The organism is Pedobacter jeongneungensis, assembly GCF_000633455.1.
Classification (GTDB): domain Bacteria; phylum Bacteroidota; class Bacteroidia; order Sphingobacteriales; family Sphingobacteriaceae; genus Pedobacter; species Pedobacter jeongneungensis_A.
This window is the reverse complement of sequence record NZ_AYMG01000001.1, coordinates 57,672-115,342: the sequence shown is the minus strand read 5'-3', so window position 1 is coordinate 115,342 and position 57,671 is coordinate 57,672. Positions and strand designations below refer to the sequence as shown.

58 protein-coding genes (2 of these 58 cut by a window edge) are annotated in these 57,671 nt (G+C 38.4%); 22 read left to right on the top strand and 36 right to left on the bottom strand.

The window, feature by feature from the left end:
* Positions 1–116, bottom strand: the start of a protein-coding gene (locus U859_RS0100530) for a cyanophycinase (RefSeq protein WP_240182995.1). It extends 784 nt beyond the left edge of the window; 116 of the gene's 900 nt are visible here — the first part of the coding sequence; its start codon is at positions 114–116; its stop codon lies off the left edge, out of view.
* Positions 117–385: 269 nt separating this feature from the next.
* Here U859_RS0100530 and cphA point away from each other — a divergent pair, with 269 nt between their 5' ends.
* Positions 386–3,001 (top strand): cyanophycin synthetase, encoded by a 2,616-nt coding sequence (gene cphA / locus U859_RS0100525; protein WP_025141494.1) that lies wholly within the window; start codon positions 386–388, stop codon positions 2,999–3,001.
* A 229-nt stretch (positions 3,002–3,230) separates the two neighbouring features.
* Here cphA and U859_RS0100520 read toward each other — a convergent pair whose 3' ends face one another.
* From U859_RS0100520 to U859_RS0100455, 14 genes are all read right to left on the bottom strand, one after another.
* Positions 3,231–3,686 carry a ferritin-like domain-containing protein gene (locus U859_RS0100520; protein WP_025141493.1) on the bottom strand — a complete coding sequence of 152 codons (456 nt, stop codon included), beginning with the start codon at positions 3,684–3,686 and terminating at the stop codon, positions 3,231–3,233.
* Between the two features lie 110 nt (positions 3,687–3,796).
* Complete coding sequence (locus U859_RS0100515) at positions 3,797–4,714, bottom strand: glycosyltransferase (RefSeq protein ID WP_025141492.1); 918 nt, start codon at positions 4,712–4,714, stop codon at positions 3,797–3,799.
* A gap of 95 nt (positions 4,715–4,809) precedes the next feature.
* A complete protein-coding gene (locus tag U859_RS0100510) occupies positions 4,810–5,220 on the bottom strand; it encodes a GxxExxY protein (protein ID WP_025141491.1) in 411 nt (136 codons plus the stop codon).
* 340 nt (positions 5,221–5,560) lie between these two features.
* Entirely contained in the window at positions 5,561–6,322 is a 762-nt protein-coding gene (locus U859_RS0100505; protein ID WP_025141490.1) for a class I SAM-dependent methyltransferase, read from the bottom strand.
* Between the two features lie 13 nt (positions 6,323–6,335).
* On the bottom strand, positions 6,336–6,983 hold the full coding sequence (locus tag U859_RS0100500) for an FkbM family methyltransferase (protein ID WP_025141489.1): 648 nt from the start codon (positions 6,981–6,983) through the stop codon (positions 6,336–6,338).
* Positions 6,980–8,308 (bottom strand): flippase, encoded by a 1,329-nt coding sequence (locus U859_RS0100495; protein WP_025141488.1) that lies wholly within the window; start codon positions 8,306–8,308, stop codon positions 6,980–6,982. The genes U859_RS0100500 and U859_RS0100495 overlap by 4 nt, the downstream gene beginning before the upstream one ends.
* 75 nt (positions 8,309–8,383) lie before the next feature.
* Complete coding sequence (locus tag U859_RS30810; protein ID WP_025141487.1) at positions 8,384–8,995, bottom strand: hypothetical protein; 612 nt, start codon at positions 8,993–8,995, stop codon at positions 8,384–8,386.
* 41 nt (positions 8,996–9,036) lie between these two features.
* Entirely contained in the window at positions 9,037–9,555 is a 519-nt protein-coding gene (locus U859_RS30805) for a DinB family protein (protein WP_025141486.1), read from the bottom strand.
* A 19-nt stretch (positions 9,556–9,574) separates the two neighbouring features.
* On the bottom strand, positions 9,575–10,282 hold the full coding sequence (locus U859_RS0100480; protein ID WP_084152993.1) for a DUF4476 domain-containing protein: 708 nt from the start codon (positions 10,280–10,282) through the stop codon (positions 9,575–9,577).
* A 165-nt stretch (positions 10,283–10,447) separates the two neighbouring features.
* Positions 10,448–11,137 carry a YjjG family noncanonical pyrimidine nucleotidase gene (locus U859_RS0100475; protein WP_025141484.1) on the bottom strand — a complete coding sequence of 230 codons (690 nt, stop codon included), beginning with the start codon at positions 11,135–11,137 and terminating at the stop codon, positions 10,448–10,450.
* 40 nt (positions 11,138–11,177) lie between these two features.
* Complete coding sequence (locus U859_RS0100470) at positions 11,178–11,495, bottom strand: low molecular weight protein tyrosine phosphatase family protein (protein ID WP_025141483.1); 318 nt, start codon at positions 11,493–11,495, stop codon at positions 11,178–11,180.
* 42 nt (positions 11,496–11,537) lie between these two features.
* A complete protein-coding gene (gene upp / locus U859_RS0100465) occupies positions 11,538–12,182 on the bottom strand; it encodes a uracil phosphoribosyltransferase (protein ID WP_025141482.1) in 645 nt (214 codons plus the stop codon).
* An 88-nt stretch (positions 12,183–12,270) separates the two neighbouring features.
* Positions 12,271–13,539 carry a DUF7033 domain-containing protein gene (locus U859_RS0100460; protein ID WP_025141481.1) on the bottom strand — a complete coding sequence of 423 codons (1,269 nt, stop codon included), beginning with the start codon at positions 13,537–13,539 and terminating at the stop codon, positions 12,271–12,273.
* A 131-nt stretch (positions 13,540–13,670) separates the two neighbouring features.
* Positions 13,671–14,114, bottom strand: a complete 444-nt coding sequence (locus U859_RS0100455; protein WP_162799823.1) for a DUF6702 family protein — start codon at positions 14,112–14,114, stop codon at positions 13,671–13,673.
* A gap of 256 nt (positions 14,115–14,370) precedes the next feature.
* On the opposite strand from U859_RS0100455, the gene U859_RS0100450 reads away from it, so the two are divergent.
* The 6 genes from U859_RS0100450 to U859_RS0100425 all read left to right on the top strand — a co-directional run bounded on the left by U859_RS0100450 (position 14,371) and on the right by U859_RS0100425 (position 21,694).
* Positions 14,371–14,955 (top strand): HupE/UreJ family protein, encoded by a 585-nt coding sequence (locus U859_RS0100450; protein ID WP_205314361.1) that lies wholly within the window; start codon positions 14,371–14,373, stop codon positions 14,953–14,955.
* A gap of 10 nt (positions 14,956–14,965) precedes the next feature.
* The gene (locus tag U859_RS0100445; protein WP_025141478.1) at positions 14,966–17,338 is read left to right on the top strand and encodes a M1 family metallopeptidase; all 2,373 of its coding nucleotides are present in this window, start codon (positions 14,966–14,968) and stop codon (positions 17,336–17,338) included.
* A 310-nt stretch (positions 17,339–17,648) separates the two neighbouring features.
* Positions 17,649–19,691 (top strand): excinuclease ABC subunit UvrB, encoded by a 2,043-nt coding sequence (uvrB, locus tag U859_RS0100440; protein WP_025141477.1) that lies wholly within the window; start codon positions 17,649–17,651, stop codon positions 19,689–19,691.
* A 78-nt stretch (positions 19,692–19,769) separates the two neighbouring features.
* Positions 19,770–21,059: a DUF3472 domain-containing protein gene (locus tag U859_RS0100435; protein WP_025141476.1), complete on the top strand. Its 1,290-nt coding sequence runs from the start codon at positions 19,770–19,772 to the stop codon at positions 21,057–21,059.
* 56 nt (positions 21,060–21,115) lie between these two features.
* Positions 21,116–21,313, top strand: coding sequence for a YwbE family protein (locus U859_RS0100430; protein WP_025141475.1), 198 nt, complete (start codon positions 21,116–21,118; stop codon positions 21,311–21,313).
* A 129-nt stretch (positions 21,314–21,442) separates the two neighbouring features.
* Positions 21,443–21,694 (top strand): DUF4834 family protein, encoded by a 252-nt coding sequence (locus U859_RS0100425; RefSeq protein WP_025141474.1) that lies wholly within the window; start codon positions 21,443–21,445, stop codon positions 21,692–21,694.
* A 91-nt stretch (positions 21,695–21,785) separates the two neighbouring features.
* Here the strand turns inward: U859_RS0100425 and U859_RS0100420 are convergent, their stop codons facing one another.
* Positions 21,786–23,120 carry a paraquat-inducible protein A gene (locus tag U859_RS0100420; protein ID WP_025141473.1) on the bottom strand — a complete coding sequence of 445 codons (1,335 nt, stop codon included), beginning with the start codon at positions 23,118–23,120 and terminating at the stop codon, positions 21,786–21,788.
* A 33-nt stretch (positions 23,121–23,153) separates the two neighbouring features.
* Complete coding sequence (locus U859_RS0100415; RefSeq protein ID WP_025141472.1) at positions 23,154–24,479, bottom strand: paraquat-inducible protein A; 1,326 nt, start codon at positions 24,477–24,479, stop codon at positions 23,154–23,156.
* A gap of 349 nt (positions 24,480–24,828) precedes the next feature.
* On the opposite strand from U859_RS0100415, the gene U859_RS31880 reads away from it, so the two are divergent.
* From U859_RS31880 to U859_RS0100375, 8 genes are read left to right on the top strand one after another with little or no spacing between them, the layout of a single operon-like run.
* Positions 24,829–24,987, top strand: coding sequence for a hypothetical protein (locus U859_RS31880; protein WP_162799822.1), 159 nt, complete (start codon positions 24,829–24,831; stop codon positions 24,985–24,987).
* 16 nt (positions 24,988–25,003) lie between these two features.
* Entirely contained in the window at positions 25,004–25,696 is a 693-nt protein-coding gene (locus tag U859_RS0100405; RefSeq protein WP_025141471.1) for a helix-turn-helix transcriptional regulator, read from the top strand.
* On the top strand, positions 25,693–26,760 hold the full coding sequence (locus U859_RS0100400; protein WP_025141470.1) for a hypothetical protein: 1,068 nt from the start codon (positions 25,693–25,695) through the stop codon (positions 26,758–26,760). The genes U859_RS0100405 and U859_RS0100400 overlap by 4 nt, the downstream gene beginning before the upstream one ends.
* Entirely contained in the window at positions 26,735–27,949 is a 1,215-nt protein-coding gene (locus U859_RS0100395; RefSeq protein ID WP_025141469.1) for a lanthionine synthetase LanC family protein, read from the top strand. Before U859_RS0100400 ends, U859_RS0100395 begins: the two co-directional genes overlap by 26 nt.
* Before the next feature lie 10 nt (positions 27,950–27,959).
* Positions 27,960–30,341: an outer membrane beta-barrel family protein gene (locus U859_RS0100390; RefSeq protein ID WP_025141468.1), complete on the top strand. Its 2,382-nt coding sequence runs from the start codon at positions 27,960–27,962 to the stop codon at positions 30,339–30,341.
* A 41-nt stretch (positions 30,342–30,382) separates the two neighbouring features.
* On the top strand, positions 30,383–31,297 hold the full coding sequence (locus U859_RS0100385; protein ID WP_025141467.1) for an LLM class flavin-dependent oxidoreductase: 915 nt from the start codon (positions 30,383–30,385) through the stop codon (positions 31,295–31,297).
* A complete protein-coding gene (locus U859_RS0100380) occupies positions 31,290–33,518 on the top strand; it encodes a peptidase domain-containing ABC transporter (RefSeq protein WP_025141466.1) in 2,229 nt (742 codons plus the stop codon). Before U859_RS0100385 ends, U859_RS0100380 begins: the two co-directional genes overlap by 8 nt.
* 3 nt (positions 33,519–33,521) lie before the next feature.
* Positions 33,522–34,232, top strand: a complete 711-nt coding sequence (locus U859_RS0100375; RefSeq protein WP_025141465.1) for a hypothetical protein — start codon at positions 33,522–33,524, stop codon at positions 34,230–34,232.
* A gap of 163 nt (positions 34,233–34,395) precedes the next feature.
* Here the strand turns inward: U859_RS0100375 and U859_RS0100370 are convergent, their stop codons facing one another.
* The 3 genes from U859_RS0100370 to polA all read right to left on the bottom strand — a co-directional run bounded on the left by U859_RS0100370 (position 34,396) and on the right by polA (position 38,525).
* Entirely contained in the window at positions 34,396–34,737 is a 342-nt protein-coding gene (locus U859_RS0100370; RefSeq protein WP_025141464.1) for a hypothetical protein, read from the bottom strand.
* Positions 34,738–34,839: 102 nt separating this feature from the next.
* Positions 34,840–35,664, bottom strand: a complete 825-nt coding sequence (locus tag U859_RS30800; RefSeq protein WP_025141463.1) for an energy transducer TonB — start codon at positions 35,662–35,664, stop codon at positions 34,840–34,842.
* 53 nt (positions 35,665–35,717) lie between these two features.
* Positions 35,718–38,525, bottom strand: a complete 2,808-nt coding sequence (gene polA, locus U859_RS0100360; protein ID WP_025141462.1) for a DNA polymerase I — start codon at positions 38,523–38,525, stop codon at positions 35,718–35,720.
* 156 nt (positions 38,526–38,681) lie between these two features.
* On the opposite strand from polA, the gene U859_RS0100355 reads away from it, so the two are divergent.
* Positions 38,682–39,452 carry a hypothetical protein gene (locus U859_RS0100355; RefSeq protein ID WP_025141461.1) on the top strand — a complete coding sequence of 257 codons (771 nt, stop codon included), beginning with the start codon at positions 38,682–38,684 and terminating at the stop codon, positions 39,450–39,452.
* Between the two features lie 48 nt (positions 39,453–39,500).
* Entirely contained in the window at positions 39,501–40,181 is a 681-nt protein-coding gene (locus U859_RS0100350; protein ID WP_025141460.1) for a hypothetical protein, read from the top strand.
* Between the two features lie 50 nt (positions 40,182–40,231).
* Here U859_RS0100350 and U859_RS0100345 read toward each other — a convergent pair whose 3' ends face one another.
* Genes U859_RS0100345 through trmB form a run of 5 tightly spaced genes read right to left on the bottom strand, consistent with a single transcriptional unit; the run spans position 40,232 to position 42,640 of the window.
* The gene (locus tag U859_RS0100345) at positions 40,232–40,819 is read right to left on the bottom strand and encodes a DNA-3-methyladenine glycosylase I (RefSeq protein WP_025141459.1); all 588 of its coding nucleotides are present in this window, start codon (positions 40,817–40,819) and stop codon (positions 40,232–40,234) included.
* A gap of 1 nt (position 40,820) precedes the next feature.
* A complete protein-coding gene (locus U859_RS0100340) occupies positions 40,821–41,183 on the bottom strand; it encodes a four helix bundle protein (RefSeq protein ID WP_025141458.1) in 363 nt (120 codons plus the stop codon).
* A 57-nt stretch (positions 41,184–41,240) separates the two neighbouring features.
* A complete protein-coding gene (locus U859_RS0100335) occupies positions 41,241–41,594 on the bottom strand; it encodes a carboxymuconolactone decarboxylase family protein (RefSeq protein WP_025141457.1) in 354 nt (117 codons plus the stop codon).
* A 60-nt stretch (positions 41,595–41,654) separates the two neighbouring features.
* Positions 41,655–41,990: an MGMT family protein gene (locus tag U859_RS0100330; RefSeq protein WP_025141456.1), complete on the bottom strand. Its 336-nt coding sequence runs from the start codon at positions 41,988–41,990 to the stop codon at positions 41,655–41,657.
* Positions 41,990–42,640, bottom strand: a complete 651-nt coding sequence (trmB, locus tag U859_RS0100325; protein ID WP_025141455.1) for a tRNA (guanosine(46)-N7)-methyltransferase TrmB — start codon at positions 42,638–42,640, stop codon at positions 41,990–41,992. The genes U859_RS0100330 and trmB overlap by 1 nt, the downstream gene beginning before the upstream one ends.
* Positions 42,641–42,753: 113 nt before the next feature.
* On the opposite strand from trmB, the gene U859_RS0100320 reads away from it, so the two are divergent.
* Complete coding sequence (locus U859_RS0100320) at positions 42,754–43,680, top strand: GDP-L-fucose synthase family protein (RefSeq protein WP_025141454.1); 927 nt, start codon at positions 42,754–42,756, stop codon at positions 43,678–43,680.
* Positions 43,681–43,734: 54 nt separating this feature from the next.
* On the opposite strand, the gene U859_RS0100315 is transcribed toward U859_RS0100320, so the two are convergent.
* Entirely contained in the window at positions 43,735–44,862 is a 1,128-nt protein-coding gene (locus U859_RS0100315; RefSeq protein WP_025141453.1) for a glycoside hydrolase family 130 protein, read from the bottom strand.
* 230 nt (positions 44,863–45,092) lie between these two features.
* On the opposite strand from U859_RS0100315, the gene U859_RS0100310 reads away from it, so the two are divergent.
* Positions 45,093–46,025: a hydrogen peroxide-inducible genes activator gene (locus U859_RS0100310; RefSeq protein WP_025141452.1), complete on the top strand. Its 933-nt coding sequence runs from the start codon at positions 45,093–45,095 to the stop codon at positions 46,023–46,025.
* A 158-nt stretch (positions 46,026–46,183) separates the two neighbouring features.
* Here the strand turns inward: U859_RS0100310 and U859_RS0100305 are convergent, their stop codons facing one another.
* The 5 genes from U859_RS0100305 to U859_RS0100285 form a co-directional block, all read right to left on the bottom strand.
* On the bottom strand, positions 46,184–46,429 hold the full coding sequence (locus U859_RS0100305) for a hypothetical protein (RefSeq protein ID WP_025141451.1): 246 nt from the start codon (positions 46,427–46,429) through the stop codon (positions 46,184–46,186).
* Positions 46,430–46,461: 32 nt separating this feature from the next.
* Entirely contained in the window at positions 46,462–46,923 is a 462-nt protein-coding gene (locus U859_RS0100300; protein WP_025141450.1) for a hypothetical protein, read from the bottom strand.
* A 97-nt stretch (positions 46,924–47,020) separates the two neighbouring features.
* Positions 47,021–47,629, bottom strand: coding sequence for a superoxide dismutase (locus U859_RS0100295; protein ID WP_025141449.1), 609 nt, complete (start codon positions 47,627–47,629; stop codon positions 47,021–47,023).
* Positions 47,630–47,853: 224 nt separating this feature from the next.
* Complete coding sequence (locus U859_RS0100290) at positions 47,854–48,321, bottom strand: nucleoside deaminase (RefSeq protein WP_025141448.1); 468 nt, start codon at positions 48,319–48,321, stop codon at positions 47,854–47,856.
* A gap of 355 nt (positions 48,322–48,676) precedes the next feature.
* On the bottom strand, positions 48,677–49,012 hold the full coding sequence (locus U859_RS0100285; protein ID WP_025141447.1) for a tRNA-binding protein: 336 nt from the start codon (positions 49,010–49,012) through the stop codon (positions 48,677–48,679).
* 171 nt (positions 49,013–49,183) lie between these two features.
* Here U859_RS0100285 and U859_RS0100280 point away from each other — a divergent pair, with 171 nt between their 5' ends.
* The 3 genes from U859_RS0100280 to U859_RS0100270 all read left to right on the top strand — a co-directional run bounded on the left by U859_RS0100280 (position 49,184) and on the right by U859_RS0100270 (position 53,974).
* Positions 49,184–50,665, top strand: coding sequence for a xylulokinase (locus U859_RS0100280; RefSeq protein ID WP_025141446.1), 1,482 nt, complete (start codon positions 49,184–49,186; stop codon positions 50,663–50,665).
* A 98-nt stretch (positions 50,666–50,763) separates the two neighbouring features.
* Complete coding sequence (xylA, locus tag U859_RS0100275; RefSeq protein ID WP_025141445.1) at positions 50,764–52,095, top strand: xylose isomerase; 1,332 nt, start codon at positions 50,764–50,766, stop codon at positions 52,093–52,095.
* A gap of 202 nt (positions 52,096–52,297) precedes the next feature.
* Positions 52,298–53,974: a sodium/sugar symporter gene (locus U859_RS0100270; RefSeq protein ID WP_025141444.1), complete on the top strand. Its 1,677-nt coding sequence runs from the start codon at positions 52,298–52,300 to the stop codon at positions 53,972–53,974.
* Between the two features lie 434 nt (positions 53,975–54,408).
* Here U859_RS0100270 and U859_RS0100260 read toward each other — a convergent pair whose 3' ends face one another.
* The 5 genes from U859_RS0100260 to U859_RS0100240 all read right to left on the bottom strand — a co-directional run.
* Positions 54,409–54,792 carry a hypothetical protein gene (locus tag U859_RS0100260; RefSeq protein WP_025141442.1) on the bottom strand — a complete coding sequence of 128 codons (384 nt, stop codon included), beginning with the start codon at positions 54,790–54,792 and terminating at the stop codon, positions 54,409–54,411.
* A 1-nt stretch (position 54,793) separates the two neighbouring features.
* Entirely contained in the window at positions 54,794–56,026 is a 1,233-nt protein-coding gene (locus U859_RS0100255) for an ABC transporter permease (protein ID WP_025141441.1), read from the bottom strand.
* A 96-nt stretch (positions 56,027–56,122) separates the two neighbouring features.
* Positions 56,123–56,761: an MBL fold metallo-hydrolase gene (locus U859_RS0100250; RefSeq protein ID WP_025141440.1), complete on the bottom strand. Its 639-nt coding sequence runs from the start codon at positions 56,759–56,761 to the stop codon at positions 56,123–56,125.
* A 37-nt stretch (positions 56,762–56,798) separates the two neighbouring features.
* Positions 56,799–57,386 (bottom strand): gliding motility protein GldD, encoded by a 588-nt coding sequence (locus U859_RS0100245; RefSeq protein WP_025141439.1) that lies wholly within the window; start codon positions 57,384–57,386, stop codon positions 56,799–56,801.
* A gap of 55 nt (positions 57,387–57,441) precedes the next feature.
* Positions 57,442–57,671: the 3' portion of a shikimate dehydrogenase family protein gene (locus U859_RS0100240; protein WP_025141438.1), read on the bottom strand. It continues 514 nt past the right edge of the window; the window shows 230 of its 744 coding nt (coding positions 515–744); its start codon lies beyond the right edge, outside the window; its stop codon occupies positions 57,442–57,444.

Sequence of the window (57,671 nt, the reverse complement as noted above, 5' to 3'; positions counted from 1 at the left end):
TTCATGTTTTCAGGTAGTCCAAATTGCGTTTCTGCGAAGCTACCGGTGTTTATTGCGCCACCAATGATGATGAGTTTACCTTTCGGAACCATTCTTTGTGTATATAATTGTATCAAAAAACCCAAATATATAGGCTTAAGATAAAAAACACGACTTTTTTTGTCAATAATATTCAATTTATTAACAAACGTTAAAATAATCTAACCTAAAATTAACGTAATAGTGCTTGAAAATAAAACAAATACGTGTTAAAATTGATTTACGTAAATGGGACGTCTAATTTCAAAATAAATGCATATTTTACAGTCATCAATTTCATTCTCAAAATTGAATTAAAAAGGCTGTCCCAAACCCTTGTTAAATTAAAAAACGAACAAAACATTACATGAAGATATTAAACATACAAGTATTAAGAGGGCCAAATATATGGTCGATTAGCCGGAAGAAATTGATCCAGATGCGGTTGGATTTAGAAGATTTAGAACAAAGGCCAACAAATGTGATAGAGGGTTTTGGTGAAAGGATAGAGAAACTGTTGCCAAGCATGTTTACGCATCGCTGTTCTAAGGGCGTTGAAGGTGGTTTTTTTACCCGCGTAAAAGAAGGCACCTGGATGGGCCACGTAATTGAGCATATTGCGCTGGAAATACAGACTTTGGCGGGCATGGATACTGGTTTTGGCAGAACACGCATGACCAAAACGGAGGGCATTTACAATGTAGTTTTCAGTTACCTGGAAGAGAAAGTAGGCGTTTACTCGGCCGAAGCAGCAGTAAGAATTGCCGAGGCTTTGATCAATAATGAAGAGTATGATTTAGAGCACGATATCCGCAGGATGAAGGAAATGCGTGAACTGGAAGCCCTGGGGCCAAGTACAGCTTCAATTGTAGAAGAGGCTGTAAGCAGAAGTATTCCCTGGATCAGGCTAAACAAAAGCTCTCTGGTGCAATTGGGATATGGTAAAAACCAGGTTCGTTTTAGGGCCACCATGACCGAAAAAACCAGTAGCATTGCAGTAGATATTGCCAGTAATAAAGAAGAAACAAAACGCTTGCTTACTGAAGCTGCAATTCCTGTAGCATCGGGTGTAACCATTTCAAATGTTGATGACCTCGAAGCATCAGTTAAAAAAGTAGGGTTTCCTTTGGTTTTTAAACCACTGGATGGCAATCATGGTAAAGGTGCAACCATCAACGTAAAAACCATGGAGGATGCGTTGGCAGCTTTTGAATATGCCAAAACTTATTCGAGAAGGGTAATTATAGAAAAATTTATTACCGGCTACGATTTTCGTGTATTGGTAATCGATCATAAAGTGATTGCAGCGGCACAACGCGATCCCGCACATGTAAGAGGAAACGGAATTCACACCATTCAAGAGCTTATTGATAAAGAAAACGAGGATCCACGCCGTGGTTACGGACATGAAAATGTATTAACAGAAATAGCTGTAGACCGTGATACTTTGGATCTTTTGGCTAAAAAAGAATATACTTTAGAAACGATTCCTGAAAAAGGAGAAGTGGTTTATTTAAAATCAACCGCAAATTTAAGCACGGGAGGAACATCTATTGATGTAACCGATATTGTTCACCCACAGAATATTTTTATCTGTGAAAGGATTTCGAGGGTAATCGGACTGGATATTTGCGGTATCGATATTATGGCGCAAAACCTTACGCAGCCCTTAACCGAAAATGGCGGAGTGGTTTTAGAGGTTAACGCTGCGCCTGGATTCAGGATGCACCTGGCGCCAAGTGAAGGCTTGCCAAGAAACGTTGCAGCATCGGTTATCGATATGCTTTATCCGCAGGGAAAATTATCACAGATCCCGATTATTGCCGTAACCGGAACAAACGGAAAAACCACAACCACACGTTTAATTGCACACATTATCCGAAGTAACGGTAAACGTGTAGGTTTTACCACCAGCGATGGTGTGTATGTGCACAACACCATGTTGATGAAAGGCGATACCACCGGACCGGTAAGTGCAGAATTTATTTTAAAAGACCCTACGGTTGAGTTTGCTGTTTTAGAAACTGCCCGTGGTGGAATTTTAAGGGCTGGTTTGGGCTTTAATGCTTGCGATATAGGTGTAGTAACCAATATTCAGGAAGATCACCTTGGGATTTCAGACATCCACAACCTTGACGATTTAACCCGTGTTAAGGCAGTTGTAATCGGCGCGGTACGCCGTAAAGGCTGGGCAGTATTAAATGCTGATAATGGTTATTGCGTACGCATTGGTAAAGATGCCAGGTGTAATGTTGCATATTTTAGTATGGATGAAAATAATCCGGTGATTAAAGAGCATTGCAGAAAAGGTGGTATTGCGGCTATTTATGAAAACGGATTTATTACCATTAAAACAGGAGACTGGAAATTAAGGGTTGATAAAGCCACGCATATTCCTTTAACATTTGGTGGTTCGGTAAACTTTATGATCCAGAATGTGCTTGCAGCAACACTAGCTACATATTTATGGGGCTATAAACCAGAGGATATCCGTTTATCGTTAGAGACCTTTATCCCTTCGGCAGCACATACACCGGGAAGGATGAACATTTTCAGGTTTAAAGACTTTAAAGTTCTGGTAGACTTTGCGCACAATCCGGATGGATTTAATGGGGTAAAAGGTTTCTTACAGGGCGTAGAGGCTACTGAGCATGTTGGCATCATTTCGGCAACAGGCGATAGAAGAGATGAGGACATTATCGAAACAGCCCGTATTTCTGCACAGATGTTTGATAAAATCTATGTTTGTCAGGAAAAATATTTACGCGGAAGACAACAGCAAGAGCTTGTTGATTTATTGGTAAAAGGCATTAAAGAAGTTGATCCGAATAAAGAAATCATCATTAATAACAAAAGTACTGAATGCTTGAAAATTGCGATTGAAACAGCTCAAAAAGGGTCTTACCTAACTATTTTAAGCAACACGATTGATAATACCATACAACGTGTTACCGAACATTTGGACAGAGAATTGGAATCGTAGTTCTTGATTGAGTTTTTCCGTCGGTAATCGTCATTCCCAACCCGATAGCTATCGGGTCGATTGGGAACCACGGAGTGCTCATGAATGCCTTTGAAACAAGGGAAACTTATGAATAATCGTAATGCAATAAGCTTTAAGATTCCCGCCTGCGCGGGAATGACTACAGTAATAAAAAAAACCTCCTCCGATTATATCGAAGGAGGTTTTTTCGTTTTTATATAGTTCTCACTTATGCCTGGGCATCACGTAATCTTTTGATTTCGTCGTGTGATGTTCTTAGTGATGCTTTTTGATCGGAAATCAGTTCTCTAATATTTGCAGGGATTTCTTCTTCCTCTAAAGCCATTTTATAACCATTTTGGGCTGCATCCTCACCAAATTCGCAGTTATTTAATACTGTCTTGCGGTCGTGGCCGGTGAAGATAGCTTTTACATCCATCCAAGCTCTGTAAATTTTACCTGAGTTGGTGGTTCCTGTCTCAATATCTTCGCCTAGTGCGCTTACTTCTGTAGCTAAAGCCATTTTATATTTCTGGCTTTCAGCAATCATATTTAAAAATAGCGTTTTCAGATCTGCATCACCGTCTTTTAATTCCTGACGGGCTTTTTCATAACCTTCAATACGGTCGTTATTGATTTGGATCAGGTCATTCAATACCTCTGCTGTTGCTGTTGTCGTTTTCATGTTGTTATTTTTTATAGTTTCGATGTATAAAAGCAACACGCTCAATCAAAAAAAGGTTTGTCATTTTTTCAATTGATTAAGAAGGTAGGTGTAATAGCTTGTTTATCAGGTTATTTTTTCGAGAAATATTGTGCCAGTTTTTCTTTTACAAAACGCCTTACACGGGTTACCATATTCCCTTTACGTTTGGTTAAAAAGGATTTGATGGCTTTATAGGCTAAAGGGTCTTCCGCAATTAGGGTCGGGAATTCAACAATAGGTTTGGGGTTGATAATGACGTTATAGATGTCGTTTATTCCTGAGTGCACTCCTGTACCATCATGCCCGATATTATTAACCAGCGACTGTGATGGATTGAGTGTTAAACCACCTTTTAAAAAGATAGATGCATACCACCTGATGGCCCAGCTATTGTTTTTCCCTTTTTTAAATTCCAGCATCTGTTTCCAGAAATTCATTTTATTATCGATGGAAAAAGCTGCTTTTTTCTTTTTATCAAACTGTTTTAAAAGGATATCAATATTGGGTTCGAAGTTTTTCCAGGCCCTCCCCCATGTAGCCCATCCCCAGCTGGTGGCTGCCCGGTAAAAAAATGACGGAGCCAGTTCATCGGCTTTTAAAGGATACATATATGCGCCAATGTGCATCACTTTTTCTTCTTCGCTATAACGGTTTAAGGCCTCGTTAAAATAGTGCAAAGTATGTGGAGAGGTAACCAGGTCATCTTCAAAAACAATTACCTGATCATATTCTTCTATCAGCTGGCTTACACCTGCAATTACCGAATTGGCTAAGCCTGCGTTATCCTTTCTCTCAATTACTTTAACGGATTTAAATCCCTTAGTTTTATTAATAATTTTCCTTACCGCAGCTACATTTTCTTCATCCCGAATGGTTTTTGCTCCATCCGAAAAGATGTATAAATGACTTTCGGCAGCCAGTTCGTTCTGTTGCAGAAATTTTAACGTGCGCTCGGTATGCTGCGGACGGTTATATACGAAAAGTGCTATGGGCGCAAGGTTTTGCATTTTTGTTTTATTAATTAAGCTTATTAATAAGCGGGGCTAGGCATTTTTTACCATATAAGAAATTTAAGTTTCATATAAGCTATCGCAAAAGTATATCAATAAATTGATTCGTACATTTCGTTTACATAAGTTTTTTGTCCCTCTCTGTATATATGGGTACAATTAAAGTTAATCATTAACCCCATTGGCAATTGCAACAACTTCATATAAGTTAAAAGTTGCGCGACATGGATAGGAGAAATAGTTTCTACAGATTTAAACTCAACCACCAATGCATTATCTATTAACAAATCACAACGAAGATCCGCATCAATCATTAATCCTTTATAATTTATCGGGATACTAAGCTCTGACTTAAAATTAATATTTCTTATTTCCAGTTCATGAACCATACATTTATGATATGTACATTCCAAAAGTCCAGGCCCCAATGTTTTATGAACTTCAATAGCTGCTCCGTTTACCTTGTAAACTAAATCTTTTAGATAGTTTCTGGTTAATAACATTCCTTTTATATTAAATTTATTCGGATGTACTTTTAACCGGGATGTCAATATTTAATACAATATATTCATTTTCTTATTTTGTATTATTATGTTTAACGCAATTTTTCTAATCTTAACAAAAAAGAGATTAAGACTCAAAACTTATTTACCATATAAGACATGTAAGTGGCATATAAGTCGAGAAGTATGCTTCAATTTCGGTTGGTAACCTTATATTTTCTTATATTCCTTATATGGTGAAACAATAAACAGAATAATTTTTGTGTTTTACGATTTCATCACATAAGTTCGGAAGGCTCAATCTTTATCGTTAAATAAGGGCTATTTTAAAATTATACAACTAAAATATCTGCAGGTTATGATCTGATTTTTTTGTTAATACGGTGTATGCATTGGCAAACTGTTCCTGTTTTTTCCTTCCGAATAAATTACCCAATGTTTTCTTTATGCGGTATTCAAGCTCAATTTTTAAGGTTTTAGAAAATGTTTTTGGTGCCTTTCTATTGATAAACTCATTAAATTTTACCGTTTCTGGAGCTGTCATCGAAACTTTATCTTCTAAAATTTCCAACCCTTCACTCTGCAGCAAAAACCTTAAAGATGTTGGCGTATACATATTGATATGACCATAATCCAAAAAGTGTTTCATCCTTTCATCTACGCCGAAACGGTAATCTTTAGGCACTTCTACCACTATATATTTAGCAACCCGCTTCAATTCCCTGATCAGGATCCTTTCGTGTTCTACATGTTCTAAAACGTGCGCAAGAATAATCAGATCAAAAGTATCATCTTCATAAGGAATTTTATAACCATCAAAAGTCTGTGCTTTTTTTAAGCTCGAAAGGTTACGGTCTTTTATAATATCGACACCGCTTTGTGCAATTTCTAAAGCATACAGTTCGGGTGCAAAATGCCATTCATTTAAAAAATGTAAAATGCTGCCATCGCCCGCACCAACCTCAAGTACTTTTTTAGGCTTCAGTCCTTTGCAAACATCAACAATATTCTGGGCTTTGTATTTAGCGCCGAGCATCCGCCAGGCCACATCGCTATTGGTATAAAAATTATCGTAGGCTGTTTTTACTTCTTCACTTAACATGGTTCTGACAGATTTAAATACCTAAACAATTATCCTGCTTATAAAAAACTGAAGTTGCCTTTTCGTAAAAAAGACCAGGCGAAATTCCACTAAAGCTGATTTCTTTAAAACCCTGTGCTTTCAACAGCACCCGGGCTGGGTGATAAACTTCGCGTTCGCTATCATCTAAAACTAACACCCCAATTAAGGAAAGGGCGTCGACACTGTATTTACAACAGTTTACACGGTCGCGGCCATCAACAATAATAATATCGAATTTTTTATTGAGTAAAGTTGCTTTTTTAGCATACTCACCATCTTTTTCCAATTGGCAAAAGATCATTTCGGCATTGGCCGGACTGGTATTTTTAACCATATCGTGCCATCCTTTATCGTGCTCAACTGAAGTTACCGAACCAGCCCGCTCCGCATAAAAAATGGTCGAATTACCAGATCCATATTCGAAAATATGCTGGTTTTTGTTTATTCTTTCCTTAATAAAATCAATAAAAGAATACGTTACCCAAGGGAGTGCCTTCCCATTGCCATCTACGGCCTGTTTTTTATCAAAAGCAGTGAACCAGCCAATGCTGTTTAAATAGCCTTTATGTCCGTATGATAATAATGCTTTAAGCCTGTTTGGCTTTGCAATTAATGTGCTTAATGCTTTAAGAGTACTCAACGTTTAAATATTTTTTGAAATGCTGTGACCAAAAATAATGATTTTAACATCATTATACCCTGTTGACGTGTTTTAGGAATTAATAAAATGAAAAAGGTTGCTGTAAAGTAAGCAATCAGTGTAGCAAGTGCAGCTCCCATGATACCAAATTTTGGTATCCATAATATGTTTAAACCGATATTTACCATAGCGCCCATTCCTGTTCGAAGCATCGATAACTTGGTATATCCTTCTGCAATAAGATACTGCCCACTTGCACTACCCAAGAAAACAAATATACCTGCCCAAACATGAACAGTGAGTACATGTGCACCATCCCAAAATTCTGGTGTATAAACAATATGATATATGATGGGTGAAGCAAAAGTCATGAAAACCGCTACGCTCAAACTTATCCAAACCATAATATCGTACATGTTTTGTAGACGTTTCATATATCTTTCCGGATTATCCCTTTTTGCATTCATAATTGCAGGAAACACAGAAGTTACTATTGCAACAGGTATGAAATACCAACTTTCACTTAACTGTACAACGGTTGAATAAATTCCTAAAGCTCCAGTCCCCAGATAATTTTCAACCATAAGCTGATCAATTTTCATGTATATAGAAACCAGAACTGCAGAAAGTGCAAGCGGCCATGAATGTTTTAGAAGATATTTTGCTAGTGCTGAATCAAATATCCACTTGAAAATGCTTCCTACCTTTACCTTATAAAAATAGATATATCCGATTGCTAGAATTATCGTATCAAGCAATAAAGCAAAAACAAACCACTCAACATTTAATTTTAAAAAGATAAATATCAGTTTAATTAATGCAGAGATAATATTGCCGAATACTTGTACTCGCATTACATATTTAGCCTGCACTTTAGATTGGAAATAACTGTCGGTAATATAGAAAGCCTGAGTTATTCCGGTAAGTCCCACAATCAGAACATAAATGAGTGGTGTTTCAATAGGCTTGTGCGTATTCCAAAGCATATATGCGAAATATATAAGTGGAATAATACAAATACCCCCGATAAGCTTGAGCCAAAAGGCAGTTCCAAGTAAACGATCTCTATTTTCAGGGGTACGAAGAAGTTCTCGCGTAGTAAAACCATCCAGACCAAGAGCGGCTGCAGCTACAAAAAAAGTCGTGAACGCTGTGGGGTAATTTAAAATGCCATTTAATGTTTTTCCTAAATAATTGGTAATAGCAAATCCGACCAGGATTTTGATCACTAAACTTCCAACTCTAGCCAACATTAACCATCCCGTATTTTTTAAATACTTGTTAAATGCTTCTTCGTCAAAACCTTTTATGGCGGGTAATTTCATTAACGCAAAGATGTAAAAAAATGTGCGTTAAGTAAGATACCGTAAATTCAAAATATTTTTATTGCATGATGGCGGTTAGCCTTCACTTTTTGTTTCCGGTACTTTTGTTTCGATATTTTTGGTTTCAGGTGCTGGAACCGGGTTAACAACCGGAGCAGGTTTGCTGTTTAACGGTGCGCCAACAGCAAGGTCGCACCTGTGGTTCGGCTGACCATGTGGTGGATTTAAACCTTTGCCCACTTTTATAGCCGGCAATTGTGTTACTGCGGGTTGTGTAGTAGTAACAACCTGTGTAGGCTTGCTATCTAGGGGTGCACCAATGGCAATATCGCACCTATGACCTGGTTCACCATGTTTAGGATTTAGCTTTTTTCCTGCTGTATTTGCAACAGAAGCCGTTGGGGCAGGTGTTGGCTGTGGATTTGTATTTTGTTGAGGCTGCACGCTTGCGGTAGGATTTAATGGAGCACCAACGGCCAGGGCACAGGTATGTCCGGCTTCACCATGCGGCGGATTAAAAATCAGATTACTTTTAGTATTCTGCCCTACTGGCTGAGCAACATTGCTTTTTTGCAATCCCTGGAGCCCAGTTGGAGTTGGAATAACAGCCTGAGCACTTTCTTTCTTTTCGCTGCCATTACAGGCAAAAAGTATAGTAAGCATTGAGAGGTAAAAAGCATATTTCATGAGCACAGATTTTAGGATTAACCAAATATGGCGAAATTAATTTAAGCCTGAAAGCTCTTTTCTATTCTTTCTAACTGTTTTAAGTGATGCTTTAAATGTATTTCTATAAACCTAAGCCATTGTTTAGCATTTAAATAGCCTAATCTGGGGTGTTTCGTTTTGCTATCAGTTTTTGCATTTGCAAGTAACGGATAGTTATCGTCCAAAGCTTTTTCGAATTCTAAAATAAAATCGAGGGCTTCCGTTTTACTGATCTTTTTTACACGCTCTGCCAGCCGTTTCGGCACCTTATACTTTTTTGCCGGAGGTAATGAACCCAGTAATAAAATCAGCTTTACAATAAAATGTGTGGGTTTGTTTTCGCCTTTACCATTTGCTGCGTGTTCAAAGGCAATTATTGAAAGTAGGCTCGAGTCAAAAATATGTGAGTATACCTCGCTGTAACTCCAGCCAGCAATTGGAGGAGTAGTTTGGAAAATATCTTCAGGGTAACGCGATAATTTCGATTTGTAGGCATCGACTACATGATGTATCGATGCCTTAACTTTTGCAGCCGTCATTTAATAAAGATAAGCCGAATTACTGTTTCTCCAAATATTTTAAAAAGTCATCCTTATTGGATGGGAATACAAAAATATCGGATAATGTAAAATAATTCTGTGGATCAGCCACATTTTTATAAAGATTTGTGGCCACCTTTAAGCGTTGATCATCAAAATTGAAAGATTTTAAAAGGATCTTTACCTGGGCACTTAACAATGATGAATTTTTAGTCACAACATTGATCATTCTCAGTCGGCCATCATCAAAATTCTCTCTTCTGTACTGAGTTAAAAAAGTCTGAAAAGCTTCTTCAGAGAGTAGTCTATAACTAAAATCAGGCTGTGGTACCACCGGCGGAACAATACCGGTGTTATAATCTCCGGTATAACCATCAAAATCATTAAGGGCATATTGCCTGTTACGAAAGATGTTTAGCTGTTTTAATGTGATTAGCTGTTTACCTTCTAAACTCAAAATAAGCCTTTGTTCTGGTATAACTCTGATGCGCTGTTTTAAGATCACCGTATTGCCCTGAATAATAGATAGTATTGGTGCTGAATTGTAGACATCGTAAAAGCGGAACCTTCCGTTGGCCGACGAAACAAGTTCTTCGTCTAAATATACGTTGTACTTGCCCGGATTAACGATTTCTAAAAAAACTTCGGCAGATCTGCGGTTGTTTTGAGCGAAACTTAGGGTAGCAAATAACATTGCCAGTCCTAAAAAGATGGTTGTTTTCATCATTGTTTAGTGTTTTTAAAAGGCGATGAAGCTATCATAATCTTGATTTTCATTAACTCTTTTGAGTTTGTTAAGATTATGATGGTTTCATTTTAATTAAGGTTTCATTTGTGTGTGTTTTGAATTAATGCCAAACAAATGCCAAAACCAAACAAAAAAGGAGTAGGATTAAAAAAGTTTCAATAATTCTTCCAAATGAACAATTTCTTGTTTTACATCTTCAGGTTTTTCTTTTTGCGAAGGATTAAAAAAGATGGCCTCCATACCAAAATTTAATGCACCATAAATATCGGCTTCCAAACTGTCACCAATCATAATGCTTTCTGCCTTTAACGCTTTGGCTCTATCCAATGCATATTCAAAAATGAGAGGATTTGGTTTGTTTACGCCTACATCTTCCGAAATAATTACATTTTCGAAATATGGATTCAGGTTAGACAGGTTCATTTTGGTTAAGGTAGTCTCCTTAAAACCATTTGAAATGATATGCAAAGTGTATTTTTGCTGTAAATATGCCAACACGTTTTCTGCTCCTTCGAACAGATTGGTTTTTGTGGGCGAAATATTTACATAATCATCCTCAAACTGATGAGGAACTGCATCAGGATGGATACCCAACTGAATAAAAGTTTTGCTAAAACGCTCCGACCGCAAAAAATCCTTAGTGATTTTTCCTAAATGGTAATCGGCCCACAACTGATGGTTGTTTTCTGTATAAGTGCTGATGAAATCGGTACAGGATTTAAGACCGAGCTCCTCTAATTTATACGTTTGGCAAAGCTCGTTTAATGTTTCTTCGGCATTGCGATCAAAGTCCCAGATGGTATGGTCAAGGTCGAAGAAGATATGTTTTTTCATTTGTAATGTTTTTCACAAAGGTAACTTAATGATTTTTGATTTATAAATAATCTCCCACCTTTGCGTTAAGCTCCTCAATAAGTTCCTCATCCATGTACTGGTAATCGTCTGGAATATCTAGTGTGACAATTTCCTTTCCATAGATTTCTTCGGGGAAACGTTCGGTAATTCTTTGTTTATGTTTTTTCTCCATTACAAAGATCAGATCGGCCCAAACGATCAGTTTAGCATTGATTTTAATCCTTGCCGAAGGCTCGGTGCCGGCAGAACGCACCTGATGATTGGGATGATTTTTATACATAGTTTCGGCAGTAGCGCTTCGCCATTTATTCCTACTGCATACAAAGAGGATATTCATTTTATATTGAGCGTTACAAGACTCCAGACTAAAGACTTCGGACTAAACTTTCTCTCCATAAGCCAAGTCACCAGCATCGCCTAATCCGGGAACGATGTAAGATTTACTGGTCATTTCTTCATCAATGGCACCAACCCAAATTTTCGCCTTAGGCAAATTGGCGCGTACATGGGCAACACCTTCGGTACTGGCTATTGCGGCAACAATATGAAGTTCTTCAATTTTGTAGCGGTTAATCAATTCTTTACAGCACATTACCATGCTCTGTCCGGTCGCCAGCATTGGGTCGGCCATAATCAAAACTTTGCCATCTAAATCAGGAGTAGAAATATAATCCATCTGGATCACGAAATCGCCACTTTTTTCAACTTTTCTATAAGCCGAAATAAAACAGCATTCAGCCCTGTCGAAAATGTTGAGCAAACCTTGTTGCAGTGGCAGTCCGGCCCTGAGTATAGTGGCCAGAACGGGTTGCTGTGCTAAAACTTCGCAAGGCGATACGCCTAATGGTGTCGTAATTTCTTTGGTGCTATATTTTAACGATTTACTGATTTCGTAAGCAAAAAACTCACCAAGCCTTTCCAGATTTTTGCGGAAACGCATCGAATCTTTCTGAATATTTTCATCCCGAAGTTCAGCTATAAAGGTATTGGCAATCGATTTTGTTTTGCTTACATCAAAAATCATAATTCTTATTTTTCGGTTCTCACAAATTTAGTCCCAAGATGGGTTTAGTGGTTAAAAATAGGAATTTTAAGGCGGATAGTTTAAAAAATTAGTTTCCTGCGTAGTTGAGCATTTCGATAAACAGTAACTTCAATTTCTTATATTTAGGATGATCTGACAAACTTCTTAAACTCCAACTGCTATGAAATGTTCCATTTACAACCTTAACCGCATCAATATATTGATGTAAGGTTTTCGTCGCCGATTCAGTTGTTAAATACTGCAGAATATAATCGGTTAAACAATAAGAATTTACCACTAAAGGTGTTACTTTTTCGAGCTGAAGATCATACCAGTTAAAAGGTGTACAGGTTCCGGCCCTAAAACCCAATACATTGCTATAACCCATAGAATAATCTGAAGTAATACCCGAATTCAGAATATTTAAATAACAGATCGGAAATTTTAATACTTCTAATTGCTGACTGGTTAAAGGAATGGCAGCCGGATGGATTTTCCTGAGTTTGATCAGTCCTTCTTTAATTTCAGTCATTTTCTGCTTGTTGCTGGCGCAAGGCCTTAATAACCCTACAGATTGATCCTCAAAATGCTTAGCAACACCATTAATTTGAATGTAATCCATCGGTACTTCAGGGAAATCGACAAAATAAAAGGCTTTATTTTTTTTCGCAGCTATGATTTTATTTACTTCTTCCAGTACCTGTTCGTTATTGATCCCAACCCCGGTGAGCCGATCGAATTTGGAGCTTAAGTAATTATTCTCTTTTTTAAAAAGCGCGCTAAAAACAAATTTAGTACGGTTTAAAAAACCTTTTGGTAAACCCGGTAAAATATTGAAGTTTATGGTAGGCTGATGCTGGAATTTCTTCTCGTGAAACTTAAAACCGGGATGTTTCTTTTTGATGATGCTTTTAATCATCAGCGCCCACTCATCAATAACCGGTTTATCTAAAACCTTCCATTTATGCTGGTAACTTTTAGAAGGCTTGAATTCTTCTTCTGTATTTTTTTGGTGAATGTATTCCTCATAACGGCTCACCATAAAAAAAGCCGCCGCAAAAACATCAAAGGGCAAGGTTGATTGCTCAACCGGGAAAGGAACCTGATATTCGCCAAATGAAATGGTTTTTGGTTTAAATTCTTCCAATTTGTTGGAAAAGAGCAAAGCCGTACTTTTAAAAAAAAGTTCATCGCCTAATGGTTCATCACCATAGCTGATCTTAACCTGTTCACTCTGCAGAAAATATTGACTATTACCTGTAAATTCTATTTCTGCTTTAAGGATATCTTTAAAAATAAAATTGAAGATATATTTGATGCGGGGCGTTAATATATTGGAGAAGATGATTAGATGCATAACTTATTTTAACAACGGGATTTAAAAAAAGATGACAAGAAATATTCCTCAGCTAATATTAACACATAATATTGCCAATTAAATTTAACGGTAATTTAACATTGAACCATTATCTAATACAAAAATTACAATTAAAAGTTTGCGGTGAACTTTTTTTCGGGGTAAAGTATTTTGGTGCTTTTACGGGTACTGCCCTTTACTACATGTACGATACTCATCTGATCATCAAACATATCGTACAAAATAGTATCATTAACTTCAACAGATTTAATGGCAGGTATTTTTTCAACTTCGAGGTAAATATTGGTCGCTTCATGATCAATCTCAAATCCTATATAATTCATGGCAACAGCATTTCCATTGGCTTTTAGCTGTAAATGGCTAAGCAGGTATTTTTTTACCAGTTCATCCATTGCAGCTTTCATATTAGTATTGCTTAAATCAGTTTTCTGCTTATATAATTTGGCTAAAATAGCTTCAAAATCATCTGAAAAAATCCGACAGCTTACTTCAAGGGTTTTATCCTTGGCGTTAAAATTTATTTCAGTGGTACTTACATGTAAAGGATGTTTCATTCCTGCATGAGCCGAAAAAAAAACACAGCAGAATAGCAAAAGGATATATTTTAATTTATGCATCAATATTAGGTGTTACAGTAAACAAAGTTAAGATTTAAAGCTTAAACCAAACAATCGCAATAAATAGCTTCAAAATCAGTAACAAATTTGGTATTTATGGTTTTGTTTGAAGGATATTTGGGCTTTTTGCAATTAAAAACATAATTTTAAGCTTTATAAACTATTTTAACTCCAATAGTTAGCTTATTATTTCATGCCGTTGCAAGATTTTATCTTTTATTTCAAATTAGGTTGGGAGCATATTATAAGCGCCGATGCGTTAGATCATCAACTTTTTATTTTAGCATTGGTAGCCATTTATAGTTACCACAACCTGAAACAAGTGCTGATATTGGTTACTGCTTTTACGATTGGCCATTCGCTTACTTTACTTTTGAGTGTTTTAGACATCATCAGGTTCGAAAGCAAATGGGTAGAGTTTTTAATCCCCTGCACCATTGTCATTACTGCGATAAGTAACCTGTTCAGGAAGAATTTTTCGATGAAATCTGTAAAGATCAACTACTTTTTGGCATTGGGTTTTGGATTGATCCATGGCATGGGCTTCGCTAATTCGATCAGGATCATGCTGGCAAAAGACCAGAACATTGGCTGGGGACTGTTCGGTTTTAATGTAGGGCTTGAGGCAGGCCAGGTTTTTATGGTTTTCATCATTTTATTGATTACTTTTTTTATTTTTAACTATACCCGCATCAAACGCATCAGTTGGGTGTTATTTGTATCGGCAGCCGTATTTAGCCTGGCTTTAAAAATGGCTTTAGAAAGAATCCCTCTTTAACTAATGTATTATGAATAAACTGTTTACTTTAACTGGTCTTTTACTCTTTTCGGGTAGTTTGGCCATAGCCCAAAACATTCAGAATAACCCTGGCAGTAACCACGGGAATAAATTCGAACAGCTGGGTACTATCTTACCTACACCAAACGAACAACGTACGGCCAGCGGAGCACCCGGTGTTAAATATTGGCAGCAACGTGCCGATTATAACATTAAATGTGAGCTGGATGAAAAAAACCTATTGCTTACAGGGTCTGAAACGGTAACTTATACCAACAACTCACCTGATCCATTAACCTATATCTGGTTACAGCTTGATGAAAACGAGCACAGTACCGATAAGAACGCAAATTATCAGGATGCCACTAAAATGCCTGCTATCGGCACAACTAAAACTTTAGATCAGTTAAGTGCAACTGCAAACAATGGCGATGGAATCAACATTACCAAACTAACGGATGCGATGGGTAAAAACCTGAAATACACGGTTAATAAAACCATGATGAGGATTGATTTACCTGTAGCATTAAGAACCGGCCAAAAATTGATCTTCAATATTGACTGGAACTACAAAATTACCGACAGAATGAGCGTTGGTGGCCGTGGTGGTTACGAGTTTTTTCCTGCCGATGGAAATTACCTGTTTACCATGACGCAGTGGTATCCGCGTTTATGTGTGTATAGCGATTTTCAGGGTTGGCAGAATCACCAGTTTACAGGAAGAGGCGAGTTTGCCCTAACTTTTGGCGATTTTAAAGTGCAGATGACGGTGCCTGCTGATCATTTGATCGGTGCTACAGGAGAATGTATCAACTATAGCGCGGTGTTAAACCCAGCGCAGTTAAGCAGGTACAATTCGGCAAAAACTGCAGCAGCTCCGGTAGAAATCCAGACTTTAGCCGAAGCAAAAACCGCAGAAACTAAGAAATCTACAACTAAAAAAACCTGGGTCTTCAATGCCAATAATGTGCGCGATTTTGCATGGACTTCTTCCCGTAAGTTTATCTGGGATGCCATGCCACAAAAAATCCAGGCTAACAACAATACTGTAATGTGTATGAGTTTTTATGGAAAGGAAGCTTACAACCTGTACAGCAAATTTTCTACCCGTGCAGTAGCGCATACCATTAAAACCTATTCAGATTTTACCATTCCTTATCCTTATCCGGTTGCGCAAAGTATTGAGGCCGCCAATGGAATGGAATATCCGATGATCTGTTTCAACTACGGCCGTACAGATGCCGATGGAACTTACAGCGAAAGCACCAAAAATGGCATGCTTGGGGTGATTATCCATGAGGTTGGGCATAACTTCTTCCCGATGATTGTGAACAGCGACGAGCGCCAGTGGACCTGGATGGACGAGGGTTTAAACTCTTTTGTTGAATATTTAACAGAAGAACTTTGGGACAATAAATTTCCAAGCAAAAAAGGACCTGCTTACACCATTGTTGATTACATGAAACTGCCTAAAGATGAGTTGGAGCCAATTATGACCAACTCTGAAAATATTGCACGTTTCGGTCCGAATGCTTATTCAAAACCAGCTACAGGCTTAAACATTCTCCGCGAAACCATTATGGGCAGAGAATTATTTGATTACGCATTTAAAGAATACGCCAGAAGATGGGCTTTTAAACACCCTGAGCCTGCCGATCTTTTCCGTACCATGGAAGATGCCAGTGGCGAAGATTTAGATTGGTTTTGGAGAGGCTGGTTTTACGGAACAGATCCCTGCGATATCTCATTGGACAGTGTGAAATTTGCTAAAGCCGATTTCCCTAAAGAAGTTCCGGCGGCAAGATCGAGAATGGTGAAAATTGATAAACCTGCTGTAAATGCTTTTGAAGATATTTCGAAAATCAGAAACCGCGAGGATAAGAAAATTGGTTTCTATGTAGATAAAAATACTGCTGCACAGGATTTCTATTATAAATACGATAGAGGATTGGTGACTATTGATACCACAGTATCTACCAAAATGGATATGACAGCACCTGTAGAAGTGATTGCAGATGCTGATCAAAGTAAATACGCAAACCAGTTCTTGTACGAACTAAGCTTTAGCAATAAAGGAGGTTTAGTAATGCCTATCATTGTGGAGTTTACCTATAAAGATGGCACCAAAGAAATCGACCGTATCCCGGCGCAGATCTGGAGACACAATGAACTTAAAACTTCAAAATTCTATGTGAAAAACAAAGAAGTTGCTTCAATTTTAGTAGATCCTTTGCGCGAAACTGCTGATATCGATACCTCAAACAATACCTGGGGCGGTAAAGCAAAAGAAAGTAAATTTAAGGTTTACAAAATGAAAGCTGGTGGTGCTGTAAGAGGCCAGTCGGTTGGTAAAAACCCTATGCAGGCAGCTGCCGGAAAATAATAGCATCATCATTATCGCGGATCGTCATTCCCAACTTGATTGGGAATCTTTAAGCTTCTGAATAATTAGATTTCATAAAATCCCCGTTGAAGAAATTCAACGGGGATTTTTTATTTTCAACCTAGTAAATCAAAAGTTAAACTTTCGATTTACTAGGTTGATAGTCATTTAAACAGTCTAAACACAATATCTAATTTTTAAAATAAATTCTTTTATAATTTTAAGACTATTATTAATCGATCAATCTCCAACTTTCCTGACTTTTGCCTGTTTTACTCTTTACAGCCTAAATCGTATATTTGATATACTCATGAAATTTAAAATCACCTCAGAATATCAGCCTACCGGAGATCAGCCAAATGCCATTAAACAACTGGTTGATGGTGTAAACGCTAACGAACATTATCAAACTTTATTAGGCGTTACAGGATCTGGAAAAACCTTCACCGTGGCTAATGTAATCGAGCAGACCCAAAAGCCTACTTTGATTTTAAGTCATAATAAAACATTAGCAGCACAGCTTTATGGCGAGTTTAAAAACTTCTTCCCTGAAAATTCGGTAAATTACTTTGTTTCGTATTACGATTACTATCAGCCAGAGGCTTTTATTGCTTCCAGTAATACCTATATCGAAAAGGATTTAAGTATTAACGAGGAGATCGAAAAACTACGTTTACGTACCACCTCTTCATTGATGAGCGGCCGGCGTGATATTATCGTGGTCTCATCCATCTCCTGCATTTATGGTATGGGTAATCCTGAAGATTTCTCACGCATGGTTTTTCGTTTTGGGGTAGGATTACGGATTTCGAGAAATGCATTTTTGCATAGCCTGGTTGAGATTTTATACTCTCGTACCACAACAGAATTTAAACGCGGAACTTTTAGGGTTAAGGGGGATACTGTAGATATTTATCCTGCTTATCTGGATCATGCTTACCGCATTTCTTTTTTCGGTGATGACATTGAAGAACTTTCGGCCATTGATCCTGTTTCAGGTAAAACCCTGGAAAAACTCGAAGATATGGCCATTTATCCTGCCAACCTTTTCGTTACCCCTAAAGACCGTTTTAATCAATCCATTTGGGGAATTCAGGAAGAGCTGGAAATCCGTAAGAACCAATTGATTGCTGACAGGCATTTACTGGAGGCCAAGAGACTGGAAGAACGCACCAATTTTGATATCGAAATGATGAAAGAACTCGGATATTGTTCGGGTATCGAAAATTATTCACGTTTCTTTGACGGAAGACAGCCGGGCATGCGCCCTTTCTGTTTGCTGGATTATTTCCCGGAAGATTATTTAATGGTAATCGACGAAAGTCACGTTACCGTTCCACAGATCAGGGCGATGTACGGTGGCGATAGGTCGAGGAAATTATCATTGGTAGAATATGGTTTCCGTTTACCCGCCGCGCTTGATAACAGGCCATTAAACTTTAACGAGTTTGAGGCACTTGCTCCACAAACCATTTATGTAAGTGCAACACCAGCCGAATACGAACTTGAAAAATCAGAAGGTGTGGTGGTAGAGCAGGTAATCAGGCCAACGGGTTTATTAGATCCTGTGATCGAAATCAGGCCAGCTATTAATCAGGTTGATGATCTTTTGGATGAAATCGATATTACTATAAAAGATGGCGGTCGCATTCTGGTAACTACTTTAACCAAACGTATGGCCGAAGAGCTGACTAAATACCTGGATCGGTTAAATATCAAAACTAGGTATATCCACTCTGAGATTAAAACTTTGGAACGTGTAGAAATCCTCCGCGGTTTACGTTTAGGTGAATTTGATGTTTTAGTAGGAATTAACCTTTTGCGAGAAGGCTTAGATTTACCCGAAGTAACCCTGGTTGCTATTTTAGATGCTGATAAAGAAGGTTTCCTCCGCTCAGAAAAATCGCTGATTCAAACCATTGGCCGTGCCGCACGTAACGATAAAGGCCGGGTAATTATGTATGCTGATGGCATTACCGATAGTATGGAAAAAACCATTTCGGAAACTAACAGACGTAGGGATATACAGATTGCTTATAACCTCGAAAACGGAATTACACCGAAAACCGTTGGAAAATCGAGAGAAGCTATTTTAGAACAGACATCGGTACTCGATTTCTCTCAGAAAGCAAGCGATAACAAGGCGAGGGCTTATGTAGAAAATGCGGAAATCAGTATTGCAGCCGATCCGATTGTGCAATATATGGGTAAAAATGAATTGCAAAGGGCAATCGATAATACGCGTAAGGATATGCAGAAAGCGGCAAAAGATATGGACTTTTTACAGGCTGCAAAACTCCGAGACGAAATGTTTGCATTGGAGAAAATGTTTAACGAAAAATTTGGTAAGTAACGATTTGGTTTTAAAGAATGGTTTTTAGCTAAATTTGGATTACAATTGCAATTCAATAAGTTATCTAAAAATCATTCAATGAAATCTTTTAAACTCGTAACGCTGATCGTACTCGGCGTCATCGGTCTGAAAAGTCAGGCCCAAAATTCGGCAATTTCCCTGCCCCTCGCAGGTAACGCTTACAGTTCTCTGCATCAGGATTCAGAAAGAACCTTATCTAATAAAGGCATCGTAAACTGGACCAATCCAAAAGAGTATTTTACCGCTTATTTCAGGGTTTCCAAACCTGGAACAATTGTGATTTCTCTGGTTGACAAACCTGCTTTAGAAGGGCAATCGACACTAGAATTTACCATTAATAATCAACCCCAAAAAGTAAGTTTCGATGAAACCAAAGCTTTTGATGGCGAGATTGGCGAATGGACGATCAAAGATACAGGTTATGTGGCCATCGTCATCAAAGGGATCAGCAAAAGCGGTGCAAAGTTTCCTTCCATTCAAACTTTAACTGTTGGTGGAACAGCTACAGAAGGTAAAACAGCCTATGTTAAAAACAATGAAGGCAATTTCTTCCATTGGGGCAGGCGCGGTCCATCCGTACATTTAAACTATCAACAGCCTGAGAATGTAAATGCAGAATGGTATTATAATGAAGTAACCGTACCAAAAGGAGAAGATATTTTAGGCTCCTATTTTATGGCTTGCGGCTTTGGTGAAGGTTATTTTGGCATGCAGGTAAACAGCCCGACCGAGAGGCATATTCTTTTTTCGGTGTGGAGTCCGTTTAATACCGACGATCCTAAAAGCATTCCAGAATCGCACAAAATTAAAATGTTAAAGAAAGGCGAAGGCGTACATACCGGAGAATTTGGTAACGAAGGTGCAGGAGGGCAGAGTTATTTAAATTACCTTTGGAAAGCGGGAAATACCTATAAATTCCTGCTTCATGGCGTACCCGGAAAAGATAGCGTTACCACATACACCGCTTATTTCTTTGCTCCGGAAACCAATAAATGGCAGTTGATCGCTAGTTTCAGCAGGCCACAGACTAAAACCTACCTTAAACGTTTCCATTCCTTTTTAGAAAACTTTTCGCCTGTTCAAGGCGATTTATCGAGAAAAGTTTTGTTCGATAATCAATGGATCTGCGATGATAAAGGCGTTTGGAGCGAGTTAAAATCAGCACGTTTCACTACCGATAATACGGGAGCAAAAGGATACAGAGTGGATTATCAGGGAGGAACGGAAAAAGGGGCATTTTACCTGAAAAACGGTGGTTTCTTTAATGATTATACTACGCCTAGAAAAATCTTCACCAGAACCTCTACCGGCAAGAAACCAGAAATAGATTTTAGTAAATTGCCTTAACATTCAAAATAATTATGGATTTTTGAAGCTTTTATCATCAACTTATTACAGTACAAATGGACGGGCAAAACAGAAAAGACATTTATCCAGGATTAGAAGTCGGAATTATTTTGAAAAAAGACCAAAGGTCAGGAAAGATCACCTATGGGGTGGTTAAAGACCTGCTTACTTCATCTGCATTTCATTCGAGAGGGATAAAAGTGCGGCTCGAAGATGGCCAGGTTGGCCGCGTAGCTGAAATAGTTGGAGACTAATTAAGGTCTAGTTAAAACCATTACAGGGTTATTTGCGTATTATATTGTAATGAAATTGCAATTAAAGGCTAAAAAAGTAACAAAATAAATTTTATGACGTCTATATTTGTAACAACAGTAATTTAAAGAATGGCATTAGTAAAATTCATTTTCATCACGATATTGGTACTTTGGCTGATCAGAATGTTGATCAGGCTAATCCTACCCATGCTGTTTAATAACCTGGCCAGTAAAATGCAGAGTCAGGCAACCGGACAGCAACAACAACAGAGACGATCGAAACCGGAAGGCTCTATCTCGATAGATTATATGCCTCCAAAACCCGATCAAAGTAAAACAGATAAACTCGGTGATTTCGTAGATTACGAGGAAGTAAAATAAAAAAAGACCCTGAACTTGTTTCAGGGTCTTTTTGTTTAAAATCAAATCTGTTTCTTCTGTTATAACTTTCTTCAAGATCTATATTCAATCCTTAACAAGGACCGTTTTGTTCATCGATACGCTTCAGTATAGATGAGAGCACTATAGTGTAGATTACATAAGCTACAAACACAAAAAAACCAAGCTGCAGGGCCGAATTATTTGCCGTTACAGTTTTTAGTGTATCATTTTGCATGTTAAGTCCCGAGAGTTGGCTCTTTAAGATCCCGTTAAGTCCAATATAAGTCATTGCAACACCCACCACCATTACATCGGCCATATCCCATTTACCAAGATCAAATGCCAGAAACCGCAACACTTTTTGGCTGCCAAAAAGGTGACCACAGGATACATGAACACCCCGGGCTACAATTCTTAACAGTGGAAGAACGACCACAAAAATCAGTAGCAGCGCGCCAACCAATACGGCATCAGGCTTTGGTTGTTCAATCAGTGTTCCTATAATCCCCAATATGCTTTTGCTTTGAAAGAAAAGTACCTGGTTGGTAAAGGCAATTTTATCTCCGAGTAGTGCAAACTCTAATGTCTGAATCCGTGCATCAACTTCTATAATCGGAGAAGTAACCCCTACAGCAAGCAGGATAACGGCAAACAACAGCGACATAATAAATAATGGTACGTGCAGCTGTACTTTTTTTCTCAAAAATAACCATAACATCAGTGCAATTGCTACGCAGCCAAGCATCCCAAGTGCAAACTGAAAACTGGCTTTTTTTATTTCTGCCAATCTTGTATTAACTAAACGGTCAAATGCTTTCGCATTTGCTACATGGTATTTATGATAAATGTTTTGTTCAACAGTGGTAATGGTTGTATCTGTACTATCATAGGTCTGTGCCTCAAGTTCGTCCACTTTGCTGGTTGCAATACCCTTTAACCTTTTTAAACTGGTAGGGCTGGTGATTTTTGCAACAATTGTTTTAGCGAAAGAAGGTACTTGCGCATGAAGTTCATCAACATCCACAAAACTTTTGAAAGCTAGTTTTTTAAGCTTACCTCCAAGGCTTTTCTGTGGCTTGGTTACTTCAGATACTGCTTTGTTTACCAATCCATGTAATTCTTTTTCAACCTCTTTCCGCATTTCTGTTTTTTGCTTCGCGGTCAGGTTAAAACCCTTTACCCTGCGATCAACAACGGCCGAGATTTTCTCTCCCCATCTGTCGACCGAAAATATACCAAAAGTAATGTTATTTGACAGGCTATAATCTTCTTTGATGTGCTTCTGCTCTACAGATAGCTGATGGAAACGGTAGCCAAAATAGGCCTCTCCCAGCAAAAGGATGCTGAGTGCAGCGATGAGCAATATAGGAGCTACCCTATTTTTCCTTACCGGAGTATCTTGAGTGGTATTTGTTGTAGTTGCCATAATAATTAATCAAACAGCTGAAATAAAAATGGTTTAGTGGGCATCATGTGGCGTAATGAACTTTAATATGGTGGATAAAATGAGACCATAAAGTACAAAACTGATAAATATGATATATCCCGGCTGTAGGGCTGTATTGTTGGTGGTTAAGATGGTAAGTGAATCGTTTTTAATATTCAATGCCTGAAGTTGTCCTTCCAGCAGTCCATTTAGCCCGATATAAGCCATCAGGATGGCAATTACGATTACATCGGCCATACTCCACTTTCCTGATTGGAAAGCAAAATATTTAATAATTCCGTTTTCAGCCAAACGTTTATTGCCCAAAAGATGAATCCCTGTTGAACTAAGTTTCACAACGGGAAAGAGAATACTAAAGACTAATATCAGTACCCCCACCAGTATCGAATCGATTCCTGGCTGGCTAATCAGTACCCTAACCACATCCATAATGCTCTTACTCTGAAAAAACAGTACCTGATCTTTAAACATTACATGCTCACCCAATAAAACAAAATCAAGCGACCGGATCCGTGCATCTACCTCAATCATTGAGGCCGTAAGACCTACAGCTAAGAGGATAAAGGCAAAAAACAGCGACATTACAAAAAGTGTAACATGCAGGTCTCTACGCTTACGAAGCCCCCACCAAAAACCTAGCACCACCACCACACAGGCCAGCATACCAAAAGAATAGCCGTAGGTTTTTTCACGGATTTCAGCAAGCGAGGCGACTAATTTTTTATTCAGTACATCGGTAGAAGATACCTGATATTTCCGGTACATTGTTTTAATCGCTGCAGCATTTGCAACAAATGCACTATCTTTCTTTTCTTCATTGGCAATTTCATTAAACTCGCCAATGGCCATTTTACTCAACTGCTTTTTGTTCTTTGGGTTATCTACCTCGGCAATAATCTTTTTGGCAAAACCAGGTACTTGTGCTTTTATGCTATCAGAGTTCACAAAATTCTTAATGGCGAATTTCTGTATCTTCCCACTTAAAGTCTTTTTGGGCTTATTTACAAGGGCTTCTGCTTTATTGATCAGTGCCAGCAATACCTGTTCAACTTCGGTTTGCAATACCTTTTTCTGTTTTTTGGTCATCTTTAGGTTGCCTACCTGATGGTGCACAATCTTTGAAACATTATCCTTCCATTGCTGTACCGAAAACAGCCCGTAAGTAATGTTGTTAATGTTAGAATAATCTTCCTTAATCTGCTCCTGCTGATCGGAAAGTTGGTGTAACCTAAAGCCAAAGTATCCTTCTGCTCCGAGCAGCAGGGCAAGAGCAAGTATAAGCAGCAATTTAGGAAGAAAAGACTTCTGCTCCTTTGTATGTTTTTCTTGTGTTTCCAAGCCGATTAATTTAAGTGGTTATGCCAATTGACGGCAATATTTGGTCTGGTATTGCCAGATAAAACCAACAATACGTGAAAAGGTTTTAAAAGTGCAATAAAATTGTGCCGCTACAGCTGAGCGTGGAAAAGGTAGATTAATAACTTTGATCTCGAAGTGCCTTATCTCCCCTCTTTTGCTTCATGGGACAAAGTAACTCCACACTTACCAAAGCTTCATTAACCACAAATCATTTTTCAGGTCGTCCTTAAATTTCGATAGTTGGACATATTTCCAGTACAGTTGGTGTATATATTTTTTTTATTTCTGAGCATCTTCTCACATTAGATTAAACAAAAAAACAAATCTTATGAAAAACGCTAAAAACACGATCAGATTAAAAAAGAGAATCATTGAATATCTAAACAATGATGAAATGAAATCGCTAAACGGTGGAGGTGGAAATTTTGGAACCATGGATACTACGCTTACGATTACCCTAACCAATATGCCTCCAATGAACAAATAAGATAATTCATCTACCTATGGAAAAACATCTCAACTTTAAAAGCATTGGACCTATCTGTATCGCATCGGAAAACAATATTTTGTGCGAAGCATTATTTGAATATCTGGGGAAAAGAAATTTCGAAAATATAGGTATTGCGGGTTCAGAAAAAGAAACCATTAACTTTTTGTGCGCAAACACTTCATCCATCCTGATTATTAGTTCGAGCCTGCTCGATAGTACTATTTTTCAGACTATGGATGCTTTAAAAAAAATAAGATCAGACTTTAAAGTGATCTTATTAAGTAATGATGTAGAAATACTAAGGTATTACAGTGAAGGTAAGAATAACCTGGTAAAGGGATTGCTGTCTAACCACGAGAGTATGAGCGACTTGTATTACTGCATTATGGAGGTTGCTTACGGACTGGATTATCAATCGAACCATGTAAAAAGATTACTCCAGACCAAAAATTCGTTGGTTAAAGAAAACTTACTTTTTATCTCTTATTTCAACAAAATAAAAGAACTGACCAAAAGGGAGATGGAGATCTTTATTGCACTATCTACCTCATTGTCGACCAAAAACATTGCCGAAAAACTTTACATCAGTCCGGCAACCGTAAATAACCATAAAGCCAGCATTACCTGCAAACTAAGCTTGAGAGGTAAAAACCAATTGTTATCGCTTGCGCTATGGTATCGTACAACTATAATTAAATCGGCATGATCGAACCATCGGACATACTGAAGTTTCTGCTACACCAGATTGATGGGAAGGGCAAACCGTACGAAAATACCGTTCGCTATAGTGTGGTGCGATTTTTATTGGCTGTAATAGAGGGTAGTCCGGTGAAAGCTGAAGATAAGGCGCTTTTAAGGGGGGCCGAACCTTTTGATAAAAACATATTTATAGAGCCTTTTTTAGGTGCGGTAAATGTACTCTTTATTATAGAACCAGAAATTGAGAAACGCATTTTTGAAGACGAGTATTTATTACCCGAACTCAACACCTACATTGTAGAAAGTGCCAATACAGCTATAAGCAGTAATATTTTTGATTTTGCCAATGGTGCATCGGGAATGCTGTTCTACCTAAAATCGGTAAACAGCAGCGAAATACTATGCCTTAAAAGCAGGTTTGTTAGTGGTGTAAGAAATTATGTTGATAAAAGGGCGTATACACTTACCGAAAACCCGCAATATCTGTTGTCAAAATTAACTGATACCCTGATCGGAATATATTTAAATAAGCCGAACGAGATCGAAGAAACAGAACTTACAGATACCATCGATACCTGCTTTAATGCCATGTTTTCATATTGGCAAGAAGTAAACCATGAGGATAAAAAGTACCTCTTTTTGGGCAAAAACCTCAAATATCCAACTTTAAAGGGATTACTTACCTGGCGTGATGGCGATATCCAAAAAGCAATAGTTACCATCGTTTACTCGGTTTTAAAAAACAATAAGCCTTTATATAAAACCGGGCTGTTGCTGGGGCTCCATACCTTGATATTACCTGATTTATTTGACGATAATATTGATGGCGTTGGTTTTTATTCGGGAGCATTGGGCCCGTATTATGGCTATAAGCTGTTGTATGATTTTACTGACGACATTAATTTTTTAGAGGCTTCAGACCTTTGGATGTCGAGGTTAGAAGCCAATCTCACCAAAATTATTTACGCCCAAAAAGAATTAAGCTTTCAGGAAATCATGATGATTGCCACCTGTTACGCATTCGTTAACCAAAAAAGCCAATACAATGACTACACCAGAGAAATCTTTTGATTATATAAATCCCAGTTCTTACGAAATCGTTGAAAGGCTAATTTTTAACGGTGTTAAAACCCTGAACAATTCGCTTTTTTCTGGTCAGTTGGGTTATATCCTTTATTTATTTGAAAGTAGCAGGCTTACTGGTGAAGATGCCCGAGAAGAAGCCGAAGGCTTACTCTACGAGCTATTTGAGAAAATAAATGCCACCACTCCCGCTTTTGGCGATTACTCTCTTGCCAATGGCTATACTGGCTTTTGTTTGTTGGTTAACTATCTCGAAAAACAGGGCTTCATCGAAATAGATGTGGAGGATGAGTTGTATCAGCTTGACCTGGCCATCGCAAATAAATCAATTGCCGATATCAAACTCAACAATACCGATTTCCTCTATGGCGCTACCGGGTACCTGCACTACTTTGCCGAAAGAAATTTAAGTCCCTTTATAAAGCAAAATATAGAAAGCTTATTAAAAAGAATTTTTGAAAACGAGATCATTGACGAAGAGGGGCTTAGGTTTAGAAATGCCTTCTACCATAAAGAGCCCGACGAAAATAACCACATTAATTTTGGATTAGCCCATGGAAACCTGGCTTTAGGAATGGTTTTTTTGAATTTGGCAGATAAAGATCCAACGCTGCATTGGCTGAGAAAAAAAGCTGAGTTGCTTGCCCATTATATGATCAAACACCTTGAACTCCGGGCTGGCGATGATGCAGTGATCAGGTCCTTATTTCCATCAATTATACGAACCGATGGGATAAAATGTTTTAACAAAATTCCCGTGGCCTGGTGTTACGGCGATCTGGCGATTTGTATCTTTTTATATAGGGTGGGGCAGTTTTCAGAAAATGACCAATACCGTAAAGTTGCCGATCAGATTGGCCATTTATCAATGAAAGAAACTTTTAAGCAGCTGGATTTTGTTAACGATCCTTTTTTCTGCCACGGAAGCGCCGGTATTGCTCAATTGTATAAATCGCTGTATCAATTATCGAACGATGAAAATTACCTTAACCATTATGAGTTCTGGATCGACAGGACAAATAAGATCATCGCTACAAAATACAGGTCGAAAGATATTAACGATGCTATCGAAAAACCAGAACATGCATCGCTTCTGGAAGGATTGATTGGTACCGCTTTAGTACTTAACAGTTATAAAAACAATATCGATCCCTGGAAATCTATTTTTTTACTTTAAAATCTACCAAATGAAAAAGTTAACCTTATTACTCGCACTAATTGTTGCCATAACCACCGCCGTAAGTGCACAAACGGATATCCAGATCAAAGGAAAGGTTTTGGATGCCAAAAATGAACCAGTAATTTTCGCGACCATATCATTAATCGATAGTTTGGGTAAAGCGGTCAATTTTGCAATATCCGATGAACAGGGGAACTATCTTTTTAATTTAAAACAGGGTAAGGGAGCGTATAAATTATTGGGCTCATCTATGGGCTATGCCAGCGCAGCGGTTTCGTTTCATATTTCTACTAATCCTGAAGTAATTACGGCACCTGATATTATACTCCTGGCTGACACCAAAATGTTATCTGAAGTAAACATTAAAGGGAAAAAGGCATTAATAGAGCAAAAAATCGATAAACTGATTTTTAATGTTTCGCAAAGCCCCATGACGGCTGGAAGCTCGGCTTTGGATTTGCTAAAAAGGGCTCCCGGGGTTTTTGTTGATCAATCAGATGCGATAAAACTCCGTGGTAAAAGTGTTTTGGTTTTGGTAGACAATAAGCAAATCTATTTATCGGGCGATCAGGTTGCACAATATTTAAAAAGCCTGCAGGGCGATAATATCGACAAAATAGAAATCATCAGTAATCCATCGGCCAAATATGATGCGCAGGGTGTTGGTGGAATAATCAATGTAATTTCAAAAAAAGACAAGAAAATAGGTGTTAACGGTAGTGTTACAGCTGGCGGGGGATACGGTAGGAATGGAAAATACAATAGTAGTGGTTTACTCAACTACAGACAAAAAATGTTTGCTGTTTCGGGCAATATTGGCTATAACCATGATAAGAGCCCTACATCCGGAGAACTAAACAGAACATTATCGGGGACCGATTTTTCGCAAAATAGCTCCAGCATCAAAACCATTAATTCAGGCCTTGCCAAACTATCGATAGATTTTTTCCCAAATGAAAAAAATACACTTGGCTTTGGTTTTATTGGCAACAAGGCAAATAATAACCTTGCAAATAACAGTTTAACTTCATTGAGAGAAAGCGGAGCCATTAATCAACTTAATCTTTATAGCGCCAACCTGACCGATTGGAACAGCCTTACCTATAGTTTCAATTACAAACTGGCACTAAAAAAGGATGAAAACTTATCTTTTGATGCTGACCTTTCTAATTACGAAAATGATGGAGATATCAACTATACTTCCAATAATGCTAACAATCAGCCTTCACAGCCAAATACCCTTAACATCAATAAAACCATGATTAAGATTGCTTCGGCAAAGCTTGATTATGAACGTGTGCTTCTAAAAAAACTAAATCTGGAAACAGGTGCAAAGGTAAGTCGTGTAACCACTGATAACATGACCCGTTTTAACCAGCAGATTGATGGCAATTGGGAAAATGATGTAAAAAGAAGCAATGTTTTTAACTACGATGAAACCATCGTGTCGGGTTATCTAAACCTGAATACCAAATTAGGTAAAAAACTATCCTTACAATTGGGTTTAAGGGGCGAACAGACACGATCAGACGGTGATTCGAAAACACTTGATTCGGTTTTCAGGCTTAACTACTTCAAGCTGTTTCCAAGTGCCTACATTACTTACGATTTTAACCAGAACAATCAACTCGGTATTTCTTACAGCAGGCGGATTGGCAGACCAGGTTATAAAGATCTAAACCCATTTACTTATTACACCGATCAATACACGGCAAGTCAGGGTAACCCCTTTTTAAGGCCAAGCTTTACAAATTCATTCGAACTGAATTATACCTTACTTCAACAGTTTAATATATCGGCAGGTTTTCAGCATACAAAAGATGAATTTGAAAAAATTGCCGTACAGGAACCCGATACTAAACTGGTAAAAGAGATCTATCAAAACTTTGATAAGTTTTATGGCTACTATATCGGGGCGAACATTCCGGTAAAGGTGCTTAAGATATGGGAGATTAGTAACTATGCCAACTTCTACTACACCGATTATACCATGGGCCAGATCAGATCAAAAGGCTCGGCGCTGCAGCTTAACAGTACTTCATCTTTCACGCTGCCAAAAAGTATAACGGCCGAACTGGACATGATTTGTTTTTACAACAATGCCTATGGTATTTACCGTGTAAAACCCAACCTATATTTTAACCTGGGTATAGCCAAAAGCCTCTCCGACAAAAGATCTACGTTTAAGCTGAGCATATTCGATTTATTCAATACGAACAGGTCTTCTATAACGGCCAACCTGGGCACACTGAACCTGGTTTCGAACTATAGATGGGAAGGAACAAGGGCGAACTTAAGCTATAGCTACAAATTTGGCAAAAGCACAGTTAAGGGAGCCGCTACCAAAAGAAAGTCTTCGGGCGAGGAACAGGGCCGTATTAAAAACTGATAGTATAGCAGCAAATTATTATTCACCTTTTAACTGTAGATATGAAAATCGGAATTCTAGAGTTTGGCGCTATTGAAGGGCATTCAGGGGCCGAAATATTGGAAAATGTTTTGGAATATGCTCAAATTGCTGATGCTGCTGGTTTTAGCCGTTTCTGGCTAACAGAACATCATCCTTTAAGCCTGGCCTGGAATAGCCCGGAAATGTTGATCCCAACATTAGCCTGTTATACCGATCGCATTAAGATTGGCATCGCGGGTACATTATCTGCTGTTCATTCTCCATATCGCGTAGCTTGCGATTTTAAGCTTTTAGGTACACTTTTTCCAGGCAGAATAGATTTGGGCTTTGCCAATGGCAAACCTAGCTTAATAGCTGCGGGATATTTATTAAACCGCTCTGGTGTAACCGATGAAATTTATAAGACCTTTAATGATAATGTTAGGTTAACATGCGATTTTTTGAAGGGGAAAACACAATCTATAGCGCCCATACATGGAGATTTACCCGAGATGTGGCTTTTAGGAGCATCGTATAATCAATTACCGTTTGCACGCGAAATGGGAATGGGATTTTCAAGATCTTTATTCCACACAAGCGATCCGGCAGGCAAAAATGCAGATCTGCTATTTAGCCACATGGAATTGTTTGAGGCTCAGCACAAGGTCCCGCCGCCGCTTAACCTGGCATTTGCGGGGATCTGTGATACGGATAGCCAAAGGGCTGAAAAGCGCTTTTACGATACCTATAAAACAGCATACGATCCGCTGAGCAATTTCATTGTTGGGTCACCGGCTTATTTTTCTGATCGTTTGGAAGCCCTTTATGAGGAAACCAGCATCGAAGAATTTATTTTCAAAGACCTTGATACGGATAACAGCAAGCGGCTGGAAACACTATCAACATTAAGTAATTTAATTAGCGACCGTATTCCAACACTCAAAAGCCATGATTAACCCAAGTTTAAAAAAATTCCCGCATTTTACGCAGCTAGATCACATGGATTGTGGTCCAACCTGCCTGAGGATTGTGAGCAAATTTTATGGTAAATTTTTCAACCTTCAAAGTTTAAGGAACCTCAGCAAAACTACAAGGGCCGGCAGCACCATGCTGGGACTACTCCGTGCATCTGAAAAGCTGGGTTACAATAGTTTTGGTGCAAAAGTAAATCTGGAAATGCTTCAAAACGAAGTAGACCTGCCTTGCGTTTTACATTGGAACCAGAACCATTTTAATGTGCTTTATAAGATTACCAAGACAAAAGCTTATATATCAGATCCAGCCAGGGGATTATTGGTATACAGTATAAAAGATTTCTTAAAAGGCTGGGCTTCAAACGGAGATATTGGCTTTGTACTGATGCTCGAACCTACACCTGCGTTTTACGCTCAGGAAGACGAAGAAAACGGGATATATAAAGGAATAGGTTTCCTTTTACCTTTTTTGAAAAAATACAGGAGCTATGGTGTGCACCTGCTGGCCGGACTGGTAATCGGAGGCGCCTTACAGCTTGCCTTTCCTTACCTCACACAGTCTATAGTAGATAATGGGATCAAAAATAAAAATGTGAACATCATTTATATGATTTTGGCTGCTCAATTGTTTTTGTTTTTAGGCAAAATAAGTGTTGAAATTTTGCGCAGCTGGATCCTGGTGCATATAGGTGCACGTTTTAACATTTCCATGCTCTCTAATTTCTTTGTAAAGCTGATGAAATTGCCCTTATCATTTTTCGATGTGAAAATGACGGGGGACCTTCTACAAAGAATCAACGACCATAAAAGAATAGAACAAACGCTTACCTCTAACTCCATTAGTACCTTAATTTCATTTTTCAACCTTTTCCTCTTCAGTATCGTATTGGTAAATTATAACCTGTCGATTTTTTTAATCTTTATGTTTGGCAGTTCCTTAAATTTCATATGGATTTATTGTTTTATCAAAAAGCGAGGAGATCTCGATTATAAAAGGTTTAACCAGCTGAGCGCAAACCAGAGCAAAACCATAGAACTGATAAATGGCATACAGGAAATCAAATTAAATAATGCAGAAAGGGAAAAAAGATGGCAATGGGAAAAATTCCAGACGAAACTGTTCAGAACGAATATCCAGAGTTTAGCACTTGATCAGGTCCAGAATATCGGTTCGCTTTTTATTAACGAGCTCAAAAATATCATCATTACGGTTATTGCAGCACAGCTTGTAATTAAAGGAGAGCTTACGCTGGGTATGCTTTTATCCATCAGTTATATTATTGGCCAGTTAAATTCCCCTATCACCCAACTCGTATCATTTGTGCAATCTTTTCAGGATGCTAAACTGAGTCTGGAACGGATTGCAGAAATCCATGGCAAGGAAGAAGAAAACAACCATTATAATGTAGAAATACCTGATACCACGGATGGGGTTGAAATTAAACTGCAAAACCTTACTTTTTGCTATTCCGGAGCGCCGGATCAGATTATTTTAAACAATATTTCCCTTACCATTCCGCGCAATAAAGTAACGGCAATTGTAGGCTCAAGTGGCAGTGGTAAAACCACCCTGATGAAACTTCTGCTAAATTTTTATAAACCAACAGTAGGTGAAATATTGGTGAACGAAAAAAGATTAGCATCTATTTCTGATGAATTTTGGAGACATATCTGTGGTTCAGTGCTGCAGGAGGGTTTTATATTTTCGGATACCATTGAAAAAAATATTGCCGTTGGGGTTGAATATGTAGAGCACGACAAGCTAAGGAATGCACTCCGCGTGGCCAATATTGAAGGTTTGGTAAATTCCTTACCCCTTGGTTTATCAACAAAAATCGGTCAGGAAGGTGTTGGCTTAAGTACTGGTCAAAAACAAAGGTTATTGATTGCTCGTGCAATCTATAAGGCCCCTCAGGTGCTGTTTTTTGATGAGGCTACAAGTGCACTCGATAGTAAAAATGAAAAAGAGATCGTTTCAAATTTAGACCGTTTCTTTAACGAAAAAACAGTTGTTGTAATTGCCCACAGGCTTAGTACCATAAAATCGGCAGATCAGATTGTTTTACTAAATGAAGGCCGTGTAGAAGAAATTGGTACCCATGAGGAACTGATCCGGAAAAATGGGTTCTACTTTGATCTGGTCAAAAATCAGTTATCAATGGATGAAATTAATCAAAATCTAATTCAATTTAAAACAGCTTAACCCATGCCAGTTAACCAAGCGACAACAGAACATACTGCAAATGATTACTCAGAAGAAGTTGATCATATTTTAAGTAGTTTGCCAAAATGGCTCAAAAAATGGAATATCTATATTATCGTTATCGTGATATTAGGTAGCCTGCTGATCTATCAATTATTTGAAAAGAAACTTCAGTTCAAGCCAATTTATACCACCCTCAATATATCTCCTGCACCCCAGTATATAGAGGTAAAAAACCTCTCAAAGATTAGCCAGGTTTATGCCGTAACAAACAAAAGGGTTGTAAAGGGAGATACCATAGCTAAATTGTCAGAAATTGGTGCCCCTTCAAAATACCAATTTTTAATTGCCCCGATAAGCGGAGTATTAAATATTAAAGGTGATTTAAAGGTTGGGAGTATTCTTAGGAAAAATCAGGCAATGATAGAAATTTCAGCAGATGAAGAGAAAACCATTTACGGAGAATTGAGGATAAATAAGACTCAGGCAGATAAATTTAAACCCGGAAATCAGATAAATATTGAATTGGATCAGCAAGGAAAGGAGCAATTCTTACAAGCCAGTATCCAGCAGGTTGATGATACTACCGATTCTGTAATTATTTACTATCAGGTTGCTAATCCCGGCAAATACAATATTAATCCCAGGCTTAAACAGGTAAGGGGGAAATTAGTACAGGAGAAAACAAAATTCTCTTTTAGTTCGCTGCTGTAGTAAATTAAGCTTCAAATGGATTTGATAGAGATGACCGCCGGTGTAGTAGAGAAATCTTTAAAATATGAATAAAGAGTTTTGTAGCGCTTGGGTTGAAAATGATGATAAAACAAAAAAGGGCCTCTAATTTTCATTAAAGACCCTTCAAATTATAAACCTGAACCTAATTTTTTTTAGCTGCTTCTTTATTTGCTTTGTAACGCATATCAGCTGTACCGTCTTTTTTAGTTGGACCGGCAACTTTAGTTACTGCTTTTGCTTTGTTTTCTTTGAAACGCATATCCGGAGTGCCATCTGCTTTTACTTTAGCAGCCGTAGTAGTTGTTTTAGTTTCTACTTTTTTAGCCTCTTGTTTTACACCTGCTTTTACTGGTGCAGTTGTAGTTTTTACTTCTTTTTTAGCAACTGTTTTAGCTTTAGCGGGAGCTGTTGTTGCTGGTGTTTGAGCAAATGCTGTGGTTAAACCAAATGCTGCGATTGCGATTAAACTCAATAACTTTTTCATAATTTTCGATTTTTGTTTTACTCGTTTTTTGTTGATATAAAATTCATTAATTGGTATGAAGTTTTAATGAAGATAACGAATATTTTTATTTTTTTTAAAAATCTAACTTATCGTAAAATTAATATTGATGTTGTATGGTACGGAGATGGGTTTTCCGAACAAGGTAGCCGGAATCCAATCTGGCGATTCCTGCAAAACCTTGATAGCTTCTTCAGCTAAACTGGTGTGTGGTGCAGAAATAACTTTTATATCTTCAATTTTGCCATTGCTGCTCACCAGGAATGATAAATAAACCTTTCCCTGGGCTCTGGTGTTCCGAGCATCTGCCGGATACCTGATACTTTTGCCGAGGTACATATAAAACTTCTTCATGCCCCCCGGAAATGATGGTTCGGTTGTAACATCGGCTTTGGCAACTGGTTCCCCATCCATATCCAGATAGGAACTATCCGTTACTTTATTTTTGGCATCATATAATTCTTTAAGCGCAAGCTTACCATTTTCATAATTAATCTTCCACTCGCCTGTTTTTTTGTCATCGGTATAGTTTCCACTTGTTTTTGGGGTACCATTTTTCCAATAAGTATTGTAACCGCCGTTTAATAGATCCTGATCATATACTTTTGTTTCCTTTAACTTACCATCAGCATCAAAGCTTGTCCACAAGCCTATTTTTTTGTTATCGCGGTATAATCCTTTTAACGAAATGTTTCCGTTTTCATATTCAAAATATTCGCCATTTAATTTTTTTAGTTTTCGATCTCCAAACGATTCGGTTCTGATTAAAACTTGTTTAGCATTAAAAGTATTTTTCAGCCAAGTGCTATCCTTCTTATAAACTTTATACATTTCAGCCGCTTTGGTTGCCGCTTTGTAGTAATTATCGCCAAAATTATAGGTAATCAGCGTATCACTTTTTTGCGCCATGCATCCAATGGATATAAAGCAGCATAAAATGAATATAGTAAGCGTTTTCATATTTAGTGTGCAGCCAGCCAGTTATCGCCCTCTCCAATTTCTACTACTATTGGCACCGTTAACTTAATGGCATTGGCCATTTTATCCTGAATGATGGCTTTCATCACTTCTTTTTCCGAGCGCACCACATCAAACACCAACTCATCATGCACCTGCATGGTCATGGTTGATTGTAAGTTCTGTGCTTTCATTTCTTTATGGATATTGATCATGGCAATTTTGATCATATCAGCAGCAGAGCCCTGAATAGGCGCGTTAATCGCATTTCGTTCGGCAAAACCACGCACAGTTTGGTTGGCTGAATTAATGTCTCTTAAATAGCGTCTTCTACCCATTATGGTTTCCACAAACCCATTCTCCCGTGCAAAGTTCATGGTATCGCTCATGTAACGTTTAATGCCTGGATATTGCGCAAAATATTGTTCAATAATTTCGGCAGCTTCTTTACGTTGAATACCCAGGTTCTGAGATAAACCAAAAGCAGATTGACCGTAGATAATACCAAAATTTACTGCTTTTGCATTTCTACGCTGGGTTCCATCTACTTCTTCTATACTTACGCCATATACTTTGGCAGCAGTTGCGGTATGGATATCGATCCCTTTGCTAAAAGCATCGAGCATATTTTCTTCTTTACTAATTTCGGCTATAATGCGTAACTCTATCTGCGAATAATCGGCCGATAGCAGAATGTGGTTTTCATCCCTTGCAATAAAAGCTTTACGTACCTCTCTACCGCGTTCGGTACGGATTGGAATGTTCTGTAAATTCGGATTGTTAGAACTCAACCTGCCGGTAGCGGCTACGGCCTGGTTGTAAGAAGTGTGTACTCTACCTGTTTTCGGGTTAACCATTAATGGTAAAGCGTCCACGTAAGTTGATTTAAGCTTCTGTAACTGACGGAAATCCAAAATATCCTGTACAATATCACTTTTGCTGGCTAAGGCTGTTAAAACATCTTCTCCGGTTTGGTACTGGCCTGTTTTAGTCTTTTTGGCTTTTGGGTCAAGCTGAAGTTTATCAAATAACACCTCACCTAATTGTTTTGGTGAGGCCAGGTTAAATTTAATCCCCGCTTTATCATAAACATTCTGTTCGAATTTGATGATTTCGGTTTCAAGCTCTTTAGAGTAAGCCTGTAAAGTTTCGATATCAATGCGTACGCCTTCTTTTTCGATATCGGCCAATACATAAACCAGAGGATTTTCAATTTCTTCGGCCAGTTTGGCGGCGTTTAATTCTTTTAATTTTGGCTCGAAAATGTGTGCCAGTTGCAAAGTTACATCAGCATCTTCAGCAGCATAATCTACTACATCAATTACCGGCACATCACGCATGGTGCCCTGGTTTTTGCCTTTTGCACCGATTAGTTTAGTAATAGAGATTGGCGAATAACCCAGATAATTTTCTGACAACACATCCATGCCATGGCGGGTATCAGGATCGATTAAGTAGTGGGCCAGCATCGTATCGAACAGTTTACCTTGTACCTGAATGCCATACCACTTTAACACCAGTATGTCGTATTTAGTATTCTGACCGATTTTCTCGATATTTTCATTTTCCAATACCACCCTGAATTCATCAACAATCAGCTGGGCTTCTTCCCTTTCTGCCGGAACCGGGATATAATAACCCGTACCTGGTTTTATAGAGAATGATAAGCCAACTAAATCGGCCATGTTGGCATCAGTGCCGGTGGTTTCGGTATCAAACGAGATCCGCTTTTCGGCAAGCAATAATTTAATTAAATCTGCACGCTGCTCAGCAGTATCAACCAATTGGTAATCGTGTTCCGTATTTTCGATGGTTTTGGCCGGAAGTTTTTCTGCCGGTTCTTCCTCAAGTGTATTAGTGTATTGTATGGCCTCGCCCGATTGATTGCCAAATAAATCAGTTTGTGTACCTTCCTGAAAACGTGCCGTAGTAACCGAAAACTCATCGCCAAATACCCTGCGGCCTAAAGTCCTGAATTCTAATTCGGTAAATAATGGCTCCAGCAAGTCACGGCTCGGATCGCAAAGTTCCAGGCTGGCTTCATCAAGTTCAACGGGAACATCCAATAAAATAGTCGCCAGTTTTTTGGAGATCAGTCCTTGTTCTGCAAAGTTTTCTACGTTTTCGCGTTGTTTACCTTTTAATTCGTGCGAGTTGGCAATAATGTTCTCCATAGAACCATATTGTTTGATCAGGGCTTTTGCAGTTTTTTCGCCAATTCCTGGGATACCAGGGATATTATCTACTGCATCGCCCCACAAACCTAAAATATCGATTACCTGTAGCACATTTTCGATCTCCCATTTTGCCAATATTTCCTTTACGCCCAATATTTCCATATCGTTACCCATGCGGGCAGGTTTGTAAATGAAAATATTTTCAGAAACCAATTGCGCAAAATCCTTATCCGGCGTCATGCAGTAAACCTGATAACCCTTTAGTTCTGCTTTTTTGGCCAGTGTACCAATAATATCATCGGCCTCATAACCATCAGAAGTGATCACAGGAATATTAAAACCGGTAATTAATTTAATCACATAAGGCATTGCAGCAGCCAGATCCTCAGGCATGGCCTGGCGGTGTGCTTTATAAGCTTCGAAGGAGGTATGTCTTTCTGTTGGTGCTTCAGTATCAAAAACCACTGCAATATGTGTTGGTTTTTCTTTCTTCAAAACATCTAATAAAGTATTGGTAAAGCCCATTACTGCCGATGTATTGATACCTGTTGAGGTAAAACGGGGGTTTTTACTTAATGCAAAATGGGCCCTGTACATTAGCGCCATACCGTCTAGGAGAAAGAGTTTTTTATTCATGTGATTACACCGATTTAATGATTGCTGGCAAATAGATTTACCGGATGATAAAAGTAACCAAAGTTAATCATATCGGTAAAATGCTTTATCAACAAAAAAAATTAAAATTAAATTATTGAATTCTTTAACTTTCATCATCATTAAATAAAACGCGCTATGAAAATATTTTGTACATTAACTTTTTGCCTGATTGCAGGCTTGGTTAAAGCCCAGCTTCCATCTGATACTTTGGTTACCTATATTACTTTTGAAAACCTGAAAGGTAATGATGATGGGTATGGTGCATCTATCAACCGGCCAATAGGTACTGGTGCCTTTAAAAATTTAATAGATAGAAGTTACTTAAGCTTACGGATGGCCAAACTGGAAAATTCTTATCGCTGGCCGGATGGATCAAAGATTGATTTTAGTAAAAGGAAAAGCGAGCATTCGAGCACAGGAATTGTAGACCGTTATACTTTGATAAATCCCAATTCAAAAGATACTATATTTCTTTTTGTTGATCCCTATAAACTTGATTCTGCTTTCTTTGTGCCAAAGGGGCTGATTTCGCTTAATAAGGAGGTTTTAGCAAAAGAAATTTCACCACAATTAAAAGCTATTGATGATATTAATGTAGCGAAAGATGCCTTTGGTAATCAACAGGATAGCATCAATAAAGTTGCCAATTATATCGCTTCACGTGTGGGGCTTGTTAATTTTGTTGATCGGGAAAATTTAGCAAAAGTGATGACCGATACCCAGGCTTCGGCCGAAATAAAAGAATATCTGTTTAAGGTTTACATCATCAATAAATTTTATGCATTAGGTAAAAACATCAGCAATACGAAAGCTTATGCTTTAAATAAAATGAAAGAATCGTTTAATACCTTTCAAAAGGAACATCCAAATGTAGAAACGGGCAACATCAAAATTAACCTGAATTAGTACGATTTGAAATTTAGTTCCGTTATTTGTGGAAAGCCAATTGATTATATGAAATTTCTATTTTCTGTCTTTCTTTTCTTTTTTACTTTAAATCAGCTTTCGGCACAGGATTTTATCGTTAAAAACAATGATGATGTAATCCGCGGAACGATTAAAGGTACCGATTATTTTTCGGTGTTTATCAGTGCCAATGATGAAGCGGATGTAATTTTGCCTGCAAAGAATGTTAAAAGTTTTTTCTGGAACGGCAACAGCTTTGTAAGCAAGGGTTTTGCAAACGGACGTAATTTCGAATACCGTTTTGTGAAGGTGATTGAAATGGGAACGGTTAATTTGTATTCTTTCGGTGGAGGAACTTTGGTGCCTGAGGTAAAAGAGAAAAAAGTAAGGTTCAGGCCTTCAGTAGGTATTGGAACCGGAACCGGTGGTTACGGTGGCATGGGGATGGGTGGAGGAATCAGCATTGGTGGCGGACGTAGTTCGGCACCTGAGAGACCTGCAGGAGCACCCGCTGTCCGTTATTTTATTGAGAAACCCGGTGCAGGCCCTTTACAGGAAGTACCCATGAAAGCCATTACTGAAGATGCTAAAAAGACTGAAGTTAAAAATATTCTATTACAAAAAATGGGCGATCAACCCGATTTGAAAGCTAAATTAGAAGCGGGAACAGATTTTAATAGCCGAGATGTAATTGAATGGGTAAAGGAATATAACGCGACAAAGAAATAAAGCCAGGATTAATAATAGATTTTAGGATTGCGAAATCGTTTTGCATAAAATTACCTTGCACAACAGTTTAACAAGTGATCGTTAACCATTCCGGTAGCCTGCATGTGCGCATAACAGATTGTGGTGCCAAAAAACTTGAAACCACGCTTTTTCATGTCTTTGCTGATTTTGTCGGAAAGTTCTGTGCGTGGCGGAACATCTCCCATTTTTTCGATACGATTCTGGATCGGTTTGCCATCAGGTACAAAACTCCATAAGTATTTGGAGAAACTCCCAAATTCCTTCTGCACTTCGATAAACAGTTTGGCGTTGGTAATGGCGCCATTCACCTTTAAGCGATTGCGGATAATGCCCTCATCGTTCATTAACCTCTCCACATCTTTTTCGGTAAAGGCAGCAACTTTTTTAACATCGAAACCGGCAAAAGCCTTACGGTAATTTTCGCGCCTACGGAGGATGGTAATCCAGCTCAAACCAGCCTGTGCACCTTCCAGTATTAAAAATTCAAATAAAATTTTATCGTCATAAACCGGCTTCCCCCATTCTTCATCATGGTATTTGATGTAGAGCGGATCGGTGCCAGCCCAGGAACAGCGTACTATTGAGTCCTTAGTCTTTAGTCCAGAGTCGTGAGTCATATTATGCGAATTTTGCAGGATGGCTAATCATGAAATTTAATAATTTGCTTATTTCTTCACATTGAGCATCCAAATAATTGAATTTTTCTTCAGAGATATAACTACAGGCAAGCGCTACATCTAACCAAACTTGCGTTTCACCATTTTCCATATCTGCATCTGATAGTTTACTGATAAAATGATTAGGGTATCTTCTCTTTTTGTATGCTTCACCAATGCAACTGCAAACAGATCTTGAAGATCTACGCATCTGATCTACCAAGCTATATTGCTCTGATTTAGGAAAATCTTTCGTTAAATTAAAGATGTCCATCAAAAGAGCAAATCCTTTTTTATAAGCCATTAATTCTCTAAACTTTCCCATAATTTTTTTAAACTAATATAATAATTTGGGAAGAGAAAGAGACTACAGACTCAGGACTTAAGACTCTGGACTAGAACTCAACTCGTCCCAATACTCAACAGCCCTTCTATAATGCGGGATTACAATACTGCCACCCACAAGATTGGCGATCATAAAGATTTCATTCATTTCGTCGCTGTTTACACCTGCGTCGAAGCATTTACCCAAATGATATTTAATGCAATCATCGCAGCGCAAAACCATTGAGGCTACCAGGCCCAGCATTTCTTTTGTTTTAACATCCAGGGCACCATCAGCATAGGAAGTGGTATCTAAAGCAAAAAAACGTTTGATGTTTGTATTCGCCGTTTCCATAATCCTATCGTTCATTTTTTCACGATAACCATTAAATTCTTCTACTAACTTTCCCATGTATATAAATTATTGAATAAATGATTTTTTGAATGAGCGCATGACGTTAAAATTAATTTATCAATCGAGGTTGATTTCTTCCAGCGGATTCCAGAATACTTTTTTAAAATTAACCACCTTATCGTTTTTAACCTCAACCCCTTCCTGTCTTAACAGTTCTTCCATTAATTCAGGTGGTTTAAAATGAAATTTTCCGGTAAGGAGGCCGCTGCTGTTTACTACGCGGTGAGCAGGTACTTTGGGGTAAGCTGAGCCGGCATAAAGCATGGCATGGCCCACCATTCGCGATGATTTGGCTGCACCTAAACTTTTGGCAATTGCTCCATACGAAGTTACCCTTCCTTTCGGAATTAGGCGGGCAATCTCATAAACCTGTTCGTAAAAATTGGTATCCATTATTCAAAAGAAAACTGAATATAGTTAATATTTTTATCGTGTAATAGGTATTTCTTCTCGTAATAGGTTTTGATTGATAAGACCTCGTCTACCAGATCAGAGGTATATAAATGATCGGTGTTTTTATGTACTGGAAGACTTAATTCTGCTACTTTTTCGCAGGTATAAGCATATAACTGATCGTTATCCGTTTTTAAGTTAACTTTTCCTCCAGGTTTTAAAACCAGTTTATACCTGTTCAAAAATGCAGGGAACGTTAAACGTTTTTTCTCACGGCTATCCTGTGGCTGCGGATCCGGGAAGGTAATCCAGATTTCATCAATTTCTCCTTCATTAAAATAATCAAGTATATTTTCAATCTGTATTCTTAAAAAAGCAACATTATCAATCCCATCTTCAATAGCGGTTTTAGCACCACGCCAGATACGGTTACCTTTATAATCAATACCTATAAAATTCTTGTCAGGAAACAACCTGGCTAGATTTACCGAATACTCACCTTTTCCACATGCCAGTTCGAGCACAATTGGATTTTCATTTTTAAAATGTGCTGAAGCCCAATTCCCTTTTAAGGCCTTTCCTGCGTCTAATTGATATACGTTTGCAAATGTTTCGATTTCTGCAAAACGCCTAAGTTTATCTTTACCCAAAAGTTTTTTTTCTGCAAAAATACAATTAAATCAATAACCCATGTTTCTTTTGCCATAAAGATTAATGTCAATCTTGTTTAGGAATCGTATTTTTGTAACCTATAAAAATTACTGTGGAAAAAGAAGCTAAGATATACATTGCAGGCCATCGCGGTATGGTGGGTTCGGCCATTTACCGTAAACTGCAAAAAGAAGGTTACGAAAATATCATTACCAAAACTTCTGATGAACTGGATCTGCGCAACCAGCAGGCCGTTACCGATTTCTTTACTGAAGAAAAGCCTGATTATGTGTTTCTTGCGGCAGCAAAAGTTGGCGGTATTGTGGCGAACAATACTTACAGGGCTGATTTTCTGTACGAAAATTTGGCCATCCAGAACAATGTGATCCATAATGCATACTTAAATAACGTTAAGAAACTGATGTTTCTAGGATCAAGCTGTATTTACCCGAAAATGGCACCACAGCCTTTAAAAGAAGATTACCTTTTAACCGGAACTTTAGAGCATACCAACGAGCCTTATGCCATTGCAAAAATTGCAGGAATCAAAATGTGCGATGCCTACCGCGATCAGTATGGTTGTAATTTTATCTCGGTAATGCCGACCAATTTATATGGTTTTAATGATAATTACCATCCTCAAAACTCACATGTTTTGCCAGCTTTGATCCGTAAGGTGCATGAGGCAAAAGCGAACAACGAAAAAGAGGTGGTAGTTTGGGGATCGGGTTCGCCAATGCGCGAATTTTTATTTGCAGATGATCTGGCAGATGCCTGTTATTTCCTGATGCAGAATTATAACGAACCTAACCTGATCAATATTGGTACCGGGCACGATTTAACGATTAAAGACCTCGCTTTATTAATTAAAGAGGTATTGGGTTTTGAAGGCGAATTGGTATTCGATGCCAGCAAACCCGACGGTACGCCGCGTAAATTAATGGATGTGAGCAAACTTCATAATTTAGGCTGGAAACATAAAATTGAATTGCCTGAAGGCATTGCAATGGCTTATCAGGATTTTGAAAGCAGGTATTAGATAAATTTTACAATGGTGCGCAGTATAACATCCTGCGCACTTTTTATTTACACCTTATTTTTTAGCAGCAGGATCATAAATTGCTACTGCCACCCGGCTATCGGCACAGCCGTAGTATAAGAACCATTTCTTTTTGAAATAAACCAGCCCTTCAATAAAAACCGTGCCTGAAGGGTATTGGCCGCTTTTTTCGAAAGGTGCAGTAGGCACGAAAAAGGGTTGATCTAGCCGCGCTATTACTTTTGAGGGATTTTTCAGATCGAACAACACCTGCCCGGCCGAATAGGTATTGGCCACATAATTGGTATCTCTTTCGGCATCGCTCCTGTTTTTGCCATTGTATAAAACTAAAATACCTTTATCGGTAACAATTGCTGGTGGACCGCATTCGGTCAGGTCGCTATCAAAATAATTTTTTCGGGGTTTCACAATTAAATCTAAATCACCTTTTGCATTTAAAGCAGGCTCCCAGTTAATAAGATCGGCCGAAGTAGCAATATTCATGAAATGTTCGCCCCAATACATCATATATTTGCCGTTTATCTTGGTAATTACCTGTTTACCATTTTCTACCTTGGTTACAATAGAACCAGATTTGCATTTGAGATCCTGAAATTTGCCATTATAGGCCTTACTAAATGCAGCACCGTGTTTAGTCCAGTGTTTCAAATCTTTGGAAGTGGCTACAGCCAACCGAAATATATTTCGGTTCCATTGGGTATACAGCATTACATACAATCCTTCTGTGGTTACCGCAATTCGTGGGTCTTCGCAACCACCCGGCCATTCGAATGCTTTCTGATTGTCTTCATCAGGATAGAGCACTGGCTCCGGATTCCTTTTCATTTTAATGCCATCACTACTTTCGGCAATGCCTATTCTCGAGGTACGCTTGCCAATACCAATACCTGAGCGGTCTTCTCCGCGATAAAGTACATATATTTTATTTTTGTATTCGACAGCTGCCGGATTAAATACGTCGCCCGCTTCCCAGGCAATTTTTTGTTTGCTCATTGGGTCGAAGAAAAGACTTTCGGTTTCTGGCGAAATAATGGGATTAACATTTTCCGGTCTTGTAAATGGCCCTAGTGCCCATTCGGGTAACAGACCCTGGGCATTTGTTGCAAAGGCCAGCGGAAGAAAAACTATTAGAAGAAATAGGCCTAAAGCGATTTTGTTCATAAAGCTAATATACCCAATTAATTTGTTAAGCAAGTGATGGTTAGGTTATTGCTAATTAAATCAATGGTGCCTAAATATTTGGTTCAACTTTCTGTTTAAACGCCTCATATAAAGGAAGAATTTTATCATCTAATTATCAGAAAATCTACCTTTCATTTCTTGCCCTTACAGATCATTTTTTATTATAGTCAAAATTGATATATTTGATATTATAAATCAATTTTACCTATATGACTTTAGTTCAGTTAGAATATATTGTTGCTGTTGATACTTATAGAAGTTTTGTAACTGCTGCCGATAAATGTTTTGTAACCCAGCCTACGCTAAGCATGCAGGTGCAAAAACTGGAAGAATTAATCAGCGTTAAAATTTTCGATCGGAGTAAACAGCCTGTAAGTCCGACGGAGATTGGTGCACAGATTATTGCACAGGCCAGAATCATCTTACAAGAAAGTGGTAAAATAAAAGAACTGATCAGCAGCCAGCAGCAGGATGTTTTAGGCGAATTGCGAATTGGGGTTATTCCAACGGTTGCCCCTTATTTATTGCCAGAGGTAATTTCGGCGATGCTGGAGAAATATCCTGAACTGAAACTTTTAATCTGGGAATATACCACCGAAGATATTATCCATCATTTAAAAACAGGTGTATTGGATTGCGGAATATTGGCTACCCCTTTAACTGATCCGAACATTACAGAAACTCCACTGTACTACGAAAACTTTGTAAGCTACATCAGCAAAAACAGCAAACTGTATAAAAAGAAAGCGGTTGATGCTGAAGACCTGAACGATGAGAATATCTGGTTGTTAAACGAAGGCCATTGTATGCGTAACCAGGTTTTGAATATCTGCCGTTCTACAAAAAATAACCGTTTACAGGGTTTAGAATATAATACCGGTAGTGTAGAAACGTTGGTAAGAATGGTCGATTTAAATGGTGGCGCAACCTTGCTTCCGGAGTTGGCCATTGCAGAATTAAACGCCAAACAGACCAGTAAAATACGTCACTTTAAATCTCCGGAACCTGTGCGGGAGATCAGTTTGGTTACGCATAAAAACTTTATTAAAAAGAGGATGCTTAACGCTTTAAAAGACGAGATTTTAGAAATCATCCCAAAAGCCATGAAGCAAAAAAAGAAAAAAGATATAGTTGGGATTTAATTTTCAACTTATGCTGCGATCGTCATTGCTGAGAAGGCTTTTTCAGCCGACGAAGCAATCTTTATGGTAGGGTTCACAAGTATGAAAGATTGCTTCCCCGAAAAGTCGGGACAGGCCGTCGTTCCTCCTCGCAATGACGACTTTTCGATAGGATTGATTTATTTCGCAACCTCGGAAGTTAACTCCCTGTCTTTATCTACATGCTCTGCCAGCTTATAACTTTGAGCTTCAGGATTTTTATCTTCTAAAAAGATCAGTATAATCAGCGAAATAATGGGAATTAAAAAAGAAATGAAAAACCAGAACCAAAAATTTCGTCCGGTTCTTTTTGCTAAAAAACCAGCAAGGAGCTGCGGCGATAATAGCAGTCCGAGTACGATAGATCCGAGGATTATTTCTGGCATCTTATAAAGGCATACTGCTGTTGATTTAAACCTTATTGTTTTTGCTTTTCGAGCGGTGGGGCAGAAAGCAGGCCTTTAATATCGCTTTCAACTTCTTCTTCCTCGCCTTTTTTCTTTTTCTTGTTTTTGGCTTTTAAGCCTTTGCCGCTTAAACGTTCTTCAATAACTTTATCGTATTCCGTTTGCTGCTCTGGTCTTAAAACATTGCGGATATTTTTTGTGGTTTCGTTCTGCAGTTTGTAAAATTTATCTACATCCTCCTCGCGCGAGTTTCCGGCTTGTTGTCTTTTAATTAAATCGGCCTGTTCTTTTGCCTGGTTAAAAGTGAAACTATAGATTACGCTTTTTTGCGTAGCATTCAGTTTTAATCTTTTATCCAGATCATCTACATTTTTTTGTGCAATTTCTGTAGGTGTAGGCATTTTGTTCTGCTGTGCACTTACCAATCCATTTACACCAACAACAATTAAAAATAAAATTACAAGCCTTTTCATTTCGAATATTTTAATATGTGCGAAGTTACTTAATTATCTTAAAACAAGAAAGTCCCGATTTTTAACCGGGACTTTCTTAAATTTTATTGGAATTAGCTTACAAAGCTTTTTTGTAAAGTTCTGCAACTGCATCCCAGTTCACTACATTCCAGATTGCTGCTAAGTAATCCGGACGTTTGTTCTGATATTTTAAGTAATATGCGTGTTCCCAAACATCGATACCTAAAATTGGAGTTCCTTTTACCTCAGCAATATCCATTAAAGGATTATCCTGGTTTGGAGTAGAAGAAACCTGAAGTTTTTTATCAGCACCAACTGATAACCAGGCCCAGCCTGAACCGAAACGGGTAGCGCCAGCTTCTTGTAATTTAGTTTTAAGCTCAGCAAACGAACCGAAAGTTTCGTTAATTGCTTTAGCTAAATCGCCGGTTGGCTCACCGCCTTTATTTGGACCTAAAATGTTCCAGAATAAAGAGTGGTTATAGTGACCACCACCATTGTTTCTAACAGCAGCAGGGAATTTTGAAATGTGTTTAACAATTTCTTCGATGCTAGAAGTTGCTTCAGGTTTACCTTCTAACGCTTTGTTTAAGTTGGTAACGTAAGCTTGATGGTGTTTATCATGGTGGATTTCCATGGTAGTTTTATCAATATGCGGTTCTAATGCATCGGTTGCGTAGTGTAACGCAGGTAATTCAAAAGCCATAATGTTTATGTTTTAAGATTTTAAAAATGTTTCTTGTAGCAAATATAACATTAGAACGTTAAGATTTGTTCATGTTATTATCATCAAATCGTTTTCTGGGTTAATGTTGTAATGTTGAAGGTTTTAATGTTGGAAGGTTTAGAGAGGAAAGTGTTCATGGTTTGTTGGCTCATTGTCTGATTATCGCATGTTCTATAAACTACTATGCCATAAACTCCAAGCGTCTACCTCTTTTTTGCAAAAAATCCCCTCATCAACGCTCCGCACTCCTCTGCCAGCACGCCGCCTTTTAGTATTGTTTTTGGATGAAGCAGATTTGCATTTTTCGAAATAAAACCTCTTTTTTCTTCACGGGCTCCATAAACAATCCTGCCAATCTGTGTCCAGTAGCTCGCTCCGGCGCACATTACACAAGGTTCGATGGTTACATAAAGCGTACAATCTCTTAAATATTTTCCCCCAATGGTTTGGGCTGCCGAGGTAAAAGCCTGCATTTCGGCATGGGCGGTAACATCGTTAAAACGCTCTGTCAAATTGTATCCGCGGCCAATAATTCTGTTCTTACTTACTACAATGGCGCCGATCGGAATTTCATCTTCAGTTAAAGCCTTTTTTGCTTCTTCCAAAGCCAGTTTCATATAATGAATGTCTTCTTCCTCAGGATCTGTATTCTCGAAATTGTAAAAACTCATGCGGCAAATATAGGCTAACACTTCCGAAGTTTAATAAGGCAATGCGCAGGGAAATTTCAGAAGTGTTATAGGTTTTGGAGCGCAGTTGCATTGCTAATCGGTTGCTACGGTCCTGCTTTCCGTTACTTCCGATGTTGTTTTAGTGCCGATTGATTGGTAAAGAATCGGAATCACTTCAATCAGGGCTATTTAAAAAAAGCCTGTAGTCAATAGGAAAAATAGCAAGGCGTAAATGTATAGCTTATTTTTCCCGCAGATCGGCGCAGATTAAACAGATTTTATATTGCAAAAAGAATCTGTGCCGATCTGCGATTTTGATCTTTTTAAATCTGCGGGAAAATGGGAAGTCTGCGCGCTAAACCAATTTGCTCCCATTCGGCACCTTGCTCTGCACCGCAGTTAATACGATATCACCGTTTTCGTCGGCAAAACCCGTAACGAGAAATTCAGACATAAACTTGCCGATCTGCTTTTTAGGGAAGTTGATTACCCCAACAATCTGTTTGCCTGGGAGCTCTTCCAGTGTATAATGTTTGGTAATCTGCGCGCTACTCATTTTAATGCCAAATTCACCAAAATCTACTTTTAATTTATAGGCTGGTCTACGGGCTTCAGGAAACTCGAAAGCCTCTAATATCGTTCCCACCCTTAATTCTACCTTTTCAAAATCATCCCAGGTAATCTGTTCCATAACTTAATTTAACGTGTTGTCCAAAAATATAAATTAATTCATTCATTCAAGGTTCAAATGCCATTAATAGGATGTAAAGATTATCTGGATGATAAAAAATTTGCGTTTTATATTTTTACATCTATCTTTATGCAACCGTTTGCATAACCAAATATAAAATAATTTTGAAACATGTATTTATTAGGAATTGATTTAGGTACCTCCTCCATAAAAGTTGCAGTTGTTGATGTAGCCACACAAAAAAAAGTAGCTACCGCTCAGTATCCCGAAGCGGAAACAGCGATCAAATCCCTGCAATTGGGTTGGGCAGAGCAATCGCCTAATGATTGGTGGCTTAATGTGCAGCAGGCTGTACTTAAATTAAATGCCAGCGATTTATTCGATCCGAAAGAAATTAAAGCCATAGGTATTGCTTACCAGATGCATGGTCTGGTGGTGGTAGATCAAAATCAAGAGGTTTTGCGCGATAGCATTATCTGGTGCGACAGCAGGGCTGTTGAACTGGGCAAAAATGCTTTTGATTCCATTGGTCATGATCAATCATTGAAACACCTGCTAAATTCGCCTGGAAATTTTACCGCCTCAAAACTGGCCTGGGTAAAAGCGAACGAACCGGAGACCTATAAAAAAATTGATAAAATGATGCTACCTGGCGATTTCATTGCCATGAAATTAACGGGCGAAATTACCACCAGCATTTCTGCGCTATCTGAAGGTATTTTATGGGATTTTAAAAACCACGAAATTTCTAAAGATGTGCTGAGTCATTATGGTATTGATGAGCAACTTATCCCAGCAGTAAAACCGCTTTTCTCAGCACACGGCCATTTAAAAACAAATATCGCAGCTTCATTGGGTTTAACCGCTGGAATCCCTGTAGCTTATAAATCTGGCGATCAACCTAATAATGCATTATCTTTAAATGTGTTAAAACCTGGTGAAGTTGCCGCAACAGCCGGAACATCGGGTGTAATTTATGGAGTAAGCGGCGATCTTACTTACGATAAACAATCGAGGGTAAATACTTTTGCACATGTAACCTATTCAGCAGAAAAAAAACATACGGGCGTGCTGCTTTGCATTAATGGCACAGGGAGTATGTACCGATGGGCCAAACATACTTTCGCACCCCTCTCTACTTATGCACAACTAAACATCCTGGCTGCCGAGGCGCCAATAGGCAGCAATGGATTAAAAGTACTTCCCTTTGGTAATGGTGCCGAAAGGATGTTAAACAATAAATATACCGGCGCTCAATTATTGGATATTGACTTAAATACACACAGCCAATCTGATATTTTTAGGGCAGTGCAGGAAGGGATCGCTTTTTCATTCCGTTACGGCTTAGATATTATGCGCGAAAACGGTATGGAGCCTAAAGTAATCCGTGCGGGTTTGGCAAACCTTTTTTTAAGTGAAGTTTTTGCCCAAACTTTTGTAGATGTTACCGGAATTCCGGTTGAGTTATATGAAAACGACGGAAGCATTGGCGCGGCATTGGGTTCAGGCATTGGTGCGGGTATTTTTAGCAGTGCCGAAGAGGCATTTACCAACCATGAAGTAATTAAAACTTTAAGTCCGAAAAATTCAGCAGCGTATGAGCCAATTTATCAGGATTGGAGAATAATATTAGAGAAACAGTTAACTGAATAATAGATAAAGGTTAATGGATCATGGTTTAATAGTTCATAGACAGGTTGGCCATGAACTATCAACCAAAAAACCATCAACCAAAAAATAAAGAAAACATTATGACAAAAGTAGTAACAGGAGCAAAAGAATTTTTTAAAGGTATAGGGCAGATCCAGTTTGAAGGCTTAACCAGCGATAATCCTTTAGCCTTTAGGTGGTACGATGCCAATAAAGTGGTTGCAGGCAAAACCATGAGCGAGCATTTTAAATTTGCATGTGCTTATTGGCACTCGTTTAATGGCAATGGCGCCGATCCATTTGGTGGACCAACACATGTTTTTCCCTGGGATGAAAAGAAAGATGCTGTAGAAAGGGCAAAAGATAAAATGGATGCCGCTTTTGAATTTATTACCAAAATGCAGATTCCTTACTATTGTTTCCACGATGTGGATGTGGTAGATTATGGTGATGATGTTGCTGAAAATGAACGCAGGTTACAAACATTGATTGAATATGCCAAACAGAAACAGGCCGATAGTGGCGTGAAATTACTTTGGGGAACCGCTAATTTGTTTAGCCACAAGCGCTACATGAATGGAGCCTCTACCAATCCCGATTTCCATGTACTGGCTCACGGCGCTGCGCAGGTTAAAGCCGCTTTAGATGCTACGATTGCCTTGGGTGGCGAAAATTATGTTTTCTGGGGTGGACGTGAAGGTTACATGAGCCTTTTGAACACTAATATGAAACGTGAGCAGGAACATTTGGCGAAGTTTTTACATACTGCCAAAGATTATGCCCGTAAGCAAGGTTTTAAAGGTACTTTCTTTATCGAACCTAAACCATGTGAGCCTTCTAAACACCAATATGATTATGATGCCGCAACTGTTAAAGGCTTTTTACAGCAATACGATCTGTTGGCCGATTTCAAATTAAATTTAGAAGTAAACCACGCAACCTTAGCAGGTCATACATTTCAGCACGAATTACAGGTTGCTGTTGATAACGGTTTGTTGGGATCAATAGATGCTAACCGTGGTGATTACCAGAATGGATGGGATACCGATCAGTTCCCGAACGATATTAACGAACTGACCGAAACCATGCTGATCATTTTAGAAGGTGGTGGTTTGCAGGGCGGAGGTGTAAACTTTGACGCTAAAATCCGCCGTAACTCTACCGATCCTAAAGATTTATTTTATGCACACGTAGGTGGAATGGATATATTCGCCAGGGCCTTGATTACTGCTGACGCCATTCTTCAAAAATCAGACTATAAAAAAATAAGGGCTGATCGTTATGCTTCTTTCGATAGCGGTAAGGGAGCAGAATTTGAACAAGGAAAATTAAGTTTGGAAGACCTTAGAAATTACGCTGCAGAAAACGGTGAGCCAGAAGTACGCAGCGGGAAACAGGAATATCTGGAAAATTTGATTAACAGATATATTTAAAAGATTTGTCAGTCTGAACGTAGTCGAAGACCTTCACGAGCTGTGGTCTGTGTCCGCACAGACCACTTGCATTTTAGACCTTTTTTAATGATCCTGAAAATAATAAACGTCATTTTAACATTTTTTAATTTAAAAAAAAGCGGATATTATTTTATGATTTTATTACATTTAACTTTCTAAACCAAATAACCACTATTAATTAATGAAACAAAATTTATTGGATTCGAAGGATTACATCGTATTTGCAATCTACTTCGTCATTGTGGCTGCTTACGGTCTGTACATCTACAATAAGAAAAAATCCGCATCCACCGGCTCAAAAGATTATTTCCTGGCAGAAGGTTCACTTACCTGGTGGGCAATTGGTGCATCTTTAATTGCATCGAACATTTCTGCAGAGCAGTTTATCGGTATGAGCGGATCGGGCTTTAAGATGGGACTGGCAATTGCAACTTACGAGTGGATGGCTGCTCTTACCCTGGTAATTGTTGCCGTTTTCTTTATTCCGGTGTACCTGAAAAATAAGATTGCTACGATGCCACAGTTTTTGCACCAACGTTACAACGGCACAGTGGCCATGATTATGGCGGTGTTCTGGTTGTTACTATATGTGGTGGTAAACTTAACTTCGATCCTTTACCTGGGCGCCTTGGCAGTAAGTAGTATCTCTGGTTTCGACCTTACCTTTTGTATGTATGCCATCGCAATATTTGCGATCGTAATTACCCTGGGTGGAATGAAAGTAATTGGTTATACCGACGTAATCCAGGTGTTTTTCTTAATTCTGGGTGGTTTAGCAACTACTTATTTAGCTTTAAATTTGGTTTCTACCCATTATGGTACTTCAGGCATCCTTGAAGGTTATAGTTTAATGACTTCAAAAGCTTCAGAGCATTTCCACATGATCTTGAAACCTGATAATGAAAATTATATTGATTTACCAGGATTAAGCGTGCTTGTTGGTGGTATGTGGATTGTAAACCTAAACTATTGGGGTTGTAACCAGTACATTACCCAACGTGCTTTAGGGGCCGATTTAAAAACTGCCCGCGGTGGTATTCTGTTTGCGGCATTCTTAAAATTATTAATGCCGATTATTGTGGTATTACCTGGCATTGCAGCTTACGTATTATATAAAGACGGTGCTTTCCAATCCGAAATGTTGCAGGATGGATCGGTTAACCCAGATCGTGCTTACCCTGTGTTGTTAAATTTACTGCCAGCAGGTTTAAAAGGTTTATCGTTTGCGGCTTTAACTGCTGCCGTTGTGGCCTCTTTAGCTGGTAAAGCAAATAGTATTGCAACGATTTTTACCTTAGATATTTACAAAAAGGTATTAAAAACCGATGCTTCTGAAAAGAACCTCGTTTTAACCGGTAAAATTGCTGTGGTGGTAGCGATGGTATTGGGTGTGTTGATTGCACCGCACCTGGGTATCGATAAAAAAGGAGGATTCCAATATATTCAGGAGTATACAGGTTTTGTTTCACCAGGTATCTTCGCCATGTTTATCCTGGGTTTCTTTTGGAAAAGAGCAACTTCTAATGCAGCGCTTTTTGCCACTATTGGTGGTTTCGGATTATCATTAGTGCTTAAATTCCTTCCGGGATGGACCGATCTTTCATGGTTATCGGGAATGGGCTTTTCAGTTAAGAATGCAGCTGGTATTTACGAAATCCCTTTCTTAGACAGGATGGGTTTTGTATTCGTATTCTGTATCATCGGTATGGTAATTATCAGTTTGTTCGAGAACAAAAATGGTGTTAACCCTAAAGGATTGGAAATCGATTCGAAAATGTTTAAAACCACAACCAGTTTTGCGGTTGGTGCATTAATTATTATAGGATTATTGGTAGCCCTTTACGGTATTTACTGGTAAAATTCCTTATTAAATATTTTAAAGCTTTCTGGGGATACCGGAAAGCTTTTTTTGTTTTAATATAGAATATGGGTATTGTGTGTCCTTTTTTTTGGGAAAGCAGATACAGTAACGTTTAGGATAGGCTTGGCCCTGCTCTCCGTTCCTTCCGGTGAAAAACCGGAACCACTACGATCAGGTTTAGGTGGCAGGGACAGTACTGCTATTTATGGTTGCAGGACGCAGAAAGGAAAGTTTTTCGCAGCAAGCCTAAGTTCTTTAGCCCTGATTGCAGTGGTAGCTCCCGACTTCACGTCGGGACTATAGCGTAAAGCAGGACTGCTTTATCCGATTAGTATTGCAACTGCGCTCCAAAAAAAATATTTTGAAACGCAAGCTTGTAAAATATACTTGATTTAGTTCGTGGGGACACGAATCAAGGCTTGATTAATGAATTATTGTGCACAAGGCCCGTCAGGAATTTCTTTGCTGATTTTAATTACTTTGGTAACCACCAGGGTAGAATCGAAATCGGCAGAAACGGTAGCGGTATCGGTTTTTTTGAAATAGCCTTCTAACTCTACATATACAGGCTCGTAAGGCTTTTCGAAACCTAAATTGCTATAGGCCAGCTCTAAATTTTTTACGCTGTCGGTAACCCAATAATCGCGGGTATCTTCGCATAGGGTAAAAGATTTCATTTCAGGGCCGAAGCTATATAAACCTTTAACAATTTTCAGGTTACTGTTTTTTCCCTCGGCCTTATCGTTTCTATTACAAGCGGTAATGGCTACGCCAAGGAGCACAACGAATACAATTGCTTGTTTAAATAACTTCATTTTATATGGATTGATTAATTTGACCTATCTTTTTAACACTTAAATTGGAGGACAAAGCAGATGCCAAAAATGAGAAGATGCCTACCGTAGCAAAAACTAATATGAAATCTTTCCATTTTAAGCCTATAGGATAAGAACTTACCAACGTTTTATTTTCTTCGCCCATTTTAATCAGGCCGTAAGTGTGCTGAAAATAGTAAAAAATGAGGCCAATAATTAAGCCTAATACACAGCCAGACATGGTGATCATCATGCCTTCGAATAAAAATATACGTTTGATTAATTTTTTTCCGGCACCTAAACTGCTCAGAATGGCAACATCCTTCACTTTATCTATTACTAACATGGTTAACGACCCTATGATATTAAATATAGCAATAATCAGGATAAAAGTGAGAATGATATAAACGGCCCATTTTTCGGTGTTTAAAATGTGGTACAGCGATTTATTCTGCTCGGCCTGGTTCTTTACCTCATAATCTTTTCCGGCCCTTTCTATAACCTCTTTTTGAAAGTTATCTACATCTACACCTGGTTGTAGGTTGATCTCAATTGCAGACACATTTTTATTTTCGCCCAGCAGTTCGCGGGCAAAATCTAATGGAACAATGATGCCATTATCAAAATCCTGTTGTACTTCGAAAACACCGCTTACCCGGATGCTTTTTGCCACAAAATCATCAGCCGGGTTTAAACTGTTTGGCACGATATCTTTCTTCGGCGAATAAATTTCCAGCTCGGTAAAGGGATCTACCGTGTTTACTGCTAAATAACTTTGCAGCGCCGAGCCAATTACCGCATTATCGCCACTTCTGTTATGGAGTATAAAACGCCCTTCTTTAATGGTGCTATCTAGTTTGGTGTTTTTTAAATAATCCATGCTAACACCCTTCACCATTCCAACAGCCTGTTTGTTGTTGTATTTTAATAAGGCATTTTCCTGTAACACCTCGGTAAAAGCAGCAACAGCTTTGTTTTTTCTGAGCTGATTAAAGTAAGTAGTATTCGGATCAAAAGTTTTTCCTTTAGCCGGTGTAATGGCAATTTGAGGGGTAATGGTATCGAACATATTCAATACCACTGTTTCTAAACCGTTAAATACCGAAAGGATAATAATTAATGCTGCACTGCCTACCATTACCCCAACCATTGATATGCCCGATATCAGGTTAATGGCATTGGTAGATTTTTTAGCAAAAAGATACCTTTTGGCAATATAAAACGACGTATTCACAGCGGTAAAGATAGGTAAAAGGTTGAGGGTTTAAAGCTAGAAGGCATAGGGTGTAAACGTCTACGCTTAAAAAAAACTCAAAAACAATAATTAATATTAAAAAAACGGATTGTGTTGCTTTTCGAAACCAATGCTGGTAGCTGGTCCATGCCCAGGATAAACTTTGGTTTCATCAGGTAATACAAAAAGTTTATCCGAAATGTTTTGAATTAATTGCTGGTGGTTACCCCCCGGAAGATCGGTACGACCAATGCTGCCATAAAAAAGCACATCGCCACCCATTAAAATATGATCGGCTGCACTGTAAAAGCATAAATGTGCAGGTGAGTGACCAGGGGCAAAAATTAAGCTTAAAGTACTGTTGCCAAAAGATATGGTTCCGGTTTCGGGTAAAAATGTATCCGGTAGAGGCGAAACATCATAGCGGGTAAAGCCCATTGATGGTGCATATCCCGGCACTGCATTTAAAATTAGTAATTCGCCTTCATGAAACTGTGGTTTTAATCCATAAGTATCGAAAATGAATTTATTGCCAAAAACATGGTCGAGGTGACAATGGGTATTTAACAATAAAACGGGTTTGAGGTTCTCTTGTTTAATAAATGCCGCTAGTTCGTTCTGCTCGAAACCTTCATACATTCCCGGATCGATAATGACACACGCTTTGGTTTCATCATAAAGCAGATAAGTATTTTCGCTATAGGCGTTAAAGGTGAAGGTTTTTACTGTAATCATAAGTTTTTAGAAAAAATCTGATAAGTCATCAGGATAATTAATTTTTCCACTTAAAAGTGGCAATCAGGGTATCGATATCTTGTTTAATAAATTTAACAACGGGTGCTATCGAATCGTATTGCGGCCGCTCATTAAAATATAGGGCGCCTCTAAAATAGTGTTTTGCGCTATCGGTTAAAAAAAACTGCACAGATGATGCTGTATTCCCTTCTATGGCATAATAAATACCATATACCTTGCGGTTAGGATAGTTGATAATCCTTTGATCAATAGCGCTGGCTTTTATGGTGTGTTTAAAGGCGAGTTTCCGCGCATCTTCTACCATTTCGTCGTATTCGCCTTTGCCCGATACATCATAATACGTTAAGTGCAAAAAGCCATTAAACTGTTTAAAATGCAGGTTGTACCAGTTTTTTTGGGCATCGCGGCTTTGATCCTGCTCTACAGTTGCGTAAGTAGGATATTTAAAGCTAAAAGGAACCGGTTTTGTGAATGGTGTATATTGTTTTTGGGGGAATACGATCCTGAAATAAGCTTTTGGTTTAGGGCTGTAATCGTGGTTTTGACAGGCTGTTACAAACAAAAGCAGCACAAAGGGTACACAGATCAGTTGTTTTAGTTTCATAACATTCTATCAAAGATTGCTTCGTCGTTCCTCCTCGCAATGACGATAAGTTAAATTATTTGTTCCAGATCGCCCAGGCTTTTTCAGCCTGTTTGTATAGCATTTCCAGCCCGTTTTTAATGCTGGCACCACGTGCTGCTGCTTTTGCTAAAAATACGGTTTCTAAGGGATTATACACCAGGTCGTAAGCCAGGTGCTCAGATCCGAGCTGACTGTAATCAATTTCTGGAAAGGTATCAATATTTGGCGACATTCCCAACGGGGTGGTGTTGATCAGCAGTTTGT

What these genes read in the sequence shown, in the direction of transcription:
- cphA (WP_025141494.1), top strand. Translation starts at nt 386, where the DNA reads ATGAAGATATTAAACATACAAGTATTAAGAGGGCCAAATATATGGTCG.
- U859_RS0100520 (WP_025141493.1), bottom strand. Translation starts at nt 3,686, where the DNA reads ATGAAAACGACAACAGCAACAGCAGAGGTATTGAATGACCTGATCCAA.
- U859_RS0100515 (WP_025141492.1), bottom strand. Translation starts at nt 4,714, where the DNA reads ATGCAAAACCTTGCGCCCATAGCACTTTTCGTATATAACCGTCCGCAG.
- U859_RS0100510 (WP_025141491.1), bottom strand. Translation starts at nt 5,220, where the DNA reads ATGTTATTAACCAGAAACTATCTAAAAGATTTAGTTTACAAGGTAAAC.
- U859_RS0100505 (WP_025141490.1), bottom strand. Translation starts at nt 6,322, where the DNA reads ATGTTAAGTGAAGAAGTAAAAACAGCCTACGATAATTTTTATACCAAT.
- U859_RS0100495 (WP_025141488.1), bottom strand. Translation starts at nt 8,308, where the DNA reads ATGAAATTACCCGCCATAAAAGGTTTTGACGAAGAAGCATTTAACAAG.
- U859_RS30810 (WP_025141487.1), bottom strand. Translation starts at nt 8,995, where the DNA reads ATGAAATATGCTTTTTACCTCTCAATGCTTACTATACTTTTTGCCTGT.
- U859_RS30805 (WP_025141486.1), bottom strand. Translation starts at nt 9,555, where the DNA reads ATGACGGCTGCAAAAGTTAAGGCATCGATACATCATGTAGTCGATGCC.
- U859_RS0100480 (WP_084152993.1), bottom strand. Translation starts at nt 10,282, where the DNA reads ATGATGAAAACAACCATCTTTTTAGGACTGGCAATGTTATTTGCTACC.
- U859_RS0100475 (WP_025141484.1), bottom strand. Translation starts at nt 11,137, where the DNA reads ATGAAAAAACATATCTTCTTCGACCTTGACCATACCATCTGGGACTTT.
- U859_RS0100470 (WP_025141483.1), bottom strand. Translation starts at nt 11,495, where the DNA reads ATGAATATCCTCTTTGTATGCAGTAGGAATAAATGGCGAAGCGCTACT.
- upp (WP_025141482.1), bottom strand. Translation starts at nt 12,182, where the DNA reads ATGATTTTTGATGTAAGCAAAACAAAATCGATTGCCAATACCTTTATA.
- U859_RS0100460 (WP_025141481.1), bottom strand. Translation starts at nt 13,539, where the DNA reads ATGCATCTAATCATCTTCTCCAATATATTAACGCCCCGCATCAAATAT.
- U859_RS0100455 (WP_162799823.1), bottom strand. Translation starts at nt 14,114, where the DNA reads ATGAAACATCCTTTACATGTAAGTACCACTGAAATAAATTTTAACGCC.
- U859_RS0100450 (WP_205314361.1), top strand. Translation starts at nt 14,371, where the DNA reads ATGCCGTTGCAAGATTTTATCTTTTATTTCAAATTAGGTTGGGAGCAT.
- U859_RS0100445 (WP_025141478.1), top strand. Translation starts at nt 14,966, where the DNA reads ATGAATAAACTGTTTACTTTAACTGGTCTTTTACTCTTTTCGGGTAGT.
- uvrB (WP_025141477.1), top strand. Translation starts at nt 17,649, where the DNA reads ATGAAATTTAAAATCACCTCAGAATATCAGCCTACCGGAGATCAGCCA.
- U859_RS0100435 (WP_025141476.1), top strand. Translation starts at nt 19,770, where the DNA reads ATGAAATCTTTTAAACTCGTAACGCTGATCGTACTCGGCGTCATCGGT.
- U859_RS0100430 (WP_025141475.1), top strand. Translation starts at nt 21,116, where the DNA reads ATGGACGGGCAAAACAGAAAAGACATTTATCCAGGATTAGAAGTCGGA.
- U859_RS0100425 (WP_025141474.1), top strand. Translation starts at nt 21,443, where the DNA reads ATGGCATTAGTAAAATTCATTTTCATCACGATATTGGTACTTTGGCTG.
- U859_RS0100420 (WP_025141473.1), bottom strand. Translation starts at nt 23,120, where the DNA reads ATGGCAACTACAACAAATACCACTCAAGATACTCCGGTAAGGAAAAAT.
- U859_RS31880 (WP_162799822.1), top strand. Translation starts at nt 24,829, where the DNA reads ATGAAAAACGCTAAAAACACGATCAGATTAAAAAAGAGAATCATTGAA.
- U859_RS0100405 (WP_025141471.1), top strand. Translation starts at nt 25,004, where the DNA reads ATGGAAAAACATCTCAACTTTAAAAGCATTGGACCTATCTGTATCGCA.
- U859_RS0100400 (WP_025141470.1), top strand. Translation starts at nt 25,693, where the DNA reads ATGATCGAACCATCGGACATACTGAAGTTTCTGCTACACCAGATTGAT.
- U859_RS0100395 (WP_025141469.1), top strand. Translation starts at nt 26,735, where the DNA reads ATGACTACACCAGAGAAATCTTTTGATTATATAAATCCCAGTTCTTAC.
- U859_RS0100390 (WP_025141468.1), top strand. Translation starts at nt 27,960, where the DNA reads ATGAAAAAGTTAACCTTATTACTCGCACTAATTGTTGCCATAACCACC.
- U859_RS0100385 (WP_025141467.1), top strand. Translation starts at nt 30,383, where the DNA reads ATGAAAATCGGAATTCTAGAGTTTGGCGCTATTGAAGGGCATTCAGGG.
- U859_RS0100380 (WP_025141466.1), top strand. Translation starts at nt 31,290, where the DNA reads ATGATTAACCCAAGTTTAAAAAAATTCCCGCATTTTACGCAGCTAGAT.
- U859_RS0100375 (WP_025141465.1), top strand. Translation starts at nt 33,522, where the DNA reads ATGCCAGTTAACCAAGCGACAACAGAACATACTGCAAATGATTACTCA.
- U859_RS0100370 (WP_025141464.1), bottom strand. Translation starts at nt 34,737, where the DNA reads ATGAAAAAGTTATTGAGTTTAATCGCAATCGCAGCATTTGGTTTAACC.
- U859_RS30800 (WP_025141463.1), bottom strand. Translation starts at nt 35,664, where the DNA reads ATGGCGCAAAAAAGTGATACGCTGATTACCTATAATTTTGGCGATAAT.
- polA (WP_025141462.1), bottom strand. Translation starts at nt 38,525, where the DNA reads ATGAATAAAAAACTCTTTCTCCTAGACGGTATGGCGCTAATGTACAGG.
- U859_RS0100355 (WP_025141461.1), top strand. Translation starts at nt 38,682, where the DNA reads ATGAAAATATTTTGTACATTAACTTTTTGCCTGATTGCAGGCTTGGTT.
- U859_RS0100350 (WP_025141460.1), top strand. Translation starts at nt 39,501, where the DNA reads ATGAAATTTCTATTTTCTGTCTTTCTTTTCTTTTTTACTTTAAATCAG.
- U859_RS0100345 (WP_025141459.1), bottom strand. Translation starts at nt 40,819, where the DNA reads ATGACTCACGACTCTGGACTAAAGACTAAGGACTCAATAGTACGCTGT.
- U859_RS0100340 (WP_025141458.1), bottom strand. Translation starts at nt 41,183, where the DNA reads ATGGGAAAGTTTAGAGAATTAATGGCTTATAAAAAAGGATTTGCTCTT.
- U859_RS0100335 (WP_025141457.1), bottom strand. Translation starts at nt 41,594, where the DNA reads ATGGGAAAGTTAGTAGAAGAATTTAATGGTTATCGTGAAAAAATGAAC.
- U859_RS0100330 (WP_025141456.1), bottom strand. Translation starts at nt 41,990, where the DNA reads ATGGATACCAATTTTTACGAACAGGTTTATGAGATTGCCCGCCTAATT.
- U859_RS0100315 (WP_025141453.1), bottom strand. Translation starts at nt 44,862, where the DNA reads ATGAACAAAATCGCTTTAGGCCTATTTCTTCTAATAGTTTTTCTTCCG.
- U859_RS0100310 (WP_025141452.1), top strand. Translation starts at nt 45,093, where the DNA reads ATGACTTTAGTTCAGTTAGAATATATTGTTGCTGTTGATACTTATAGA.
- U859_RS0100305 (WP_025141451.1), bottom strand. Translation starts at nt 46,429, where the DNA reads ATGCCAGAAATAATCCTCGGATCTATCGTACTCGGACTGCTATTATCG.
- U859_RS0100300 (WP_025141450.1), bottom strand. Translation starts at nt 46,923, where the DNA reads ATGAAAAGGCTTGTAATTTTATTTTTAATTGTTGTTGGTGTAAATGGA.
- U859_RS0100295 (WP_025141449.1), bottom strand. Translation starts at nt 47,629, where the DNA reads ATGGCTTTTGAATTACCTGCGTTACACTACGCAACCGATGCATTAGAA.
- U859_RS0100290 (WP_025141448.1), bottom strand. Translation starts at nt 48,321, where the DNA reads ATGAGTTTTTACAATTTCGAGAATACAGATCCTGAGGAAGAAGACATT.
- U859_RS0100285 (WP_025141447.1), bottom strand. Translation starts at nt 49,012, where the DNA reads ATGGAACAGATTACCTGGGATGATTTTGAAAAGGTAGAATTAAGGGTG.
- U859_RS0100280 (WP_025141446.1), top strand. Translation starts at nt 49,184, where the DNA reads ATGTATTTATTAGGAATTGATTTAGGTACCTCCTCCATAAAAGTTGCA.
- xylA (WP_025141445.1), top strand. Translation starts at nt 50,764, where the DNA reads ATGACAAAAGTAGTAACAGGAGCAAAAGAATTTTTTAAAGGTATAGGG.
- U859_RS0100270 (WP_025141444.1), top strand. Translation starts at nt 52,298, where the DNA reads ATGAAACAAAATTTATTGGATTCGAAGGATTACATCGTATTTGCAATC.
- U859_RS0100260 (WP_025141442.1), bottom strand. Translation starts at nt 54,792, where the DNA reads ATGAAGTTATTTAAACAAGCAATTGTATTCGTTGTGCTCCTTGGCGTA.
- U859_RS0100250 (WP_025141440.1), bottom strand. Translation starts at nt 56,761, where the DNA reads ATGATTACAGTAAAAACCTTCACCTTTAACGCCTATAGCGAAAATACT.
- U859_RS0100245 (WP_025141439.1), bottom strand. Translation starts at nt 57,386, where the DNA reads ATGAAACTAAAACAACTGATCTGTGTACCCTTTGTGCTGCTTTTGTTT.